Below are 55,516 nucleotides of genomic sequence, written 5' to 3' on the forward strand. Positions count from 1 at the left end.
GGGGTATCAACATATCTGGCGTTGATTTTTGGCACGCTGTTGAGTTCTCAAGGAACGGACGCTTCCTTCGTACTCACCCTCTCGGGCTTTCCTCCGGGCAGTTTCCCTTCGGTCTTGCGTTTCCGACTCTACCAGACCGTTTCCGGTTCCGATTTCCTCGGTGCTTTCCAGGTTCCCGCTTCCGCGTTTCCCTTTCCGGCGGTTCCGACTCTATCAGATCCTTTCGGGCCTGATCCCCGGTCAGCGGGGCTTGTCTTCCCGGCCGTTGGGCTGTTCCGACGAGTGAGACTTTAGCGGATTCCCGGCTCCCGAGCTAATCGGGGGACCGTCGCCCTTTCGAACGTGGATTCCTCATTTCGCGAATACGCATGCCAATACGGCGACGGCAGACAGAGCGACTGTCGTCGTTGTGTTGGCTGGTACTTGCGGAATGGCTGTCCGGGGACCGACCGGAGTCGACGCTCACGTCGGACAACTCGGAGAACACTACGTACCGGCCCGGGGAGTGTCAACTCGGGTCCGGGCGGGCCCTTCCAGGCGTACCCTGGGCTCCATGACTACGCGTACGTGCACCCAGCAGTGGTGGGCCGCCTGACGGCGGCCTGTACTCACGTACGTACTCAACGGCCGCCGCCTCGGCGGCCGTTCTCGTTTCTCCCTCCAGGACTTCCGAGGGTCGGCCGGCCGGGGACGGCGGTCCCGACCAGGAGGTGGAGAGATGACGCGAGTCTTCAGCGGGGTCAAGCCGACGGGGCATCTGACGCTGGGGAACTACCTGGGAGCCATGCGGCAGTGGGTCACGGTCGACCAGCACCGGGCCGAGTCGCTGTTCTGCATCGTCGACCTGCACGCCCTGACCGTCGACCATGATCCGGCGCGGGTGCGTCGGCTGAGTCGGCAGGCGGCGACGCTGCTGCTCGCGGCGGGACTGGATCCCGAGCTGTGCACCGTGTTCGTACAGAGTCATGTGGACGAGCACGCGCGGCTGTCGTACGTGCTGGAGTGCGTGGCCACGGACGGCGAGATGCGGCGGATGATCCAGTACCGGGAGAAGGCCGCTCGGGAGCGGGCGCGAGGCGGGAGTGTGCGGCTGTCGCTGCTCACGTATCCCGTGCTGATGGCGGCGGACATCCTGGCGTACGGGGCCGACGAAGTGCCGGTCGGGGACGACCAGGCGCAACATGTGGAGCTGACGCGGGATCTGGCGGTGCGGTTCAACCAGCGGTACGGCTATACGTTCGTGGTGCCGCGGGCCACTCTGCCGAAGGTGGGCGCGCGGGTCATGAACCTTCAGGAGCCCTCGTCGAAGATGGGGAAGTCCGACGACTCCGGACCGGGGATCGTCTATCTGCTCGACGAGCCGGATGTCGTGCGGAAGAAGGTCATGCGGGCTGTGACCGACAGCGGGCGGGAGGTCGTGTACGACCGGGAGGCCCGGCCGGGGCTGGCGAATCTGCTGGAGATCCTGGCGTCCTGCACGGGTGGGAACCCTTCGGAGCTGAGCGGTGTATATGAGTCGTACGGCGCCTTGAAGAAGGACACCGCCGAGGCCGTGGTCGAGGTCTTGAGGCCCGTGCAGGAAAGGCACAAGGAGTTGTGCGCGGATCCTGGCTATGTGGAGGGGGTGCTGCGGGATGGCGCGGAGAGGGCGCGGGCGATGGCGCGACCGACCGTGGATGCCGCTTATCGCGCGATCGGGCTGCTGCCGGCTGCTTCCGATACGGATGCCGTTGATACCGGCGCGGTCGACGGCGGGGTCGTGCTGAACGCCGCCCGGTAGGCGCGTGGGCTGGTGGCGAGGCGCGATGCGAAGTGCTGGCGCATCGTGACCTCGCTGCCGAAGCCGGCTCGGCGGGCGACCTCGGGCATCGGCAGGTCGGTGCGCTCAAGGAGCTTCTGGGCTGCGGCGATGCGCTGGTCGAGGAGCCAGCGGAGCGGGGTCGTGCCTGTCTCCGCGGTGAAGTGGCGGGCGAAGCTGCGGGCGGACATGTCTGCGTGGGCGGCCAGGTCGGCGACCGTGAGCGGTTCGTGGAGATGGCGCAGGGCGTGCTCGCGTACGGCGGCGAGGGCATCGGAGTCGCGGTCGGTGCGCGGTGTGGGGTGCTCGATGAACTGCGCCTGGGTTCCGGTGCGGAAGGGCGCGGTGACCATCGAGCGGGCGATGGTGGCCGCGGCTTCGGCACCGTGGGCCTGACGGACGAGGTGGAGACAGAGGTCGATGCCTGCGGCGGTGCCGGCCGCTGTCCAGATGTTGTCGTCCTCGATGAAGAGGGCGTCGGGGACGACGGTGACCTGGGGGTGGTGCGCGCGGAGGAGGTCGGTCAGGTTCCAGTGGGTGATGGCGCGGCGGCCGTCGAGGAGGCCGGCCTGGGCAAGCGTGAAGGCGCCGGCGCAGAGGGCGGCGATGGTGGTGCCGCGGGTGTGTGCGCGGCGAAGGGCGTCGCGGACGGGGGTGGGTGCGGGTGTGAGGTGGTCGTCGAGGCCGGGGATCACGATCAGGTCGGCGTGGGAGAGCCAGTCGAGGGTGCGGTCGGGAAGGAGGGTGAGGCCGCCGCGCATGGGGACCGGTGTGGTGTCGGGGGCGACTCGGCGCAGGTCGAAGGCGGGGGCTCCGCGGTTGGTGCGGTCGGTGCCCCAGACCTCGGTGATGACGGAGACGTCGAAGGCGCGGATGCCGGGGAAGGCGACCAGGGCGACGCGGTACGCGTTCTGCTTCTCCTCGGCGTTCTCCATGGGTGGCAGTAAACCATCGATCGCTGTCTTTCCGCCCTCTGGGTGGGGTGGGCTCCCGGCGGCAGGATCGAAGGCATGGAGATCGCAGAGAACGCAGCGCTGGTGGTCGTGGACGTGCAGAAGGGCTTCGACGAGGCCGACTTCTGGGGACCGCGGAACAACCCGGAGGCCGATGACAACATCGCTTCGCTGATCGACGTGTGGCAGGCGACGGGGCGGCCGGTCGTCTTCGTACGTCATGACTCGCGGAAGCCCGAGTCGCCGTTGCGGACGGGGTACGAGGGGAACGGCTTCAAGGAGTACGTGGAGCGGCGGCGCGGGAAGGGGGCCGGTGGGGCTGAGCTGTTGGTCACGAAGACCGTGAATTCGGCCTTCTATGGCACACCGGATCTGGACGCCTGGCTGAGGGCGGAGGGGATCTCGCAGTTCGTGGTGGCGGGGATCCAGACCAACATGTGCGTGGAGACGACGGCTCGGATGGGCGGGAATCTGGGGTACGACGTGGTGGTGGCGTATGACGCGACGTACACGTTCGACCTGGAGGGCCCGTTCGGCTGGCGGCGGAGTGCCGATGAGGTGGGGCAGGCGTCGGCGGTCTCGCTGCATGGGGGCGGCTTCGCTCGTGTGGTGGCCACGAAGGAAGTGGTGGACGCGGCCGGGTGACCGCCGCCCCCTGCGGGCGTCAGTCCTTCTTGCCGGAGGCCAGTGCGCGGCTGCGGTCGCGGGCGGCTTCGAGGGCGGCGATGAGGGCGGCTCGTACGCCGTGGTTCTCGAGTTCGCGGATGGCGTTGATGGTGGTGCCGGCGGGGGACGTGACGTTCTCGCGGAGCTTCACCGGGTGTTCGCCGCTGTCGCGAAGCATGGTCGCGGCGCCGATCGCGGACTGGACGATCAGGTCGTGGGCCTTGTCGCGGGGCAGGCCGAGCAGGATGCCGGCGTCCGTCATGGCTTCGACGAGGTAGAAGAAGTACGCCGGTCCGGAGCCGGACAGGGCGGTGCAGGCGTCCTGCTGGGACTCGGGGACGCGGAGCGTCTTGCCGACGGCGCCGAAGATCTCCTCGGTGTGGGAAAGGTGGTCGGCGGTGGCGTGAGTGCCGGCGGAGATGACGGACATGGCCTCGTCGACCAGTGCGGGCGTGTTGGTCATGACACGGACGACCGGGGTGCCGGTGGCGAGGCGCTCCTCGAAGAAGGAGGTGGGGATTCCGGCGGCGCCGCTGATGACGAGGCGGTCGGCCGGGACGTGCGGGGCGAGTTCGTCGAGGAGGGTGCCCATGTCCTGCGGCTTGACCGTGAGGATCAGGGTGTCGGCGGTCTTGGCGGCTTCCGGGTTGCTGACCGGGGTGACTCCGTAGCGGGTACGGAGTTCTTCGGCTCGCTCGGGGCGGCGGGCGGTGACCAGGAGGTCGGCCGGGGCCCAGCCGGCTCGGATCATTCCGCTGAGCAGGGCTTCGCCGATCTTGCCGGTGCCGAGGACTGCGACTTTCTGGCTCATGCGGTTCAGTCTGGCACCGGTTCGTCGGGGGTCGGTCGGGTGTCCGGTGGGCGGGACGTGGGTCGTGGGCCGGCGACCCCACTCCCGGCCTGCCCTAAGCCGTCCTGCGCCTCAATGTCGCCGCGCCCAGGCACAGGACCAGCAGTGCGCAGCCGGCCACGATCAGGGCATCGCGTACGAAGGTCGCGGTCATGTCGGTGTGCTTGAGGACCTCGTTCATGCCGTCGACGGCGTAGGACATCGGCAGGACGTTGGAGATGCCCTCCAGGACGGGGTGCATGTTGTCGCGGGGGGTGAAGAGGCCGCAGAGGAGGAGCTGGGGGAAGATCACGGCCGGCATGAACTGGACGGCCTGGAACTCGGAGGCCGCGAAGGCCGAGACGAAGAGGCCGAGGGCGGTGCCGAGCAGCGCGTCGAGCAGGGCGACGAGCAGCAGGAGCCAGGGGCTGCCGATGACGTCGAGGCCGAGGAACCAGAGGGCGAGGCCGGTCGCGAGGGCGGACTGGATGATCGCGAAGGTGCCGAAGGCGAGGGCGTAGCCGGCGATGAGGTCGCCTTTGCCGAGGGGCATGGCGAGCAGGCGTTCGAGGGTGCCGGAGGTGCGTTCGCGCAGGGTGGCGATGGAGGTGACCAGGAACATCGTGATCAGCGGGAAGATCCCGAGGAGGGAGGCGCCGATGCTGTCGAAGGTGCGCGGGCTGCCGTCGAAGACGTAGCGCAGCAGGAAGAGCATCACGCAGGGGATCAGGATCAGCATCGCGATGGTGCGGGGGTCGTGGCGGAGCTGGCGCAGGACCCGGGCCGCGGTGGCGGTGGTGCGGGAGAGGCTGAGGGCGCTGGTGGGGGCGGGCGCGAGACTCGCCGTGGGGGTGGTCGTCGTGGTCATCGTGTGTGCTCCTTGGTGCGGCTTGCCTCGACGGCCTGGTCGACCAGGTGGAGGAAGGCTGCCTCGACGGTGTCGGAGTCGGTGCTGGTGCGCAGGGCCTCGGGGGTGTCGTCGGCGAGGATCTCGCCCTCGCGCATCAGGAGGAGGCGGTGGCAGCGCTCGGCCTCGTCCATGACGTGGGAGGAGATGAGGAGGGTGGCGCCGCGGCGGGCGGCGATGTCGTGGAAGAGGTTCCAGAGGTCGCGGCGCAGGACCGGGTCGAGGCCGACGGTGGGCTCGTCGAGGACGAGGAGTTCGGGGGTGCCGAGGAGGGCGACGGCGAGGGAGACGCGGCTGCGTTGGCCTCCGGAGAGGTTGCCGGCGAGGGAGTCGGCGTGGGTGGTGAGGTCGACGTCGGTGATGGCCTGGGTGACGTCGGAGTGGCGGCGGTCGGCGGCGGCGCGGCCGGGGGCGAGGATCGAGGCGAAGTAGTCGAGGTTCTGGCGGACGGTCAGGTCGTCGTAGACGGAGGGGGCCTGGGTGACGTAGCCGATGCGGGTGCGGAGGGTGGGGTGGCCCGCGGGGCGGCCGAGGACGTCGAGGGTGCCGGTGACCTTGGCCTGGGTGCCGACGATCGAGCGCATCAGCGTGGACTTGCCGCAGCCCGAGGGGCCGAGGAGGCCGGTGATCTGGCCGCGCGGGACGTCGAAGGCGAGGCCGCGCAGGACGGTGCGGGGGCCTCGGACGACGGTGAGGTCGCGGGCGTGGACCGCCTTGTCCTCGGGGCCGGTGTCGCCGGTGCGGGGTGGGCGGGACAATTTATTCATCATGCGATGAATACTGCTCCCGCCGACGGACCCCGTCAAGCCGGGTGCACGCGACGGCGCAGGCGCGTGGTGGCGTGATCGGAAGCGAGTGATCCGCTTGCGCGCCTCCGATTCCCTCCGTCGACCAAGCGAACCTGCTGCGCGATCAACTACCTCTACCGACAATGGATTTCAGTGCCGCGCACTCCCCCGGTGCGGCACGCCCACGCATCTCCCGTTCGGTTCGCAACCGGAGGTGCTCCGTTCATGCGCTGTGGCGTAGGCAAGGCCGATCTGTCCGCTTCTCTCGTCGTGTTTCTAGTGGCGCTGCCGCTGTGCGTGGGCATCGCCATCGCCTCCGGTGTGCCCGCCGAACTGGGGCTGGTCACCGGGATCGTCGGCGGCCTCGTCGCCGGGGCGCTGCCCGGCAGCAGCCTCCGGGTGAGCGGGCCGGCGGCGGGACTGACCGTGCTGGTCCACGAGGCCGTGCACCGGTACGGCGTCGGGGCGCTCGGGGTGTTGGTGCTCGGGGCCGGGCTGGTGCAGTTGGTGCTGGGGGCGCTGCGGCTCGGGCGGTGGTTCCGGGCCGTGTCCATGGCCGTCGTACAGGGGATGCTCGCCGGGATCGGGCTCGTACTGGTCGCCGCGCAGGTGTACGCGCTGGGTGACGCGGCGGCCCCGGCGAGCGGGCTCGGAAAGCTCGGCGGGCTGCTGTCGCTGCCCGGTCGGGTGGATACGGCGGCGTTGTCAGTGGGGGCTGCCACTATGGCCGTACTGCTGCTGTGGCCTCGATGGCGGCGGGGAGCTCGGCTGGTGCCGGCGCCGTTGGTGGCGGTGGCGCTGGCGTCGGTGGTGACCGGGGTGTTCGACCTGGCAGTGCGGCGGGTCGAGGTGCGGGGACTGGTGGATGCCGTACGGCTGCCGCAGGCGGCGGACTTCGGGCGGCTGACGGAAGTGGGGGTGATCGGGACCGTTGTGGCCTTCGCGTTGATCGCGTCGGCGGAGTCGCTGTTCAGCACGGCGGCGGTGGACCGGCTGCACACGGGGCGGCGGACGGCCTACGACCGGGAGCTGATGACGCAGGGCGCGGGGAACGCGGTGTGCGGGCTGCTGGGAGCGCTGCCCATGACGGCGGTGATCGTGCGGAGCGCGGCTGGGGGTACCCCGTTCGGGGGAGTGCAGGCGGGGGCCAGGACCAAGGCCTCACGGCTGCTGCACGGGGTGTGGCTGCTGGTCTTCACCGTGGTGCTGCCCGGGATGCTCGGGCTGATCCCGGTGGCGGCGCTGGCCGCACTGCTGGTGCACGCCGGGTGCAGGCTCGTGCCCGTGCGGGAGGTGCGGTCGCTGTGGCGGGGGCACCGGGGCGAGGCGCTCGTGCTCGGGGTGACGGCGGTGGCGATCGTCGTGGGAAACCTCTTCGAGGGCGTGCTGGTGGGGCTGGCGCTGGCCGTGGCCAAGACGGCGTGGGACGTCAGCCATGTGCACGTGGAGATCGAGGACCGGGGGGAGGCGGGGATCGTCGTACAGGTGCTGGGGCATGCCACGTTCCTGCGGCTGCCGAAGCTGCTGGACGCGTTGGAGGCGCTGCCGCGGGACCGTGTCGTGCGGCTGGAGCTGGGCGGGCTGCGGCATCTGGACCACGCGTGCGAGGCGGCCCTGGAGGGGTGGGCCGCGGCGCGGGGTCAGGGGTTGACGGCGACCAGCAGCTCGACGTCGTAGGTCTCCTCGACGGTTCCGTCCGGGAAGAGCTCCAGCAGGATCCGCCGCTCCTCGGTGAGGAAGACGCCCGCGTGTTCCTCACCCGCGACCAGGAACATCGAGTGGCTGCCGATGTTGGCGAGGTGGGTGTCGAGGGGCACGCGGCGGCTCCAGCGGACCACGCGGTGGGCGAAGTCCAGGCGGCCGCTGGGGTCGGCCAGGGCGGACCGGGCCCCGCTGCCGTTCACCTCGACGGCCGGGTGGGCGCCGTAGTCCTTGAAGTGTTCCGCGACTCGGCCGACCTGTCCGGCGATCCACGCGACGTCGAGGGCGTAGGTGTTCCACCACAGCGCCAGCGCCCCGCCCGGGCGCAGCACGCGAAGGGCCTCCGGGACCGAGCGGGCGACGTCGGTCCAGTGCCAGGACTGGGCGTAGGTCAGGAAGTCGACGGAGTCCGTGAGGAGGGGGAGGTCGTTGCCGTCTCCCCTGACGACCGGTATGCCGGGGTGGGTCCGACGGAACTGCTCGGCCATGCCGTCACCGGGTTCGACCGCGGCGACCTCGGCGCCCCGGGCGTGCATCAGCGCGGTCGCGATCCCGGTACCGGCTCCGACGTCGGCGACCCGGGCTCCTGCCAGGGCACGGCCGGCGAGTTCCTCGACGGCGTCGAAGAGGGCGGGCGGGTAGGAGGGGCGGTTGGCGGCGTACTGGGCCGCGGCCGCGTTGAAGGAGTGGGCCCGGGTGGTGTGGGAGGAGGCGGTCATAGGGCCATGGTGGCGGGAGTGGGGGTGACGAGCGGTGAGTTTTCGGTGAGAAGCGCCCTGAAGGAGAAGCACTCTTGAAGGGAGGCGGGGTTGTGTCGAGGTGCGGCTCCGCCGCGTGAGCGCGACCAGCCACGCGGGCCCCGCGGACGCGTGAGGGCGGCACGCGGCAACTCTCAGCGGCGACGTTTCTTCTTCGACGGGTTCCCGGTACGGCGTGCGCCCTGCTTCTCGTACCGCCGGAGCGCCTCCTCGTGCTCCTCCCGATGGAGCTTCTCCCCCGGTGCCTCCATGAGGGAGCGGAGGAAATAGGCGAGCAGGGATCCGACGAACCCGATGGCGAGCAGGCCGCGAAGAGAGGCCTGGCGGTCGGGGTCGGGGCGCTTGCCGAAGCCGTCCCAGGTGTTGCGGAAGGCCAGCGCGCTGCAGATGGCGAACATCGCGATGACGAGGACGGTCACGAAGCTGCCGGTGTCGGCGATCTGGAGACCCTCGTAGGCGAAGCGGAGGACCAGACAGGAGGCGACGGCGGCGGCGAGGGAGCCGAGCGAGGCACCGACGCGGCGGGGAGCGTAGCCGTTGTCGTGGTCCACCCAGGTCGTGCCGAAGAAGCGGATCGGTTCGGGGCGGGGGCCGCCCGCTGGGGAGCCCGCGGATGTGTCCTGGGTGCCGGATTCGTCGCTCACGGGACGATTATGGCTCCGGGACGAGGGCGGGCTCCCTCCGGGGATCAGGTCGTGGATCAGGTCGTGGATCAGGAGCAGCGCGAGGCCACGTAGCCGTCGCTGCCGGTGAGCACATAGGCGTCCGAGACGAACTCGCCGTTGGCGATGTTGTCCCAGATGTTCGAGGTGCCGTAGGGGCCGGCCACCGAGGTGCCCGGCGTCTGGCAGTAGATCGGGATCTGGGCGCCCTCGGGCAGGACACGGGCGATGCTGTACTGCGTGCCGGGGCCCCGGCGGACGTTGAGGCGGTAGCCCGGCGCGACCGAGTAGTAGTGCACGGCCGCGGTCACGGCAGCGGCCGCCGTGACGGTCTGGCTCTCGCCGCCCTCGATCTCTTCGGCACGGTCAACAGACATGGTGTTCCTCCCCCGTTGATCCCCATGACTGCCATGGGGTCCCGTTGATTCCCCTAAATCACGCCATGAAACACATGTACGCAACTCGCACGCGGAGACTAGCAAGCCGCCTCTGTCTCGTACGAGTCATCGACTAGGCTCCGTGCGTCGCGCGCGCGGACGATCAGCACGGGGGTGGTTCCATGGCGCCACAGGGCAACACCGGAGCGGGCGCGGAAGCGGAACTTCCCGAGTACGCCGGTCACTACCGGCTGGAGTCATGCCTCGGCTCCGGCGGCATGGGTGTCGTGCACGTCGCCCGCAGCACCTCGGGGATGAAGCTCGCGGTGAAGGTCGTACACGCGGAGTTCGCCAGGGATCCCGAGTTCAGGGGGCGTTTTCGGCAGGAGGTGGCCGCGGCGCGGAAGGTGAGCGGGGCGTTCACCGCGTCCGTCGTCGATGCCGATCCCGATGCCGAACGGCCCTGGATGGCCACGCTGTTCATTCCCGGGCCGACGCTCTCCGACGAGGTGAAGCGGAACGGCCCGATGGCGCCCGCCGAGCTGCGCCGGCTGATGGCCGGGCTCGCGGAGGCGCTGCGCGACATCCATCGGGTGGGTGTGGTCCACCGGGATCTCAAGCCGAGCAACGTGCTGCTTGCCGAGGACGGGCCGAAGGTCATCGACTTCGGCATTTCTCGGCCAAAGGACAGCGAACTGCGCACCGAGACAGGGAAGTTGATCGGGACTCCGCCGTTCATGGCGCCCGAGCAGTTCCGGCGGCCGCGGGAGGTCGGACCCGCCGCCGACATCTTCGCTCTCGGTTCGGTCATGGTGCACGCGGCGACCGGGCGCGGGCCGTTCGACTCCGACAGCCCGTACGTCGTCGCCTATCAGGTCGTGCACGACGAGCCGGACCTGACCGACGTACCGGCCAACCTCGCGCCGCTCATCGTGCGGTGCCTCGCCAAGGAGCCCGAGGACCGGCCCACGCCCGACGAGTTGATGCGCGAGCTGCGGTCCGTCGCTGCCTCGTACGACACACAGGCGTTCATACCGACGCAGCGCTCGGGTGACCAGCCGCGGCCCGAGCCCGAACCTGCCGAGCCGGAGCCTGCGGTGTCGCCGGTACGGCAGCCCGTACGACGGCTGCGCCGGGCTGTTCTGATCGGCGCCGGGGCACTCCTCCTCGTGGCGGGCGGTGTGTTCGCGTCGGTCCAGGCGCTCGGCGGCGACGACCCCGCGCCCGCGGACACCAGCACCCCGCAGGCCGGGGCGACCGGGTTCCGCGCCTGGGCGGCGAAGCCCGTGTCCGGCGGCAAGGGCACACCGCAGTGCTCGTACGGGGCGGAGAAGCTGCTGTGCGTCCGGGCGGGGCTGGTGTTCGCCCTCGACCCCTCGGACGGCCGCCTGCTGTGGCGCCACTCCGCCGACACGACCCGGTGGAGCGTCCCGCCGGTCCTGTCCGGTGGCCTGGTGCAGCCGCTGGCCGACAACGGCAGCCACCTGGAGGCGCTCGACCCCGCCACGGGCCGTACCCGCTGGCAGCGGGACGTGCCGACGTACAGCGGCATACGGCAGGTCGGCGGCATGCTCCTGCTCACCGGGGCGGACGGGACGGTGACCGGCGTGGACAGCGCGTCCGGCGACAGCAAGTGGAGCCGGAAGGTGCCGGGCCACAGCGCGCCGTCCTTCCTCGCCTTCACCGGAGATCCGCTGGCGTATCTGACGAGCACGTCGGACAGCCAGTCCAGCACCCGTGTCACCGCCGTGGACCCGGTCACGGGGGACGTGCGGTGGGACGAGGACCTCAAGGGTGCGCTGACGCCCGTGGGTTCCGCGGGCGGATCCGTCTTCTTCCTCTCCGTCGACCAGGTCTACGGCTATACGAAGGCCGTGGTCCGCTACACCCCCGAGTCCGGGGCGACGCGCACGGTGGCTCTGCCCGTGCCCCGTCAGGACACCCAGGCCACGGTGCACGGCCAGGTCGTCTATGTACTGGCCGCCGGCGGTGCCCTGGAGGCCGTCGACGTCGACGCACGGAAGCAGTTGTGGCACATCGAGACGTCCGTGAGCCGGGGTTCGGCCCCGGTCACCGACGGCAGCCGGGTCTTCCTCACCGCCGCCGACGGGCGGCTGCTGGCCGTGGACGCGCGCACGGGAACCCTCACCGGGCAGACACCGGCACGGCTCGGCACCAACGCGGACCGGGTGGCGGCGGCGCTGCCCCAGCCCTCCCTCGCCGATGGCCGTGTCTACGCCACCGCTCCCGACGGCACCGTCTTCGCCGTGGACGCGGGCGAGCCCTCGGAGTGGTGACGCCGTAGCCCCTCGGCCGACGGCAACAAAAAGGGGCCGCCCCCGAAGGGACGGCCCCGGGTGTCCCGGAGGGAACCTCAGCCCAGCTTCGACACGTCCCGCACCGCGCCCTTATCGGCGCTGGTGGCCATCGCCGCGTACGCCCGCAGCGCCGCCGAGACCTTGCGCTCGCGGTTCTTCGGGGCGTACACGCCGCCCAGAGCCGCCTCGCGACGCGCCAGTTCGGCGTCGTCGACCAGGAGCTCGATCGTGCGGGCCGGGATGTCGATGCGGATGCGGTCGCCGTCCTCGACGAGGGCGATGGTGCCGCCGGCCGCCGCCTCCGGGGAGGCGTGGCCGATGGAGAGACCGGACGTGCCGCCGGAGAAGCGGCCGTCGGTGACCAGGGCACAGGCCTTGCCGAGGCCGCGGCCCTTCAGGTACGAGGTCGGGTAGAGCATCTCCTGCATGCCGGGGCCGCCCTTGGGGCCCTCGTAGCGGATGACGACGACGTCGCCCTCCTTGACCTGCTGGGTGAGGATCTTCTGGACGGCCTCCTCCTGCGACTCGCAGACGACCGCCGGGCCCTCGAACCGCCAGATCGACTCGTCCACGCCGGCCGTCTTCACGACACAGCCGTCGACCGCCAGGTTGCCCTTGAGGACCGCCAGGCCGCCGTCCTTGGAGTACGCGTGCTCGGCCGAGCGGATGCAGCCCTCGGCCGCGTCCTCGTCCAGCGCCTCCCAGCGCTCGGACTGGGAGAAGGCCTCCGCCGAGCGGACGCAGCCCGGGGCGGCGTGCCACAGTTCCACGGCCTTCGGGGAGGGGGAGCCGCCGCGGACGTCCCACGTCTTCAGCCAGTCCCCGAGCGACGGGCTGTGGACCGAGTGGACGTCCTCGTTCAGCAGGCCCGCGCGGTGCAGTTCGCCGAGGAGGGCCGGGATGCCGCCCGCGCGGTGCACGTCCTCCATGTAGTACGTGCGGTTCTTCGCGACGTTCGGGGCGACCTTCGCGAGGCACGGGACCCGGCGGGAGACCGCGTTGATCTCGTCGAGGCCGAAGGGGACCTCCGCCTCCTGGGCCGCCGCCAGCAGGTGCAGGATCGTGTTGGTGGAGCCGCCCATGGCGATGTCCAGCGCCATCGCGTTCTCGAACGCCGCGAAGGTGGCGACGTTGCGCGGCAGGACCGTCTCGTCGTCCTGCTCGTAGTAGCGCCGGGTGATGTCCATGACCGTGTTCGCCGCGTCGACGTACAGCTGCTTACGGGCCGTGTGGGTGGCGAGGACCGAGCCGTTGCCGGGGAGGGAGAGACCGATGGCCTCGGTCAGGCAGTTCATCGAGTTGGCGGTGAACATGCCGGAACAGCTGCCGCAGGTCGGGCAGGCGTTCTCCTCGATACGAAGGATGTCCTCGTCGGAGATCTTGTCGTTGACGGCGTCGGAGATCGCGTCGACCAGGTCGAGCGTGCGGACCGTGCCGTCGACCAGCGTCGCGCGGCCGGACTCCATCGGGCCGCCGGAGACGAAGACCGTGGGGATGTTGAGCCGCAGCGCGGCGTTCAGCATGCCCGGGGTGATCTTGTCGCAGTTGGAGATGCAGATCAGGGCGTCGGCGCAGTGGGCCTCGACCATGTACTCGACCGAGTCGGCGATCAGGTCGCGAGAGGGGAGGCTGTAGAGCATTCCCCCGTGCCCCATCGCGATGCCGTCGTCGACGGCGATCGTGTTGAACTCGCGCGGGATGCCGCCGGCCTCGACGATCGCCTCGGAGACGATCCGGCCGACCGGCTGGAGGTGGGTGTGGCCCGGCACGAACTCCGTGAAGCTGTTGGCGACCGCGATGATCGGCTTACGGCCGATGTCCGCACCGGGTACACCGGAGGCGCGCATAAGGGCGCGGGCGCCCGCCATGTTGCGGCCGTGGGTGACTGTGCGGGACCTCAGCTCGGGCATCGTCGCTCGCTCCTTCAGACAGTTCTGGCTGCTATTGAGCGTACGCCGGTCATCCAGGGGCCGGGACGGGGTGTCCGGAATGCGGGATGCCGGTCTCGCCGTCAGGGACCGGTCAGATGGCCCTGCACCACCGGGGCCACCCTCGCGATGATCTCCTCGATGTCCGCCGACGCCAGCGGCTCCACCTTGATCACGTACCGGAGCATGGCCGTGCCCACGAGCTGCGCGGCCGCCAGCTCGGCCCGCAGCTCCCCGTCCGGCAGGTCCAGCTGGTCGGAGATGCGGCGCAGCAGCTGGGCGGCGACGAGCCGCCGGAAGACGGTGGCCGCGGTCTCGTTGTTCACTGCGGAGCGGACGATCGCCAGAATCGGCATGCGCGTCGCCGGGTTCTCCCAGACCCCGAACACGAAGCGGGTGAAGCGCTCTCCGACATCCTCCACAGGCCCCTCGGCGAGCGCGTCCGGCGCGCTCAGCGCGGGCGCCGCGGCGACCTCCACGGCCGCCTCGAAGACTTGCTCCTTGGTGCCGAAGTAGTGGTGGACCAGCGCAGAGTCGACGCCTGCGGCCTTGGCGATACCCCGCACGGACGTCTTCTCGTAGCCGCGCTCGGAGAACTCCTCCCGAGCCGCGGCGAGGATCCGGTCACGGGTGCCGGCCGCGTCCGATTCCGTACGACGGGGTCGGCCACGCTTCCGGGCGGTGACGTCGCTCACGGCCGGGGCACCGTCACGGCTGCTCGTGCCCGGGCCGCCCGCCGCGGGAGCGCCCTCACCGTTTCTCATCGTCGCGGCACCTTCATCGTCGCGGCACCTTCATCGCCGAGGCCAGATGGAGGCGGGTGAAGGCCAGGGCCTCGGCGAGGTCGGCCTCGCGTTCGGCGCCTGACATCGCGCGGCGGGTGTTGACCTCGATGACGACATGACCGTCGAAGCCGGTCAGCGCGAGGCGTTCCAGCAGCTCGGCGCAGGGCTGGTTGCCGCGCCCCGGCACGAGGTGCTCGTCCTTCGCGGACCCCCTGCCGTCGGCGAGGTGGACGTGGCCGAGCCGGTCCCCCATCCGGTCGACCATCTGCATCGCGTCGGTCCGGGAGGTCGCCGCGTGGCTGAGGTCGATGGTGAAGTGCCGGTAGTCGTCCTTGGTGACGTCCCAGTCGGGGGCGTAGGCGAGCATCTCGCGGTCGCGGTAGCGCCAGGGGTACATGTTCTCGACGGCGAACCGTACGTCCGTCTCGTTCGCCATGCGCCAGATCCCGCTGACGAAGTCGCGGGCGTACTGGCGCTGCCAGCGGAACGGCGGGTGCACGACGACCGTGCTCGCCCCGAGCTTCTCGGCAGCCGCCTGGGCGCGCTGGAGCTTGACCCAGGGGTCTGTCGACCACACGCGCTGCGTGATGAGCAGGCAGGGGGCATGCACGGCGAGTACGGGGATGCCGTGGTAGTCGGAGAGGCGGCGCAGGGCTTGGATGTCCTGGCTGACCGGGTCGGTCCACACCATGACCTCGACGCCGTCGTATCCGAGGCGTGCGGCGATCTCGAAGGCCGTCGCCGTCGACTCCGGGTAGACCGAGGCCGTCGAGAGGGCGACCTTCGCGTCCGGGATCCGTACGACTGGTTCTGCCACGGTCGTCAGCCTAAAGGGTTCGCAGGGGTGGGTGTGGGGCGCCTATTCGCCGTTGTGGTGTTTGCCACGGGAGCGGGTGCGGGTGCGTTGTGGCTTGTCGCGCCCCGCGGTGGAGCCGCAGATCGACACAGCCCCGCGCCTCTACAAGCTCTCCGCTGAACCCATGTGGTCAAGCCGACGCAGGATCACGCCCTCCCTGAGCGCCCAGGGGCAGATTTCCACCGTCTCCACCCCGAACAGGTCCATCGCGCCCTCCGCCACCAACGCGCCGGCCAGGAGTTGGTTCGCCCGGCCCTCCGAGACGCCCGGCAACTCCGACCGCTGCTCCGTCGTCATGCCCGCCAGCCTCGGGACCCAGGCCTCCAGGGACTCGCGCTTGAGTTCGCGCTGGACGTAGAGGCCCTCGGTGGAGCGGGCGGCGCCTGCCAGGCGGGCCAGCTGCTTGAAGGTCTTCGACGTGGCGACCACGTGGTCGGGGGCGCCGAAGCGGCTGAACTCGCCGACCGTGTGAGCGATCTGGGCACGGACGTGACGCCGCAGGGCCCGTATGGCGTCCGGCTCCGGGGGGTCGCCGGGGAGCCAGCCCGCGGTGAGGCGGCCCGCGCCGAGCGGCAGGGAGACCGCCGCGTCCGGTTCCTCGTCGATGCCGTAGGCGATCTCCAGGGAGCCGCCCCCGATGTCGAGGACCAGGAGCTTGCCGGCCGACCAGCCGAACCAGCGGCGGGCGGCGAGGAAGGTGAGGCGGGCCTCCTCGGCGCCGGTGAGGACCTGGAGTTCGACGCCGGTCTCGGCCTGCACGCGCGCGAGGACGTCGTCGGCGTTGCTGGCCTCGCGGACGGCGGAGGTGGCGAACGGGAGCAGGTCCACGACGCCCTTGTCCTCGGCGGCCTGGAGCGCGTCGTTGACGACCGAGACCAGTTTCTCGACGCCCTCGGGACCGATCGCCCCGGCCTCGTCGAGGAGTTGGGCAAGGCGCAGTTCCGCCTTGTGCGAGTGCGCGGGCAGGGGGCGTGCGCCGGGGTGCGCATCCACCACCAGGAGGTGCACCGTGTTCGATCCCACGTCGAGGACACCGAGTCTCATGGAGGGCACGCTACTGCCAGCTGGGCGTTCGGCTGTCTCCGGAGGGGCCTTGGGCGACTTACCCTGGACACGTGCCAAAGACGAAAAAGGTGAAGGACGACAAAACGGCCGAATCTTCCGGCGGTCCTTCGCGGGTGAAGCCATCGAAGCAGTCACGGAAGGCTCTGAGGGCCGACGAGAAGGGGCTCGACTTCGCGCGCGCGTGGGTGGAGTTCCCGGATCCGGCGGACGACGAGCAGGTCTTCCGGTGCGATCTGACATGGCTGACCTCTCGGTGGAACTGCATCTTCGGCAGCGGCTGCCAGGGCATCCAGGCGGGCCGGGCGGACGACGGGTGCTGCACGTTGGGTGCCCACTTCTCCGACGAGGACGACGAGAAGCGGGTCGCCGGGCATGTGGCGCGACTCACTCCGGAGATCTGGCAGCACCACGACGAGGGCACGCGGAACGGCTGGACCTCTCTGGACGAGGACGGCGACCGGCAGACCCGGCCCTTCCAGGGCTCCTGCATCTTCCAGAACCGTCCCGGCTTCGCGGGCGGCGCGGGCTGCTCACTGCACATCCTGGCCCTGAAGGAGGGCCGCGAGCCGCTGGAGACCAAGCCGGACGTCTGCTGGCAGCTCCCGGTGCGACGGACGTACGAGTGGATCGACCGGCCCGACGACACGCGCGTGCTGCAGGTGTCGATCGGCGAGTACGACCGGCGCGGCTGGGGTCCGGGCGGCCACGACCTGCACTGGTGGTGCACCTCGGCGACCTCGGCGCACGGCGCAGGCGACCCGGTGTACGTGTCCTACCGCCCCGAGCTGATCGAGCTGATGGGCAAGGCGGGCTACGACCGCCTGGTCGAACTGTGCGAGGAACGCCTGGCCTCCCAGCTGCCCCTGCTGGCACCGCATCCGGCGGATCCGGTCGGCTGAGCGCTGGGCGGGGAGCGGCGGCGCCGGGGGCGTGGGTTCCGGTCTCGGCGCGGGGCGACGGGGGCTGGTGACGGGAGCCGCGGGATCCCATGTGTGCTGGGGGTGACGGGACGGACGGCGCCCAGGCGTGCGGCGTGACGGGCCGCGGGATCCCAGCCATAGGGGGCCGGCCGTAGGGGGGCGACGCGCACCGACGGTCCCGGAGCGTGGGCGCGCGGTGGTCGATGAAGGCTCCCTCTGCCGTGGAACGCGCTCCGGCGGCGACGGAACCGCCGGGCGACACCGCACACGACGCGCACCCCGGGTCCGGCATTCCTCGACCGGCACGCATGACGACCGGCGTCCTTCGCCCCACTCCCCTCCACCGGCACCCCTAGGCATCGGCTAGGTCTGGGTCGGGCTCGGGTCGCCGCCGTCCGCCTGCGGGGGTGTCGCGCTCGGTGGGTCGGACGGTGCGGGGGGTGTCGGGGTCGGATCAGGATCCGGGGACGAGGGCGGTGGGTCGCTGGGTGTGGGGTCCGACGGCGGTGAGGCCGTGGCGCTGGGGCCGGGACCGGGCGGGGCAGCCGTCGGAACGCCGGGGGTGGCCGGGGCGGTCGGTGCGGGTGCCGTGCCGTAGCCCTGGATGGTGACGACGGCGCCGGCCGGTGAGATCGCCACACGCGCGCTCCAGGGGCCGGACGGCTCGCGAAGGTGGTCGACGTACACCTTGATCGTCAACGACCCGCCGGGTTTCAGGGTTCCCGAGGACTGGCTGAGGTAGAGCCAGGAGGCCCCCGTGACGGCCGACCAGCGGACCGGGGCGTCGCCGGTCGCGGTGAGGGTGACCAAGGTGGTGTCGCCGCTGTTGTCGGCGGCGACCTGGAGGTGTCCGGCGCCCTTCTTGTCGGCGCCTGCGACACTGACGACCCCCACGGAGACATCGGGGCTGCCGTCCTTGGCGAAACGGGGGCCGGCTTCGACGGACGCGTTGCCCGCGTTCTCGTAGCCGCCGCTCGCCGTCTCGCCGTCCGGGGTACCGGGGGCGTGCGCCTGGCTGGCACTGGCGGAGTGGCCTTCGGCGCCCTCGCCTGGGCCGCCCCGGTAGGCGGCCCACAGGGCGAGCACGGGAGCGGCCACCACGGTGGCGACGACGGTCGTGGTGACGGCACGCGCGCGGAGCCGGTCGCGACGGGCGGCTCGGTCCTTGGGGTCCATCGGAAAGCCGCGCCGGTCGAAACGGGGCACGGCGGCGCCACGCGCGCGTGGATGGCGCGCGAGTGCCATGTGCAGGGCCGCGCGCGGAGCTTCGAGGACGGGGAGCTCGGCCGGCGTGGTCATGGCGCCGGGCCAGCGGCCCGGGATCGCCCGCTCGGCGCTGCGCCGGCAGCGCGGGCAGTCGTCGACGTGCCTCACGAGCTCGCGGCGCAGTGCGGAGCTCAGCACGAACTGGTTGTCGCCGGTGAGCCGGGCCACGCTCGGGCAGTCGCCGGTCTCGACGACGGCGAGGGCCGCGCGGGTGCGCTCGACCTCGCAGGCGGCGGAGGCGAGCAGTTCGCGGGTGCCTGCGAGGTCCATGCCGAGGACGGCGGCGACCTCGTGGGCGGCGAGGTGGTGGCGTACGGCGAGTTCGAGCGCCTCGCGCTGCTCGGGGGTCGTACCGGCCGCCTCCGGCCAGGCCAGCAGGGCGAGTTCGCGGCGCCGCCCCTCCTGGGCCTCCTCGGAGACCGGGGGTTCGGCCGGCTCCTGGGCGGCTCCGTGGCGTCCCGCCGCGTGCGTGGCCTGACGTTTCTGCTTGGCCTCGGCCAGCTTGCGCAGACAGGCCCAGCGGGCCAGCGCGTACAGCCAGGACCTGCGGTCGCCGTCCGCGTCCGGGCCGCCGCGCTTCTCGGCGAGCGCGAGGACGTCGCCGAGGGCCGCGGTCGCCGTCTCGTGGTCGCACAGCACGGACACGCAGTAGGTGAACAGTCCGTCCAGGTACGGCTCGTAGCGCGCGAGCGGCCGCTGCGCCAGCGTGCGCGCGGCACCGCGGTCGCGCTCCTCCCGTTGCGCGCGGTGCGCGCCGATGGTGCGGGTCGAGGTCTCCGGACTGCTGCTCGTCATCCGTGGACCGTAGGGGGCGGAAGATGGTCCCTTCCTGCGCCTTGAGCACTTTTACTCCGTACGGGTGAAACGATCCCTCAATAGGGGACAGGAACCCCCGATTCCGTGGCTCGTTCCCTATGGACCGTTGCCGGTTCCCGTACCGGCGTGCGGGTCGAGGGGCGGGCGGCGGCCGGGTTGTCAGTGGCGGGGACCGCGTTGTCAGTGGCGGCGGTTACGGTTCGTGCATGGCTGCCCGTACGAAGTCCGCCAAGGAGCGTCCGTCCTACCGCTGCACCGAGTGCGGCTGGCAGACGGCCAAATGGCTCGGTCGCTGCCCCGAGTGCCAGGCCTGGGGGACGATCGAGGAGTACGGCGCGCCCGCGGTCCGTACGACGACCCCGGGCCGCGTCACCACCTCCGCCGTGCCCATCGGCCAGGTCGACGGCCGCCAGGCCACCGCCCGTTCCACCAGCGTCCCCGAGCTGGACCGGGTGCTCGGCGGCGGTCTCGTGCCCGGCGCGGTGGTGCTCCTCGCGGGCGAGCCCGGCGTCGGCAAGTCCACGCTGCTGCTCGACGTGGCGGCCAAGTCGGCGAGCGAGGAGCACCGCACGCTCTATGTGACCGGCGAGGAGTCCGCAAGCCAGGTCCGGTTGCGCGCCGACCGCATCGGCGCGATCGACGACCACCTGTATCTCGCCGCCGAGACCGACCTGTCCGCGGTCCTCGGACATCTGGACGCGGTGAAGCCGTCCCTGCTGATCCTCGACTCGGTACAGACGGTGGCCTCCCCCGAGATCGACGGCGCCCCCGGCGGCATGGCCCAGGTGCGCGAGGTGGCCGGGGCACTGATCCGGGCCTCCAAGGAGCGCGGGATGTCGACCCTCCTTGTGGGCCATGTCACCAAGGACGGCGCGATCGCGGGCCCGCGCCTCCTGGAGCATCTCGTGGACGTGGTCCTCAGCTTCGAGGGCGACCGGCACGCGCGACTGAGGCTCGTCCGGGGCGTCAAGAACCGCTACGGCGCCACCGACGAGGTCGGCTGCTTCGAACTGCACGACGAGGGCATCACGGGCCTCACCGACCCGAGCGGACTTTTCCTGACACGTCGTGCCGAACCGGTTCCCGGCACCTGCCTCACCGTCACCCTGGAGGGTCGGCGCCCCCTGGTGGCCGAGGTGCAGGCGCTCACCGTCGACTCGCAGATCCCCTCGCCCCGGCGTACGACGTCGGGCCTTGAGACCTCGCGGGTCTCGATGATGCTCGCCGTCCTTGAGCAGCGTGGCCGGATCAGCGCGCTCGGCAAGCGGGACATCTACTCCGCGACGGTCGGTGGCGTAAAGCTTTCGGAACCCGCCGCGGACCTCGCGGTCGCCCTCGCCCTGGCGTCGGCGGCCAGTGACACCCCGCTGCCCAAGAACCTCGTCGCGATCGGCGAAGTGGGCCTCGCGGGCGAGGTCAGACGGGTCACGGGCGTCCAGCGCAGGCTCTCCGAAGCACACCGTCTGGGCTTCACGCACGCGCTCGTACCGGGCGATCCCGGCAAGGTCCCGCCCGGCATGAAGGTCCTGGAAGTGGCGGACATAGGGGACGCTCTGAGGGTCCTTCCGCGCTCGCGTCGGCGAGAGGCCCCACGGGACGAGGAGGACCGCCGGTAGACTTTGCCCTGGTCTCGCCCGTCCGTACGAACCGAATGTGCTGGACGGGAGCACCCCAGACCCGCGACCGGAGGAGAGCAGTGGCAGCCAACGACCGGGCGGCAGCTCCCGGAAAGTCCGGTGGGAGTGCCGGTTCCGATGGCCTGATGCGCGCCTCCCTGAGCGCCGTGGCCCCCGGCACCGCCCTGCGCGACGGCCTTGAGCGGGTGCTGCGCGGCAACACCGGCGGACTCATCGTGCTCGGCTTCGACAAGACGGTGGAGACGATGTGCACGGGCGGTTTCGTCCTGGATGTCGAGTTCGCGGCCACGCGGCTGCGTGAGCTGTGCAAACTGGACGGCGGCATCGTGCTCTCGTCCGACCTGTCGAAGATCCTGCGGGCGGGCGTTCAGTTCGTGCCCGACGCGACGATCCCGACGGAGGAGACGGGCACCCGGCACCGCACCGCGGACCGCGTGAGCAAGCAGGTCGGCTTCCCGGTCGTCTCCGTCTCCCAGTCGATGCGTCTCATCGCCCTCTACGTCGACGGCCAGCGCCGCGTCCTGGAGGACTCGGCGGCGATCCTGTCCCGCGCCAACCAGGCCCTGGCGACCCTGGAGCGCTACAAGCTGCGCCTCGACGAGGTCGCCGGCACGCTCTCCGCACTGGAGATCGAGGATCTCGTCACGGTCCGGGACGTCTCGGCCGTGGCCCAGCGGCTGGAGATGGTCCGCCGGATCGCCACCGAGATCGCCGAGTACGTGGTCGAACTCGGCACCGACGGCCGCCTCCTGGCCCTCCAGCTCGACGAACTGATCGCGGGCGTGGAGCCGGAGCGTGAGCTGGTGGTCCGCGACTACGTCCCCGAGCCCACCGCGAAACGCTCCCGCACGGTCGACGAGGCCCTCTACGAGTTGGACGCCCTGACCCACGCGGAGCTCCTGGAACTCCCCACGGTGGCCCGCGCCCTGGGCTACACCGGCTCCCCCGAGGCGATCGACTCGGGCGTCTCGCCCCGAGGCTTCCGCCTGCTGGCCAAGGTCCCCCGTCTGCCGGGCGCGATCATCGACCGCCTGGTGGAGCACTTCGGCGGCCTTCAGAAGCTGCTGGCGGCCAGTGTCGACGACCTCCAGACGGTGGACGGGGTCGGCGAGGCAAGGGCAAGGAGCGTTCGGGAGGGCCTGTCCAGGCTGGCGGAGAGCTCCATCCTGGAACGGTACGTCTGAGGGCTTTTTCCTTTAGCGGCGCGGGGACTGCGCGATCAGCCCGGCCAGGCCGCAGACGACCGACAACCGTCCGCGGCACCCCCTTAGTCGTCCTTAGTCGTCCTCCAACACGAACGAAGCCTGAGCCGTGGCGTATCCGGGCGCCTTGACCTCCACCAAGTACGTGCCAGAACCCGCCGCCCCCGCAGCCGGCGTCGCACACTGCGGAGCACTCGGCTTGCGATCCCACTTCACGGTGTAGGTGATGCTGCTGCCGGCCGGGGCCCGATAGACCAGGTTGCCCGCGGTCGCAGGACAGTCGGCGGACGACCAGTACGTGTCGTCCTCTCCGGCCTGAGTGATCGTCAACACCGCGTTCTTGGGCCCGAGGTCAACCTTGCAGTCACTTCCGGAGGAGTTCGTCGCGGTCAGCAACAGGGTGGGCGTCTGCTCGGGGTCATAGGCATTGCGCTGACTCCGCAGGGTCAACTTCACAACGCTCGCGGTGCAGTTGGGCAGCGTGGTGCTCGCCGGGAGGGTGTCGTTGCGCCCGACCCCGGTACCCGCCCCCGTGCCCGTACCCGAAGCGCCCTCGCTGCCGACGCCGCCCGCCCCGGCGGAGCCACCCGTGCCCGAACCGTCACCGGAACCCGCGCTCGACCCCGAACCGCCGGTGTCGCCTCCGGTGTCCCCACCGGTCGTCGACTCGTCGCGTCCGCCCGGCGCTTGACTGATCGCAGGCCCGGAACCGGACGGTCCGGGGGTGATCGTCGAGGGTGAGGGATTCTTGCCGTTGGACCCGTCGGCGCCGTTCTTGTTGCCTCCGCCGCCGGAGCTGACGATCCACGCGATCAGCAGCGCCAGCACGGCGAGGACGGACAGCATGACGGTCCTCCGTCGCCAGTAGATGGAGGAGGGAAGCGGCCCGACCGGATTGCGCAGAGATCCCACGGCGCAAACTGTACGAGAGATCGGCGAGTTCACCGCGCTCACCCGCCGCCAAGCGTCACAACTTTTCCGGATCATCATTCCGGCAACGGCCCTCCCACCCCCGCTCTTTCGTCGGATGTGGCACGTGACGATCGCGGGGCGTGACCGTATCGGCCCGTCGCCTACGGTCGCACCCACGCATCCGACGGTGGCGACGAGCAGCGTCGGGGCGCGCGCACACCGTGCAGCAGGGCGGGGGCACGGCGGTCAGGCTCAGCACGGCCGCCGGCCCGAGAGCCGCCGTCCGACGCTCTCGGGCCACCGCAACCGCCGCGGCCGGCACGCCGAGCCCGGCCGACCGGGGCCACGAGGCGCGCGGTCCGTCGAGGGGCAGGGGCGTTCCGTCCGGCCGAGGCCGCAAGCGCGTGGCCCGGTCGTGCTGCTGTCGATCGTCAGGTCCCGCGGCCCCGAGGGGTGGCGGTACGCCCGTATCGGCACCCGGCCATGGCAGGATCGGAAGGCCATGACTGCGCCCACGAAGCCCCCGCACAGCAGCCCCGCCGACGGCACCTCCGGCGCTCCGCCCGGCGCCCCTGTCGGAGCGGGCCTGCACGCCCCTGTCATCGACTGGTTCGACGAGCACGCCCGGGATCTGCCCTGGCGGCGGCCCGAAGCCGGGCCGTGGGGGGTGATGGTCAGTGAGTTCATGCTCCAGCAGACGCCTGTCAGCCGGGTGCTGCCGGTCTACGAGCAGTGGCTCGCCCGATGGCCGCGTCCTGCCGATCTGGCCGCGGAGGCGCCCGGTGAGGCCGTGCGCGCCTGGGGCCGGCTCGGGTATCCGCGCCGGGCGCTGCGGCTGCACGGAGCCGCGGTCGCCATAACGGAGCGGCACGGCGGTGACGTACCGGCGGAGCACGCGCAGCTGCTCGCGCTGCCCGGGATCGGCGAGTACACGGCCGCCGCCGTCGCCTCGTTCGCGTACGGGCAGCGGCATGCCGTGCTGGACACCAATGTGCGGCGGGTGTTCGCGCGGGCGGTGACCGGCGCGCAGTATCCGCCGAACGCCACCACCGCCGCCGAACGCAGGCTCGCCCGTGCCCTGTTGCCGGAGGACGAGGAGACCGCGGCGCGCTGGGCGGCCGCGTCCATGGAGCTCGGCGCGCTCGTCTGCACGGCCAAGAACGAGACCTGTCAGCGCTGCCCCATCGCCGCGCAGTGCGCCTGGCGGCTCGCGGGCAAGCCGGAGCACGACGGGCCGCCGCGGCGCGGACAGACGTACGCCGGTACCGACCGCCAGGTCCGGGGCAAGCTGCTCGCCGTACTGCGGGAGGCCCACGCGGCCGTTCCGCAGGCGGCCCTGGACCGGGTGTGGCACGAGCCGGTGCAGCGGGCGCGGGCGCTGGACGGTCTGGTCGCGGACGGGCTCGTGGAGCCCCTCCCGGGTGGTTTGTATCGGCTGCCGTTGACATAGCCCGACGGGAAGCCAACCGGCAAATCCCCCTGAACCAGAGCGAATCATCGCGCCGGTTTACCCCTTTTCGACTTCCGTTACACAACCGACGGACAGCCGAGTGCCAGCCGCGCGCTGCTCCGCACAGCCCCGTGACAACCGCTCCGTAGCTTCATTGCCATGCCGCACAGAAGGCGGCACACAAGCGATGAAACCGGCAGCCGACTGCCGGAACGGGGATCAGGAGGCGGTCTACATGGCGCAGGGCGAGGTGCTCGAGTTCGAGGAGTACGTCCGCACCCGGCAGGACGCGCTGCTGCGCAGCGCACGCCGTCTGGTCCCGGACCCGGTCGACGCGCAGGACCTGCTCCAGACGGCGCTCGTACGGACGTACGGCCGTTGGGAGACCATCGAGGACAAGCGGCTCGCGGACGCCTATCTGCGCCGGGTGATGATCAACACCCGTACGGAGTGGTGGCGGGCGCGGAAGCTGGAGGAGGTCCCGACCGAGCAGCTGCCGGACGCGTGTGTGGACGACTCCACCGAACAGCACGCCGACCGCGCCCTGCTGATGGACGTCATGAAGGTGCTCGCCCCCAAGCAGCGCAGTGTCGTGGTGCTGCGACACTGGGAGCAGATGTCCACGGAGGAGACGGCCGCCGCCCTCGGCATGTCGGCCGGAACGGTCAAGAGCACGCTGCACCGGGCGCTCGCCCGGCTCCGCGAGGAGCTGGAGGCCCGCGACCTGGACGCACGCGCGCTGGAGCGTGAGGAGCGGGAGCGTTGCGCGGCGGCCTGACCGAACACGGGCCCACCCGGCCGGATCCGACTCCGGTGCGGGGGATCTTGCAGGCGGCGAGCACGGTGGTGATCGTGCTCGCCGCCCTTGCCCTGTTCGCCTCCGCCTGCGCCACCGGCGGCACCGGCACCCGTGACGAGGGCCCGGCGCACGCGGTCGCGAAGGCCGGCGCCTCGCCCTCGGCCACGCCGTCCGCCCTGGCCTCCACGCGCCTGGACCGCAGGGCCGCGGTGGCCCTCCTCCAGTCGGACCCGAAGGTCTCCGCCGCGGTCAAGCACGACCTGAAGCCCTGTGTCGCCGACCAGTACCCGGTCGACCTCTTCTACGGCGACCTGACCGGCGGCTCGGCCGACGACCTCGTCGTCAACGTGGTGACCTGTGCGGATCTCGTGGGTGTCGGATCGTACGTGTATCGCAAGGAGGACGGTTCATACCAGAATGTCTTCCAGACCGAGGAGCCTCCGGTCTACGCCGAGATCGACCGCGGCGATCTGGTGGTGACCAAACAGGTGTACGAGAAGGGTGACCCGGTGTCGGACCCGTCCGGCGAGAACGTGATCACGTACCGCTGGGCCACGGGGAAGTTCACCGCGGTGTACCGGACGCACAGCGACTACAGCAGCGTCGTCGGCACGGATCCGACGCCGGTGCCCGACAGCTGACGTACGGCATGGTCCGCCGGCGTACGGCGTGAACCGATGGGGCCGCGAGGAACGATCCCCCAGTGACCGCAATGACACCGAAGAGTGAGAGCACCCGGATGGCAGACCAGACCCACGTGCTGTTCGTCGAGGACGATGACGTCATCCGCGAGGCCACCCAACTCGCCCTGGAGCGGGACGGCTTCGCGGTCACCGCCATGCCCGACGGGCTGTCGGGCCTTGAGGCGTTCCGCTCCGACCGCCCCGACATCGCCCTGCTGGACGTCATGGTCCCGGGCCTGGACGGGGTCAGCCTGTGCCGCCGTATCCGCGACGAGTCCACCGTGCCGGTGATCATGCTGTCGGCGCGCGCCGACTCGATCGACGTGGTGCTCGGTCTGGAGGCCGGAGCCGACGACTATGTGACCAAGCCGTTCGACGGTGCCGTCCTGGTCGCCCGGATCCGCGCGGTGCTGCGCCGCTTCGGGCACGCGGGCGGAGGCGACCGGTTCGAGGAGAGCGCGGGTGCCGACGCCGGGGGCGTACTGACCTTCGGGGAGTTGGAAGTCGACACCGAGGGCATGGAGGTCCGCAGGGCCGGGCAGCCGGTGGCGCTCACCCCGACCGAGATGCGGCTGCTCCTGGAGTTCTCCTCCGCGCCGGGCACGGTCCTGTCCCGCGACAAGCTGCTTGAGCGGGTGTGGGACTACGGCTGGGGCGGTGACACCCGGGTCGTCGACGTCCATGTGCAGCGGCTGCGGACGAAGATCGGCCAGGACCGGATCGAGACGGTCCGCGGCTTCGGCTACAAGTTGAAGCCCTGAGCAGGGGGACCTGGGGTATGCGGGGGATCCTTCGGAGCCCGGTGACAGAACGCGTGGCCGTGCGGACGGGGCTGCGGTGGAAGCTCAGCGCGGCCATCGCGCTCGTCGGCGCGCTGGTGGCGATCGCGCTCAGCCTGGTCGTGCACAACGCGGCGCGCGTCTCGATGCTGGACAACGCCCGCGACCTCGCCGACGAGCGGATCCGGATCGCCCAGCGCAACTACGAGCTGACCGGCAAGCCCAACTTCCCCAGCATCGCGGTCGACGACTCCCGGCTGCCGCCCGCGCTGCGCGAGAAGGTCGAGGAGGGCCGCCGGGCGACCTACGTCTCCGACCGGCCCGACCGGGGGCCGGACATCTGGGCGGCCGTCCCGGTCAAGGGCGGCCATGTGCTGTCCCTGCACACCGGGTTCACCGACCGCAGCACCGACATCCTCAAGGACCTCGACCAGGCCCTGGTGATCGGCTCCATCGCGGTGGTCCTCGGCGGCAGCGCGCTCGGTGTGCTCATCGGCGGCCAGCTGTCACGGCGGCTGCGCAAGGCGGCGACCGCGGCCCACCAGATGGCCAGGGGCGAGACGGACGTCCGGGTGCGGGACGCGATCGGCGGGGTCGTACGGGACGAGACCGACGACCTCGCGAGCGCGGTGGACGCCATGGCGGACGCACTCCAGCAGCGGCTGGAGGCGGAGCGCCGGGTCACGGCGGACATCGCGCACGAGCTGCGGACGCCGGTGACGGGCCTGCTCACAGCCGCGGAACTGCTGCCTCCGGGCCGGCCGACGGAACTGGTCCTGGACCGGGCGAAGGCCATGCGCACGCTCGTCGAGGACGTCCTGGAGGTGGCCCGCCTCGACGGTGCCTCCGAGCGGGCGGAGCTGCAGGACATCCTGCTCGGCGAGTTCGTGGCCCGGCGGGTGGCGGCCAAGGACCCGAAGATCGAGGTCCGTGTGGTGCACGAGTCGGAGGTCACGACCGATCCGCGCCGCCTGGAGCGCGTCCTGTTCAACCTCCTCGCCAACGCGGCCCGGCACGGCAAGCCGCCCGTCCAGGTCACCGTCGAGGGGCGCGTGATCCGGGTCCGCGACCATGGCCCCGGGTTTCCGGAGTGCCTCCTCGCCGACGGTCCGAGCCGCTTCCGCACGGGCAGCGCGGACCGGGCGGGGCACGGGCACGGGCTGGGTCTGACCATCGCGGCGGGCCAGGCAAGGGTCCTGGGCGCCCGGCTGACCTTCCGCAACGTACGTCCGGCAGGGGCACCGGAGGGCGTCCCGGCGGAGGGAGCGGTGGCCGTGCTGTGGCTTCCGGAGCACGCGCCTACGGCTACGGGGAGTTACCCGCTGTTGCCCTGACCGGCGGGCGGGTGAGGCGGGGCTCCGTCAGGTGGTTGCCACCATCAGCTCCTCTCCCCACCGAGATCCTGCCCCTGGGTCGGCGAGCCGCAGCCCGATCTCGTCCGTCAGCACATGCGGCGGGGGATCCGCGCGCACGTGCAGGGCCCGCCACAGCGCGACGCGTACGGCGGTGTGGTCCGCCGCGGCCAGGTCCTGGCCGGTGTGCGTCACGCCCAGTCCTTCGAGAAGTCCAGTTCCTCGCTGCGCTGGGTCAGCGAGAACCAGTTGCCGTTGTCGTCGCGGAAGATCGCCTCGATGCCGTACGGCCGCTCCTGCGGCTCCTGGATGAACTCCACCCCGCGCGCCCGGAACGTCTCGTAGTCGCCCCGGCAGTCGTCGGTACGGAACGCCCCCGCGCCCATCACGCCCTTGCCGACGAGTTTCTTCAGCGCCTCGGCGGACTCGGGGTCAAGGCCGGGACCGTCGAGGCTCATGAGGGCCAGTTCCACGCCGTGCTGCTCCTTGGCGCCGACGGTGACCCATGTCATCTCGCCCATCGCGACCTCGCTGCGCACCTCGAAGTCCAGCTTCTCGGTGAAGAACGCCTTCGTGCGCTGCTGGTCGAAGGTCCATACGGTGGTGATGCCCAGGCCCTGGATCATGCCTCTGCTCTCCTGTCGTCCGGGGGTTCGTCCTCGTCACCGTAGGCAGGGCCGGGGTCGGTCCGCTTCTTCAAAGTTGCGGTCCTCTCCGCGGCCTTCGCGGTGGGGAAGCCGCCGGCCCAGAGCATGGCGTAGCACCCGGGGATCAGGGAGGCGCCGCGGCCCACGTGCTTGCTCCGGTACTCGCTCGGGGTGAGACCGGTCCGTGCCTTGAACCGGGCGGAGAAGGTGCCGAGGCTGCTGAACCCGACCAGGTTGCAGATCTCGGTCACGCTCAGATCGGCCCCGCGCAGCATCTCCTCGGCACGCTCGATCCGCCGGTGCGTGAGGTACTGCCCGGGCGTCTCGCCGTACGCCTGCCTGAACGCCCGGATGAAGTGATACCGCGAGTACCCGGCATGCGCGGCCACGGTGTCCAGGTCGAGCTCGGGATCGGCCCAGTCACGGTCCATGGCGTCCTTGGCGAGCCGGAGCTGCCTCACCTTGTCCATAGGGCCGATGGTGGCAGACCCCGCCCGTCCGGCGTTCGAGGACGAGGCCCTTCTGGCCGACGGGGGTCTGGGGGCGCAGCCCCCGGCAACGGCCGCGCCCACGACGAAGGCCCCTCCCGGGGCGGACACCATCCGGGAGGGGCCTTCAGCTACAGGGTCGGCTCAGCTACAGGGTCGGCTCAGACCTCGACCAGCGGCGCCGGCGCCACGTCGTCGGCGGACTTCTGCGGCCCCGCCCCCTTGAGCGGCACCTCCTTGACGAACACCGCCGCGACGAGCGAGAGCACAGCGACCACCGCGCCGAGCAGGAACGCTGAGTGCGTACCCGCCGATACCGCGTACTGGTACGCCTCCCGCGCCGCCGTCGGCAGCTTCGCCAGGCTCGCCGCGTCCAGCTGCGCGGACTGCTCGGTCACCTTGGACCCCAGCGCCCCGGCCCGCTCGGACATGACGTGCTGGACCCGGTTGTTGAACAGCGCGCCCATGATGGCGACACCGAAGGAGGAGCCGAGCGTACGGAACAGGGTGGTGGACGAGGACGCGACGCCCATGTCCTTCATCTCCACGCTGTTCTGCGCGACCAGCATGGTGATCTGCATCAGACAGCCCATGCCGAGACCGACGACGGCCATGAACACACCGGAGGTGAACCGCGAGGTCCCGGTGTCCATCGTCGACAGCAGGTACAGCCCGATCACCATCAGGACACTGCCGAGGACCGGGAAGACGTAGTACCGGCCGCTGTTGGTGGTCACACGCCCCGCGACCATCGAGGTCACCAGCATCGCTCCCAGCATCGGCAGGAGCAGCAGACCGGAGTTGGTCGCGGACGCGCCCTGCACCGACTGCTGGTACAGCGGCAGGAAGAGGGTCGCGCCGAACATCACGAAGCCGGTGACGAAGCCGATGAGGGACATCAGGGTGAAGTTACGGCTGCGGAAGATGTGCAGCGGCACGATCGGCTCGGCGGCCTTGGTCTGCCAGAAGACGAAGCCGATGAGCGAGGCCACACCGATGCCGATCAGCTCCATGATCCGCGCGGACGTCCAGGCGTACTCCGTGCCGCCCCAGGTCGTGACGAGCACGATGGAGGTGATGCCGACGGTCAGCAGGGCGGCGCCCAGGTAGTCGATGCGAGCCTCGGACCGCTTCTTCGGCAGGTGCAGCACGACGCTGATCAGGCCGAGCGCGACGACACCGAGGGGCAGGTTGATGTAGAAGGACCAGCGCCAGCCCCAGTTGTCGGTGATGGTGCCGCCGACCAGCGGACCGCCGATCATCGCCAGCGCCATGACGCCGGCCATCATGCCCTGGTACTTGCCGCGCTCCCGCGGCGGGATCAGGTCGCCGATGATCGCCATGACACCGACCATCAGACCGCCGGCGCCGAGGCCCTGCACGGCCCGGAAGCCGATGAGCTGGCCCATGTCCTGGGCCATGCCGCTGAGCGCGGACCCGATCAGGAAGATCACGATCGAGGTCATGAAGGTGGCCTTGCGGCCGTACATGTCACCGAGCTTGCCCCAGATCGGGGTCGAGGCCGCGGTGGCGAGCGTGTACGCCGTCACCACCCACGACAGATGCTCAAGGCCGCCGAGCTCGCCCACGATCGTCGGCATCGCGGTGCCCACGATCATGTTGTCGAGCATCGCGAGCATCATGGTGATCATCAGCGCGAGCAGCACCACCCGCACGCTGCGCTGTGGCTTGTCCGGCTCCGTCTCGACTGTCTTTGTGTCCGCCATCGTTCCCACTCCCCTGAGGTGCTGCGGTACTTCCCCCGGCCGGAGCACTTACTTGCCGCCCGGCTAGCTGTCTACACTAGGGAAGGTAGACGCGTAACTAGCCGGGCGTCAAGTAAGTTTTATGGAAAGCCGATGGGCACGAGGATGGGCGGCACCATGGACGGCACAAAGCAGCAGCGCCGCGGCAACACGCGCCAGCGCATCCAGGACGTAGCCCTCGAACTCTTCGCCGAGCAGGGTTACGAGAAGACGTCCCTACGAGAGATCGCCGAGCACCTGGACGTCACCAAGGCGGCGCTCTACTACCACTTCAAGACCAAGGAAGAGATCCTCGTCAGCATCTTCGACGATCTGACGCAGCCGATCCTCGACCTGATCGAATGGGGCAGGCGCCAGCCGCACACACTGGAGACGAAGCAGGAGATCATCCGGCGCTACAGCGTGACACTGACCGGCGCGGCCCCCCTGTTCCGCTTCATGCAGGAGAACCAGGCGACGGTCCGCGAACTGCGCGTCGGCGAGACCTTCAAGGAGCGCATGAAGGGGCTGCGCGAGATCATCGTCGACCGGGAGGCGGACCTGGTCGACCAGGTCCGCTGCGTCAGCGCGATGTTCACCCTGCACGCCGGGATGTTCCTCCTCCAGGACCTCGACGGCGACCCCGAGTCCAAGCGCAAGGCGGTCCTGGAGGTAGCGACCGACCTGGTCACCCAGGCCCACCGGGGCAGCGCGAACGCGTGACGCCGGTCAGACCTTGACGCCCTTGGCCCGCAGAAAGGCGACCGGGTCGATGGCCGAACCGTAGTTCGCGGTCTTACGGATCTCGAAGTGCAGGTGCGGGCCACTGGAGTTGCCGGTGCTGCCGGACAGGGCTATGCGCTGTCCGGTCTTGACGACCTGGCCGACCTTGACGTTGATCCGGGACAGGTGGGCGTACTGCGAGTACGTCCCGTTGCCGTGCTTGATCACGATGGCGTTGCCGTAGGCGGAGCCGTCACCGGCACCGTTGGCGCCGGCCTTGACGACGGTCCCGCCGTGCGCGGCGACGACGACCGTCCCGCTCGGCACGGCGAAGTCCTGCCCGCTGTGGGTGGACTGCCACATGCTGCCGGCCTGCGCGAAGCTCGCGCTGAGCGTGTACTTCTTCACCGGGTCGACCCAGGAGGGGGACGACGACGCGGCCGAGGCGACTCCCGCCCCCAGGACTGCGGACGCACCCACGGACGCGGCCATGACGGCCACCCGGGTGCGGAGCAGGGACGTACGGGAGGAGCGGGGGGAGACGCGCTGAAACATCAGAACCTCATTGGGCCGGGGACAGGAAACCACCCGGCGCACAGCGGCGACCGGATGGGGCATCTCTTGGTACCCCCGGGGCCCAAAAACCCCAAAACACATCATCTACGACGGACCGTAGTAACCAATCCGGATATTACGGTCGTAAAGCTTCTTTAGCGCCCGACCTCTCCACTACTCCGCCTAGTAACGGACAAATCGCCTGTGCGGCATGTCACCGGCGCCCAAGATCGACCGCCCCGGAATGTGACGGCCGCTACGCCGCACATCCCTATCCACCTACCAGCCGGTAACCCTACGGTTCCCCTCGCGCCACCCTCGCCCCTGAACATGCATCAGACAGCGGCATCCGGACGTGAGAGGACCCCCACGAAAATGACAAGACGACGCCCCTGGGCGCGCCGCATAGCCGTAAGCACCGTCTCGGCGACCGCCCTCGTCGCTCTGGCCGTACCCGCCGAGGCCGCGACGACGTCCACGAGTCAGAGCGCCGCCACGGCCGCCGCCGAGGATGTCGACTACGCCACCTGGCAGACCGACTGCCAGACCGTGATGAACCAGGCCCTGCCCTACCTGAAGTCCCGTATCGCCGCCACCAAGCCCGGCGAGAAGCAGGCGATCGTCTTCGACATCGACAACACCACCCTGGAGACGGACTTCGGCTTCAGCTACCCCCAGCCGGCCAACAAGCCCGTCCTGGACGTCGCGAAGTACGCCCAGGAGCACGGGGTGTCCCTGTTCTTCGTGACCGCCCGCCCCGGCATCATCTACTCGTTCACCGACTACAACCTCAAGCACGTCGGGTACCAGGTGAACGGCCTCTACGTCCGCAACTTCATCGACCTGTTCAAGGACGTCGCCGCCTACAAGACCGCCCAGCGCGTCGACATCGAGAACAAGGGCTACACGATCATCGCGAACGTCGGGAACAGCGCCACCGACCTCTCCGGCGGTCATGCCGAGAAGACGTTCAAACTCCCGGACTACGACGGCCAGTTGTCATAGCCCCCCGCTAGGCTCCATCCGTTCGCGCAAACACACGGGGGTGGCGGATGGAGCCGGCGGTACTCGGCAGCAAACTGGCGTCCGGCCTGGTCAGCCAACTGGTGCGGAAACTCTTCCGGCCGGAGGGACCCGGCGCCGGCCTGGTCGACAAACCGGTCCGGCTCAAGGACCTGGTGTCGTACCGAGGCGAGAAGCACACGCTGGGCGAGAAGGACGTGCACAGACTCGCGGAACACCTGGTCCGGCAGGCGGTCGACTCCCCCGGCGAACCGCCCTTCCGGACCAGGGAACAGACCGCCGTCGCCGACGCCCTGGCCCGCCGCCTCCTCGCCCTCGGCGACCTGGACATGGACGACATCCAGGCCGTCCGCCTCGGCCACCGCGAGCTGGCCAGGAAGCTGCACCACGAGGCCCCCGCGCCCGACGGACTCTCCGCCGACGCCTGCCACTTCCTCGACTCCGCGACGGAGTGGGCCTGCCTCCAGATCCTGGAGTTCTTCACCCGCCGCTCCACCTTTGTGGCCCGCACCCTGGTCGAGCAGACCCGCGCCCAGGGCGAACTCATCGCGAAGATCGACGAGTTGATCGCCCGCAGCCCACGCCCCGGCACCCAGGACCGCTCCTTCGAGCGCCGCTACCTCCCGTACGTCGCCGACCACCACAACCACATCACCATCTACGGCATCGACCTGCGCGACTCCCCGGACCGCTGGCCCCTCGAAGTGGCGTACCTGAGCCTGGAGGCGACGGCGTCCGACGACCGCGCCCTCCCGGAGGAGACGCCCCTGACGGTCCAACTCCCGGCGGAGGAGGCCCTCCTGAACCACGACCGGGTACTCCTGCGCGGCGACGCGGGCTCCGGCAAGACGACGCTGGTGCAGTGGCTGGCGATGACGGCGGCGCGCGAGGGCACGCACATCCCGTACGTGCTCCCCCTGCGCACTCTGATCCGCACGGGCACACTCCCCGCCCCGGCGGACTTCCTCCCGGCGGTGAGCTGCCCGCTGACCCCGCCGGAGGGCTGGGCGGAACGCGTCCTGACGGCCGGCCGCGGCCTCATCCTCGTGGACGGCCTGGACGAGATCCCGGCCGCCGACCGCAACCGCACCCGCGACTGGCTCCTCGCCCTCATCCGCGCCTTCCCCGGCAACCGCTGGCTTCTGACCTCCCGCCCCACGGCGGTACGACCGGACTGGCTGGCCGCGGAAGGCTTCCGCGAGCTGACCCTGGCCCCCATGCGCCGCGCGGACGTGGCGACGTTCGTCCACCGCTGGCACACGGCGGCCGGGGCCCCCGACTACGAGGGCCCCCTGCTGGACTCCCTGCGCACCAAGCGCGACCTCGCCCGCCTCGCCACCAACCCCCTGATGTGCGGCCTGATCTGCGCCCTGCACCGCGAACGGCGCGGCTATCTCCCCACCGGCCGCAAGGAGTTGTACGACGCCGCCCTGACGATGCTGCTCGCGCGCCGGGACCGGGAGCGGGGCATGGAGCTGGAACTGGGCGAGGAGACCCAGCTGGAGCTGCTTCAGCGCCTGGCGTACGCGCTGGTCCTGAGCGGCCGCACGGAGATGGACGTCGAGACGGCCGAGGGCATCGTGGAGCGGTGCCTGCCGTCGATCGCGCTGACCGGAGACGCGGCGACCGCACTGCGGGCCCTGCTGCTGCGCAGCGGACTGCTCCGCCAACCCGCCGCCGGGGTCGTGGACTTCGTCCACCGCACCTTCCAGGACTACCTGGGCGCCCGGTACGCGGTCGAGGAGGGCCACCTGGACGTCCTGACCGGCCACGCGGGCGACACCCAGTGGGAGGACGTCATCCGCATGGCGGTCGCACACGCCAGGCCCCGAGAACGCGCGTCCCTGCTACGACAGTTGCTGGCCCACGACGCCCCACGGCTGACCTTGCTGGCGCTGGCCTGTCTGGAGCACGCGGCGGCGCTGGAGCCGGGGACGCGGGCCGAAGTGGAGCGCAGGGCGGCGGCGCTGATCCCGCCGCGGTCCGCGGAGGACGCGAAGACACTGGCGGAGGCCGGACCGCTGGTGCTGGAGCTGCTGCCGGGCCCGGAGGGCCTGAGCGACGAGGAAGCCCTCGGAGTCACCGTCACCGCCTCGATACTCGGCGCGGAGGAGCCGACGGGGGCGCTGGGCGTACTGCGCCGGTTCCGCTCCCATCCGGACCTGGCCGTACGGCGGCAGCTCGCCGGCACCTGGAGCCGCTTCGACACCGAGGTGTACGCCGCGGAGGTACTGGACCACCTGGACCGCGAGGGACTGTTCCTGACCTGCGAGTCGGCCGAACAGCGCGCGGCCCTGGGGCGGTTGCGGCCCTGGCAGGGGCTGATGTACCGGGGCGACCATCCGATCGAGGACATCCTGGCCGGCGTCCCGGCACCCGAGGCCGTGACCCTCCTCGACCTGCGGGACAACGACGACATCGACGACCTGGGCGTCCTGCTGCCGTTCGGCTCCCTGGGCACCCTGCTTCTCGACGACTGCCGCTGGACGTACGGCCTCGACCGGCTGGCCCCGCTGCCCCTCGTCGATCTCAGCTGCAGCGGGATGGCCAGCCTCAAGGGACTGGGATCGCTGAGTTCGCTGCGGCGGCTCTCCCTCGACGGGGAACTTCCCGGTGACCGCCTCACCGAATGCCTGCCGGTCGACGCTCCGCTGGAGTTCCTCCACCTGAGCAATCTGGCCACGAACCGCACGGGGTTGCGCGGCCTGGAGCACTGGGCCGCGCTCAGGGAACTCAGACTGGTCGCGCCGCCCTCACCCACCGATTGGCGGTCCGTCGCGCGACTCCCGCGGCTGACGACACTCCATCTCAACGCGGCTATGGTCACGCACTTCCCGGAGTCCGTCGAGGCCATGCCCGAGCTGCCGACCGTCGAGTTCCTCCGCCTGTCGGCGGTGCACGACGGCACGGACCTCTCTCTCCTGGCTCCCCGGCTGCCCGGGCTGCGCCACGTGATCCTGCGGACCCGCTCCCTCTTCGGCGAGAACATCCCCACCGACCACTACGCGACCCTCTTCCCGGGCGCCACGATCGACGTGGTCCGGCGCTGAAACGGCGGAAGGGGCCGGTGCCCGAAGGCACCGGCCCCTTCCTCAACGCGGCCCGGAAGGCTACGCCTCCTTGCTCAGATTCGGCCCAGCCCCACCGGCCGCCTGCTCGATCGGCGGAACGTCCGGCAGTGCCGCCTTCTCCTCGCCCCGGAAGGTGAAGGTCTGGGTCTCGCCCTCGCCCTCCGTGTCCACGACCACGATGTGACCGGGACGCAGCTCGCCGAAGAGGATCTTCTCCGAGAGCGTGTCCTCGATCTCCCGCTGGATCGTGCGACGCAGCGGCCGCGCGCCCAGGACGGGGTCGTAACCCTTCTTGGACAGCAGCTCCTTCGCGGACTGGGAGAGCTCGATGCCCATGTCCCGGTCCTTGAGGCGCTCGTCGACCTTGCCGACCATCAGGTCGACGATCTTGAGGATGTCCTCCTGCGTCAGCTGCGGGAAGACGACCACGTCGTCGACACGGTTGAGGAACTCGGGCCGGAAGTGCTGCTTGAGCTCGTCCGACACCTTGTTCTTCATGCGCTCGTAGTTGGACTTCTTGTCGCCCGAGGCCGCGAAGCCCAGGTTGAAGCCCTTCGAGATGTCCCGGGTGCCGAGGTTGGTCGTCATGATGATGACCGTGTTCTTGAAGTCCACGACCCGGCCCTGGGAGTCGGTCAGACGACCGTCCTCCAGGATCTGCAGCAGCGAGTTGAAGATGTCCGGGTGGGCCTTCTCGACCTCGTCGAAGAGGACGACGGAGAACGGCTTGCGGCGGACCTTCTCAGTCAGCTGGCCGCCCTCCTCGTAGCCCACGTATCCGGGGGGCGAACCGAAGAGCCGCGACACCGTGTGCTTCTCGCTGAACTCCGACATGTCGAGGGAGATCAGCGCGTCCTCGTCACCGAAGAGGAACTCCGCGAGAGCCTTGGACAGTTCGGTCTTACCGACACCGGACGGGCCGGCGAAGATGAACGAACCACCGGGGCGCTTCGGGTCCTTCAGACCGGCACGCGTACGGCGGATCGCCTTCGACAACGCCTTGACGGCGTCGACCTGGCCGATGACCCGCTTGTGGAGCTCGTCCTCCATGCGCAGCAGACGCGAGGACTCCTCCTCGGTCAGCTTGAAGACCGGGATGCCGGTGGCGGTCGCGAGGACCTCGGCGATCAGCTCGCCGTCGACCTCGGCGACGACGTCCATGTCGCCGGCCTTCCACTCCTTCTCGCGCTTGGCCTTGGCGGCCAGGAGCTGCTTCTCCTTGTCACGGAGGGAAGCGGCCTTCTCGAAGTCCTGCGAGTCGATCGCGGACTCCTTGTCGCGGCGCACGCCGGCGATCTTCTCGTCGAACTCGCGCAGGTCCGGCGGTGCGGTCATCCGGCGGATGCGCATCCGGGAACCGGCCTCGTCGATCAGGTCGATCGCCTTGTCCGGCAGGAAGCGGTCCGAGATGTACCGGTCGGCCAGGGTGGCGGCCTGGACCAGCGCCTCGTCCGTGATGGAGACGCGGTGGTGGGCCTCGTACCGGTCACGCAGACCCTTGAGGATCTCGATCGTGTGCGGCAGCGACGGCTCGGCGACCTGGATCGGCTGGAAGCGGCGCTCAAGGGCCGCGTCCTTCTCCAGGTGCTTGCGGTACTCGTCCAGGGTGGTGGCGCCGATGGTCTGCAGCTCACCGCGGGCCAGCATCGGCTTCAGGATCGAAGCGGCGTCGATGGCGCCCTCGGCGGCACCCGCACCGACCAGCGTGTGCAGCTCGTCGATGAACAGGATGATGTCGCCGCGGGTGCGGATCTCCTTGAGGACCTTCTTCAGGCGCTCCTCGAAGTCACCGCGGTAGCGGGAGCCGGCGACCAGCGCGCCGAGGTCCAGGGTGTAGAGGTGCTTGTCCTTGAGGGTCTCGGGCACCTCGCCCTTGACGATGGCCTGGGCGAGGCCCTCGACGACGGCGGTCTTGCCGACGCCGGGCTCACCGATCAGGACCGGGTTGTTCTTGGTACGGCGGGACAGCACCTGCATGACCCGCTCGATCTCCTTCTCGCGCCCGATGACCGGGTCGAGCTTGGACTCACGAGCGGCCTGGGTGAGGTTCCGGCCGAACTGGTCGAGGACCAGGGACGTCGAGGGGGTGCCCTCGGCAGGCCCGCCGGCAGCGGCGGTCTCCTTGCCCTGGTAACCGGAGAGCAGCTGGATGACCTGCTGCCGCACCCGGTTGAGATCTGCGCCCAGCTTGACGAGGACCTGGGCGGCGACGCCCTCGCCCTCACGGATCAGGCCGAGCAGGATGTGCTCCGTGCCGATGTAGTTGTGGCCCAGCTGAAGGGCCTCGCGGAGCGACAGCTCCAGGACCTTCTTGGCACGGGGGGTGAAGGGGATGTGCCCGGACGGGGCCTGCTGCCCCTGCCCGATGATCTCCTCCACCTGCTGGCGGACCGCCTCGAGCGAAATCCCGAGGCTCTCAAGGGCCTTGGCGGCGACACCCTCACCCTCGTGGATCAGGCCCAGGAGGATGTGCTCGGTGCCGATGTAGTTGTGGTTGAGCATCCGGGCTTCTTCCTGAGCCAGGACGACAACCCGCCGCGCGCGGTCGGTGAACCTCTCGAACATCGTTAATCGCTCCTCAGAGCGGTCAGGCAGTGGGGGGAACTTCCCCTCCCTGTCCTTCCGCAGCTTAGTCCCGCAAGCGGGGACCGCTCATTCCAACTGCCGACACCGTCCTTGGCCCTCCTGACCCCGAACGCCGACATCTGCTCCAACCCGATGGTGCGAGACGATGTTCCCGCAGGCCAGGCAGTTACCCCACTCGCCAGTACGCCGATGGCGAACGTGAGACGGCCCTTCCTGCGTGTCGCCCCCTCCCACTAGGGATGTCTTACCCGCTGGGACTGACACTCCATGCCGCGCGCCCCCCGTCCCTCCGCTATGGGCGAACAACCTTGCGCCGTCCCGCACCCCCGCGCGCACCCCCATCAGGCACTCTGCGCATGCGCCAGAACACCCAGCGTAACTCCCACGCTTCTCCGACAGTTGCACTTGTCATGGTTGGCAGCCACCCCCCTCGCACCACGGACGTCACAGCGGTCCCCTTTCCTCGCCGGCCACCCGACGCGACCACCTCCGGCGACGATCCGGTCCGCCGCTGGTACGAGAACGAACTGGGCTGGCCGACGGTGCCCGCGAGCACCCCCGGTTCTCCGGTACGGCTCCGCACGGGCCTGCGCTTCGACGTCCTGGACCTGCCGCTTAAGGCGGGCCCGGCAGCCCTGCGGCACCTCGCCGACCGCTCCCCGGTGGCGGTACGGGGCGACCGGATGCGGCTGCTGGTGGCGGCGGGCAGCACGGAGGAGTTGCCGGGGATCCTGGAGTGGCTGGACTGGGGCTCGCTCCCGCTCGACCTGCGAGCGATGGGCACGGGCGACTCCATGGCGGCACCGGTGCCGAGTGCGCTCGGCGGAGGGTTACGAGGACCGGGCGGGCCGACGGGAGCGGCGCTGGGCGGGGTGCCGGTGCCGGGCGGGTCCGACGAGCAGTCGTCGGGGACGGGCCGGCTCGTGGCGGCGGCGCTTCCCGGACCGGGCCGTGGCGCCGAGGCGCGGCCTCTCGTCCTGGGCCGCCAGGGCGCCCTGCAGGGGGCCGCCGTATGGCTGCGGCCCCCCGAGCCTGGGTGCGAGGTCGAGACCTCGCTGCCGACGATGTCGGCGCTGGGGGGCGGTGGGGGCGCCCCCGATCTCGTACGCGTCGTGGACACGGTGGCAACGCAGTGCCACCGGCTGCGGCTGCGGCGCGCGCGGCCGTAAGCCTTCGCAGGCCATGGGCCTTCGTGGTCCTTTCGATCAGGCGTTGGCCTTCTCGTAGGCCTCGCGAATGCTTGCCGGAACACGGCCGCGGTCATTGACCTCGTATCCGTTCTCCTTTGCCCAGGCACGGATCTGAGCGGTGTCCTGGCCACCGCCGGAAGCCGCCCGCGCCTTTCCACGCCCGCCCGAAGCACGGCCTCCGGTACGGCGACCACCCTTCACGTAGGCGTCGAGAAGGCCACGGAGCTTGTCCGCATTGGCGGTCGTGAGATCGATCTCGTACGTCTTGCCGTCCAACGCGAACGTGACGGTCTCGTCCGCCTCGCCACCGTCGAGGTCGTCGACAAGAAGGACCTGAACCTTCTGTGCCACGGGATTTCCTTTCATCCAATACTTGAGGGCCGGGGGTCTGCGGCGTTCGCCGTTTCGCCGTCCCCTGTTATATGCAGTACTGCAGTACGTCGGAAAGCAAACCGCTTTTGCTGAGAAAACACAAACCCCCGGGAGAGACCGACAGGGGCCGCCCGGCCCGGAAACATACGCGTTTCGGACATAGGGAACCTGGGCAGGACCGATCGCCTGAATCCTTGGCGATCACAGATGCAGAAGCATCCGGCTGTTGCCCAAGGTGTTCGGTTTCACTCGTTCGAGACCGAGGAACTCGGCCACGCCTTCGTCATAGGAACGCAGTAGCTCCGCGTAGACATCGGTGTCAACGGGTGTCTCACCGATCTCGACGAAGCCGTGCTTGCCGAAGAAGTCCACTTCGAAGGTGAGACAGAAAACGCGACGAACGCCGAGCCAGCGGGCGGTCTGCAACAACTTCTCCAGCAACTGATGCCCGACCCCGGCACCCTTCAGGCCTGGCTTCACCGCGAGAGTGCGCACTTCCGCGAGGTCTTCCCACATCACATGCAGGGCACCGAAGCCGACCAGCTCGGCGTTGTCGTCGCGCTCGGCGACCCAGAACTCCTGGATGTCCTCGTAAAGCGTCACCGTCGCTTTGTCGAGCAGGATGCGGTCGCGGACGTAGGAGTCAAGGAGCCGACGGATGCCGGCGACATCGCTGGTACGGGCCCGCCGGACGGTGATGGCTTTTGCGGTGGCTTCGGGGTTCTCGGCGGAGGGGCTCTTCGCGGACATGAGCGGACGCTATCGCCCGCCGTCCCGCGTTGCCGAGTCGGGGTTCTCCGCGGGCGGCCCCTGGACCATGCGTACGGCGTCCCGCAGCGCCAGCCGCTGTTCCTCGCTCATCATGCCGAAGAAGGCGACGAGAGCGGCGGCCGGGTTGTCACTCTGGGACCAGGCGTCGTTCATCAGTGCGGCGGCGTAGGCGGCCCGTGTGGAGACCGCCTCATATCGATAGGCCCGGCCTTCCGCCTCGCGGCGCACCCAGCCCTTCTGATGGAGATTGTCCAAAACGGTCATCACGGTGGTGTACGCGATGGACCGTTCCTGCTGAAGGTCTTCCAGGACTTCTCGAACGGTGACCGGGCGGTTCCACTTCCACACCCGCGTCATGACCGCGTCTTCGAGTTCTCCCAATGGGCGAGGCACAGCTCAGCACAATAGTGGGAGATCCGGCTATCGGCGTGACGGACGTGCTCTTTCAACACCAAACAGCAACAAAAAGGGCGTACGACTCGGAAAGCACGGTGGCTCGGAGAGTCGCACGCCGGGAGGGGCTCAGGCGTCGGAGCCGGAGGTCTGCTTGGTGCCCTCCGCGCGCGCGAGCGCGGCGTCGACGGCCGCGTCCTCCTTGGCCTTGTTCGCCCCGCCCTGGGTCTTCACGATCACCCGGATCACACCGATGAAGAACACGGCCATGACGACCGGGGGCACGAGCGCGGAGACGTAGTCCATACGTCCAGAGTAGCCACGGACAGCTGGACATCTCGGGCGGGGTGCGACCAACGGTGGGGTCAGCCCGCGGCCAGCTGCTGCGGCGGGTTCGCCGGGGGCGGCGCCGGTTTGCGGCGGGGGAAGACCTCGCCCGGGGTGGGGATGGGGCGGGAGGGCTTCGGGGCGGCGGGGGCGGGTTTCTCCGCCGGCTTCACGGGGGGCTTGGCCGGCTCCTTCCGCGGTTCCCGCTGCGGCTCCTTGGCGTCCAGCTCCGCCGGACACCTCTGGGCGGCCCCGGAAAGACCGCCGGAAAGTCCCCCAGGAAGCGCCAGGAGGCGCGTACGGGAGGCGGGGACCGTCGAGGTGGCCGGGGCGCGCCGGTCGGCCGTGGCGCCCGCGAGACGGGCCCGTACGTCCCGTTCGGCCAGCATCCGGCAGCGGATCAGCAACCTCGCCGCGACGGGATTGCCGCGCAGCGCCTGGAGCGCGGCGAGATCGTCGGGGTCGGGCTGGTACCCGGCACCCAGCGCCTCCTCCAGGAGCGCGAGATAGCCGGCGGCGGTGCCGGGCAGCGCGGCGCGGTACCGGCCGAGGTCGGCCACCAGGAAGGCGCGCAGCCGAGCGCCCTCACGTACCGCCTCGTCCAGGGACTCGGCGAGACGATGGCAGTCCTTGATGTCCTCGGCCGAGGCGGGGGCGGGGTGAAGGGCGAGGGCGAGAGCGCGGCGGAGCACACGCAGCTCCTCCACGCCGAACGCCATGCCGCCGCGGGATCCGTATGGCGTGGGCATGCGGCGACAGTACGCGCTAATCAGACAAACCCGTCATAGGGGACGGGTGTGGCGCGAGCAGGCCACCCACCCGGCCGCGCGCCACGCCCGGGCCGACGGGACGGCCGGGGAGTCCCATCGACGAGGGGTCCCGGCCCGCAGGAGGGGCGGGAAGCCCACAGGCGATGTGTTCCGACCCGCGCGACGGACGAAGAGTCTCACCAGCACCATGCCCCGGCCCCCGGGACGGGCAGCCACGCAGGCAGGCAGCTGCAACGGGGACGTGTCCCGACCTCCGAGACGAACAGGCGGCCCTAGCAGCGCAACGCCCCGGCCCCGAGACGGACAGGCAGCCCCGCCGGCGACGTGTCCCGACCCGCAGAATCCACGAGCAGTCCTACGAGCGCCACACCCCGGCCCCCCAGCACAGACAGGCCGCTCCACCGACAACGCGTCCCGACCCGCGAGACGAACAGGCAGCCCCACCAGTGCAAGGCCCCGGCCCCGGGACGTACAGGCGGCCCCACCAGCGCCACACCCCGGCCCGCGGAACCGGCAGGCAGCCCCGCCGGTGAAATCTCCGGGCCCACCGAGCCGGCGGGGCAGTCATGGCCGTGGCAGTTTCAGGGGCGCGGGGCCGACGGGGCGGTCACATCCGTGACACGTTCCGCTCGTAGACCAGACGCAGTCCCACCAGCGTCAGCCACGGCTCGTGCTCGTCGATCACCGACGACTCCCCCAGCACCATCGGCGCCAGCCCGCCCGTCGCGATCACCGTCACCTCGTCGGGGTCGTCCGCGAGCTCCCGGGCCATCCGGCTCACGACCCCGTCGACCTGTCCGGCGAACCCGTACACGATGCCGGACTGCATCGCCTCGACCGTGTTCTTCCCGATCACACTCCGCGGCCGGGCCACCTCGATCTTCCGCAGCTGCGCGCCCCGCACCCCGAGCGCCTCCACGGAGATCTCGATACCGGGCGCGATGACCCCGCCGACGTACTCCCCGCGCGCGGACACCGCGTCGAACGTCGTCGCCGTACCGAAGTCCACGACGATCGCGGGGCCGCCGAACAGCTCGACGGCCGCCACCGCGTTGATGATCCGGTCCGCACCGACCTCCTTGGGGTTGTCCGTGAGGATCGGCACCCCCGTCTTCACCCCCGGCTCGACGAGCACGGCCGGCACATCGCCGTAGTAGCGCCGCGTCACCTCACGCAGCTCGTGCAGCACGGACGGCACGGTCGCGCAGATGGCGATCCCGTCGATGCCGTCGCCCAGCTCGTCCCCGAGCAGCGGATGCATGCCCATCAGGCCCTGCAGCAGTACCGCCAGCTCATCCGCCGTGCGGCGCGCGTCCGTGGAGATCCGCCAGTGCTCGACGATGTCCTCGCCGTCGAACAACCCGAGGACGGTGTGCGTGTTTCCTACGTCGATCGTGAGGAGCATCGCGACTACTCCGCCTCACGCAGATCGAGGCCGATGTCGAGGATCGGCGAGGAGTGGGTGAGCGCCCCCACGGCGAGGTAGTCGACGCCGGTGTCGGCGTACGCGCGCGCGGTGGCCAGCGTCAGCCGCCCGGAGGCCTCCAGCGCGGCCCGCCCGTGCACGAGCGCGACCGCCTCCTCGCACTCCCCGGGCGTGAAGTTGTCCAGCAGGATCAGGTCGGCGCCGGCGTCCACGACCTCGCGCAGCTGGTGCAGGGTGTCGACCTCGACCTCGATCGGCACGTCCGGGAATGCCTCCCGTACGGCCTTGAAGGCCTGCGCGACGCCACCTGCGGCGATCACGTGGTTGTCCTTCACCAGCGCCGCGTCGGACAGCGACATCCGGTGGTTGACCCCGCCCCCGCACCGCACCGCGAACTTCTCCAGCGACCTGAGCCCCGGAGTCGTCTTCCGCGTGTCACGCACGCGTGCCTTGGTGCCCTCCAGTACGTCCGCCCACGCGCGCGTGGCCGTCGCGATGCCGGAGAGCCGGCACAGCAGGTTCAGCGCACTGCGCTCGGCGGTGAGCAGGTCACGCGTGCGTGTGGTGACCGACAGAAGCTTCTGCCCGGCCTCCACCCGGTCGCCGTCCTCGACGTGCCGCTCGACCTCGAACTCGTCCTCGCAGACCACCGAGACGACCGCCTCGGCGACCCTGAGGCCGGCCACGACGCCCGCCTCGCGCGCGACGAAGTCCGCGGTGGCGACGGCGTCCTCGGAGATGGTCGCGACGGTTGTCACGTCCACACCGTGGTCGAGGTCCTCCTGGATGGCCACGTTGGCGATGTCCTCGACCTCGACGGGGTCGAGCCCGGCGTCGGCCAGGAGCTGCGCGAGCGCGGGGTCGAGCCCGCACTCCAGGTAGTGCTCGTCGCCGGCGTCCGCGCCGCAGGCACAGCCGTCGCCGCAGCCTCCGGACGGGGCGAGGGGAAGGTCGTCGGTGCTCACTGGTGTCACTGCTCCTGAAGGGGCTGCCGGGTCGGGGGGAAGTCTGCGGCATCGGTGGTGTGTACGGCGAGGGTCCGGTCGGGATTCAGCCGTACGACGATGTGGCGGCGCCACGCCGAGTCGTCCCGGTCGGGCTCGTCCTCGCGCCAGTGGCAGCCCCGGGTCTCCTCGCGCAGCCGGGCCGCGGCGACCAGGACGCGGGACACACACAGGAGGTTGGTGGTCTCCCAGGTGTCGACGCCGGGTTCGGCCGTCTTGCCGTTCTCGTCGAGGGCGTCGCGCGCGTCGGCGTGCAGCTTGTGCAGCACCTCCGCCGCGCCGGCCAGGGACTCGGCCGAGCGCAGCACGCCCGCGCCCCGCGTCATGGTGCGCTGGATCGCGAACCGGGCCTCGGGCGCGAGCAGGGGGTGCGCCGGAGTCCGAGGATGCTCGACGGGTGCGGGCACGCGTGCCTGAAGGCCGTTGCCCGCGTGGCTCGCCGTGATGTCGGCGGCGATGCGCTCTGCGTAGACGAGGCCCTCAAGGAGGGAGTTGGAGGCGAGCCGGTTCGCGCCGTGGACGCCGGTGCAGGCGACCTCGCCGCACGCGTACAGGCCGGGGACGGTCGTACGGCCCCGGGAGTCGGTGCGGACGCCGCCGGAGGCGTAGTGGGCGGCGGGCGCGATGGGGACGGGCTCGGTGACCGGGTCGATGCCATGGGCGCGGCAGGCGGCGAGGATCGTCGGGAAGCGGTGCTCCCACATGTCGGCGCCGAAGTGCCGGGCGTCGAGGAACATGTGCTCGGCGTCCCGCTCCTGCATGCGGCGCGTGATGCCCTTGGCGACGATGTCCCGGGGCGCGAGCTCGGCCAGTTCGTGCTGCCCGACCATGAAGCGCACTCCGTCGGCGTCGACCAGGTGGGCGCCCTCGCCGCGCACCGCCTCGGAGACGAGCGGCTGCTGGCCCTCCGCGTCCGGGCCGAGGAACAGCACGGTGGGGTGGAACTGCACGAACTCCAGGTCGCTGACCTCGGCACCCGCGCGCAGGGCGAGCGCCACCCCGTCGCCGGTCGAGACGGACGGGTTGGTGGTCGCGGAGAACACCTGGCCCATGCCGCCGGTCGCGAGGACGACCGCGGGGGCGAGCACGGCGCCCACGCCGTCGTGCTGGCCCTCGCCCATGACGTGCAGGGTGACGCCTGCCGTACGACCGTCGGCGTCGGTCAGCAGGTCGAGCACGAGCGCGTTCTCGATCGTGCGCAAGCCACGCGCGCGTACGGCCTCGACGAGTGCCCGGGAGATCTCCGCACCGGTCGCGTCGCCGCCCGCGTGCGCGATGCGCCGGCGGTGGTGGCCGCCCTCGCGGGCGAGCTCCAGGTCGCCCGCTTCGGACGCGTCGAAGTGCGCGCCGGTCGCGATGAGCCGTCGTACGGCGTCCGGGCCCTCGGTGACCAGGATCCGGACGGCCTCCTCGTCGCACAGGCCCGCGCCCGCCACCAGGGTGTCGTCCAGGTGCTGTTCGGGGGTGTCGCCCTCACCGAGGGCCGCGGCGATGCCGCCCTGCGCCCAGCGGGTGGAGCCGTCGTCGAGGCGGGCCTTGGTGACGACGACGGTCCTGAGGCCCTCGGACTCGCAGCGCAGGGCCGCGGTGAGACCGGCGACCCCGGAGCCGACGACCACGACGTCCGCGGCGATGGACCACCCGGGCGCGGGCGCGTGCAGTCGTATGCCTGTGCTGGTCACGAGGCGGCTCCGAAGGTCAGGGGGATGTTGTCGATCAGCCGGGTCGTTCCCACCCGGGCGGCGACGGCGAGGACGGCCTCGCCGGTGAAGTCGTCGTCGATCTCGCCGAAGTCGGACGGGTCGACGAGCGCGAGGTAGTCCAGGGCGAGCGGCGGGTCCTGGCGGGCGGCGTCGTCGAGGATCAGGCGGGCGGCCGCGCGGACGGCCGAGGGGGCACCCGGCAGGGCCTTGGCGACGGCATGTGTGTCGGCGGCCGCGCGGGACTCGCCGAGGGCGCTGAGGGCCTCGGCGCGCGCGTGTGTGGCGGGCACTTCGCGGGCCCGCGCGCGCAGGGCCTCCTGTGCCGCGTGCCGGTCTCGGCCCGCGAACAGGGCGCGGGAGAGCGCGAGCGCCGTGCGCCGCTCGGCGGGCGAGAGATAGCGGTTGCGGCTGGACAGGGCCAGGCCGTCGTCCTCGCGCACGGTGGGCACGCCGAGGATCTCGACACCGAAGTTCAGGTCGCGCGCCATCCGACGGATCAGGGCGAGCTGCTGGGCGTCCTTCTGGCCGTAGAGGGCGATGTCGGGGCGGGTGAGGTGCAGCAGCTTGGCGACGACGGTGAGCATGCCGTCGAAGTGGCCGGGGCGCGAGGCGCCCTCAAGGCGCTCCCCCATCGGGCCCGCGCTGATGCGGACCTGGGGCTCGCCGCCCGGGTAGACCTCGTCGACGGAGGGCGCGAAGACGGCGTCGGCGCCGGAGTCCTGGGCGATCTTGAGGTCGGCGTCGAGCGTACGCGGGTAGCGGTCGAGGTCCTCGCCGGCGCCGAACTGGAGGGGGTTCACGAAGACGGTGACGACGACCTCGCCGTCCGGTCCGGCGATCTCGCGCGCCGTGCGGATCAGGGTGGCGTGGCCCTCGTGCAGGGCGCCCATGGTCATCACTACGGCCCGGCGGCCCGCACGCGCGCGTGCGTGCAGTTCGTCGGCGGTGCGCAGCAGGGTCGTGGTCATCGGGCCTCTCCCTCGGCGCCGTCGGTACCGCTCGCGAGTACCCCGAGGAGGTCCTCCGCCAGCTCCGGCTTCAGCAGTCCGTGGGCGAGCGCCCGGTCGGCGGTCGCGCGGGCCATCGCCAGATAGCCGGAGACGGTCTGGGGAGCGTGCTTGCGCAGTTCCGTGACGTGCGCGGCGACCGTGCCGGCGTCCCCGCGCGCGACGGGTCCGGTGAGGGCCGCGTCGCCGGAGCGCAGGGCGTTGTCGAGGGCTGCGCCGAGCAGTGGGCCGAGCATCCGGTCCGGGGCCTCGACGCCTGCCGAGCGCAGCAGTTCCATGGCCTGGGCGACCAGGGTGACCAGGTGGTTGGCGCCGAGGGCGAGGGCCGCGTGGTACAGCGGCCGCATCTCCTCGTCGATCCACTCGGGCTCGCCGCCCATCTCGATGACGAGGGCCTCGGCCGCCAGCCGCAGTTGCTCGGGGGCGGTGACGCCGAAGGAGCAGCCCGCGAGGCGCTGGACGTCCACGGGGGTGCCGGTGAAGGTCATCGCGGGGTGCAGGGCCAGTGGCAGCGCACCCGCGCGCAGGGCGGGGTCCAGGACCTTCGCGCCGTACCGCCCGGAGGTGTGCACGAGCAGCTGGCCCGGCCGCACGGCCCCGGTCTCGGCGAGACCCTCGACGAGACCGGGCAGGGTGTCGTCGGGGACGGTCAGCAGCACCAGATCGGCCCGCTGGAGCACGTCCGCGGGGGCGACGAGCGGCACGTCCGGGAGCATCAGCTCGGCCCGCCGCCGGGAGGCGTCGGAGACTCCGGAGACGGCCACCGGGCGGTGCCCGGCGAGTTGGAGGGACGCGGCGAGCGCGGGACCCACCCGGCCGGCGCCGACGACGCCGACGGTGAGCCGCGCGGGGCGGTCCTTGCTGTCTGGCTGTTGGGCTGTACTCACGCGACGGCGGCCTTCCCGTTCCAGTCCGCATCTGGGTACCGGACGATTTCTCGTCATGTTAACGCGATCGGTTCGAGGGGCGTTCGGCTGTCCACAGGCTGTGGGTTCCCATGGGCGGCGAGTGCGGAAATCGGCGTGCCCGTGCTCGGGGGTGCACGAGATGATCCGCGCATGACTGACGCAGCGGAGCGGAGCACCGGGCAGACGGCGGACGAGGGACGGCCGGAGCCGGTCACTGAGGCGGAACGGCTCCTGCGCCGCCGCAGACGGCGCATCACCGCGTATCAGGGCGCGGAGCGCACGCTGGCGCGCCTGGGGCTGCTGGCACCCCTCCGCGAGCGCCTCACGCTGCTCGACGGGGCGGACGCGCTGTACGACCTGGACGAGCCGGGCGACCTCTACGGGAACGGCATCGTCGAGGCCCTGGAGGAGAGGGTCGCCGGTCTCCTCGGCAAGGAGGCCGCCGCGTTCTTCCCGACCGGCACGATGGCCCAGCAGGTGGCGCTGCGCTGCTGGGCGGGCCGCACCGGCAACCCCACCGTCGCCCTGCACCCTCTGGCCCACCCCGAGGTGCACGAGCGCGACGCCTTCCGGGAGGTGTCCGGTCTGCGCCCGGTCCATGTGACGAACGAGCCCAGGCTGCCCACCGCCGACGAGATACGCGGCTTCGAGGAGCCCTTCGGCGCGCTGATGCTGGAGCTGCCCCTCAGGGACGCCGGTTATGTGCTGCCCACCTGGCAGGAGCTCACCGAGGTGGTGGAGGCGGCGCGCGAGCGTGACGCGGTGGTGCACTTCGATGGCGCGCGCCTGTGGGAGACCACCGTCCACTTCGGCCGCCCCCTGGACGAGATCGCGGACCTCGCGGACAGCGTCTACGTGTCGTTCTACAAGTCTTTGCAGGCCTTCGGCGGGGCCGCACTCGCCGGTCCGAAGACCCTCGTCGAGGAGGCGAAGACCTGGCGGCACCGGTACGGCGGCGCGGTCTTCCAGCAGTTCCCGACCGTCCTGTCGGCCCTCGCCGGACTGGAGCGGGAACTGCCCAGGCTGCCCGAATACGTGACCCACGCGCGCGTGGTGGCCGCCGCACTGCGCGAGGGGTTCACCGAGGCGGGGGTGCCGTGGGCGCGGGTCCATCCCGAGGTACCGCACACCTTCGACTTCCAGGTCTGGCTGCCGTACGGCGTCGACGAGCTCTCCGAGGCCGCGATCCGGCAGTCGGAGGAGACCAGGACGGCCCTGTTCACCAACCCCTGGGACGAGAAGGGCCCCGGCCTGGCCATGACCGAGGTCTACGTCCGTGCCGCGGCCCTGGAGTGGACGGCGGCGGACGTGAGGGCGGCGGCCGCGGACTTCGTCGCCCGGCTGGGGGAGGTCGCCGGCTAGGCGGTCAGGGGTCGGGGCGGAGCCGAACTGTCAGTGCCGGGGTGCACCATGAGGTCATGAGGGCGCGCGCCGCTCCAGTGCCCTCAGGTGCCCGGCCAGTCCTGGTGCCTGGCCGGGGACCCGGTGTCTCAGCCCTGCCCACCCGCCCGTACCAGCCCCGTCTCGTAGGCCAGCACCACCACCTGCACCCGGTCCCGGAGGCCGAGCTTGGTCAGGATGCGGCCGACATGAGTCTTCACCGTCGCCTCGGACAGGACGAGCCGGGCCGCGATCTCGCCGTTGGAAAGCCCCTGCGCGACGAGCATCATGACCTCGCGCTCGCGGTCGGTGAGCCGGTCCAGCTCCTTGTTCTGCGGCTCCATACCGGTGGCGGGCAGCATGGGCGCGAACCGGTCGAGCAGGCGCCGGGTGGTCGAGGGGGCGACCACGGCGTCGCCGCTGTGCACCGAGCGGATCGCGGCGAGCAGTTCGCCGGGCGGCACGTCCTTGAGCATGAAGCCGGAGGCGCCCGCCTTGAGGCCGGAGAAGGCGTACTCGTCGAGGTCGAAGGTGGTCAGGATGAGCACCTTGGGCGGGTCGGGCTCCGAGCAGATGCGCCGGGTGGTCTCCACGCCGTCGAGCTTCGGCATGCGGACGTCCATCAGGACGACGTCCACGGCGGTCGAGCGCAGCACCTGGAGGGCCTCCACACCGTCCCCCGCCTCCGCCACGACCTCCATGTCCGGCTGGGCGGCGAGCACCATCCGGAACCCGGTGCGCAGCAGCACCTGGTCGTCGACGAGCATCACGCGGATCGTCATCGGTCCTCTTCCGTTTCTCGGGGTCGTGCGGGGTGTGACGGTGTCGGGCGGTCAGGGGGCATGACAGGTGTCAACAGGGGGCGTGCGTCGGGGTCAGTGCGCTGGTTTGAGCGGCAGCAGCGCACTGATGCGGAATCCTCCGCCGGGGCGGGGGCCCGCGTCCAGGGTGCCGCCGACCATGCCGACCCGCTCGCGCATGCCGATCAGGCCGTGGCCCGCACCGTCGGCGCCGCCCTCCTCGTACAACTCGTGCGGGGCACCCTTGCCGTCGTCCTCGACGAGCAGACCGAGCCCGTCGTCGAAGTAGACCAGCCGCACGCTCGCCCCCGCGTTGGGTCCGCCGTGCTTGCGCGTGTTGGTGAGCGCCTCCTGCACGATGCGGTACGCGGTCAGCTCGACGCCGCTGGGCAGCGGGCGCGGGGTGCCCTCGATCTTGAAGTCGACGGGGAGTCCGGAGCCGCGGCACTGCTCGACGAGGTCCTCGATCTGCTCGACGTCGGGCTGCGGGACGTACTCGCCGCCCTCCTGGTGCTCTCCGGTGCGCAGCACGCCCAGCAGGCGGCGCATCTCGGCGAGGGCCTGGCGGCCGGTGGAGGAGATGGTCTCCAGCGCCTTCTTCGCCTGGTCGGGCGCGGCGTCGAGGACATAGGCGGCGCCGTCGGCCTGGACGACCATGACCGACACGTTGTGCGCGACGACGTCGTGCAGCTCACGGGCGATCCGGGCGCGCTCGGCGGCGACGGCGACCTTCGCCTGGGCCTCGCGCTCCTTCTCCAGACGCGCGTTGCGCTCCTCCAGCTGCGCGAAGTAGGCGCGGCGGGTGCGGATCGAGTCGCCGAGCACCCAGGCCAGGGCGAACGGCACGGTCTGGAAGATCATGATCGCGACATTGCCGAGCGTGCTGGAGTTCTCGTTCGGCCAGCGCAGCTGCGCGACGGGGGCCGCGCACAGGCCGATCGTCAGCGCCAGCCGGGACGCCCAGCGGGAGGCCGTGGCGGCCACGGTGTAGACGATCACCAGGAAGGCGAAGTCGGCGGCCGTGGTCTCCACGTCCAGCGCGAGCTGCACCACACCGAGCCCGATGGCCAGCAGCAGCATCTTCTCCGGCATACGCCGACGCAACGCGATCACCAGGCACAACAGCAGGATGACCGGAACGATCGCGAAGGGGGACTCGGTCCCCTGGGACTCCCCTCGGGCGTTTTCGCTCGCGAGCGAGATCCCGAACAGGAAGACGGCCCAGAAGGCGTCGACCCCTGTCGGGTGCCTGCGGAGGAAGTCATAAAGGCGCTGCACGTAACCCAGCGTAGGGAAGCGTGATGTGTGCAGGGGTCAACCGGAGGACCGATCCGTACCGCCCGCGCGTACTCCCCAAGGTGGAGGGCCCGTTCCCCCGTGCGCCTAGCCTGACGGCGTGACCGATGACACGACGGACGGGCCGAGGGGCGGCTGGAGCGACTGGCGGGCCGCCGCCGAGGCCGCTCTCTACGGGCCTGAGGGCTTCTACCGCAGGCCGGAGGGGCCTGCCGGGCACTTCCGAACGTCCGTGCACGCCTCCCGGTTGTTCGCCGAGGCCGTGGCCCGGCTGCTGCGCCGCGTCGACGACGCGCTGGGACAGCCCGCACGGCTCGACTTCGTCGACATGGCCGCGGGGCGGGGCGAGCTGATCACCGGCGTGCTCGCCGTGCTGCCCTCCGACGTGGCCGCACGCACGCGCGCGTACGCCGTCGAACTCGCCGACCGCCCGGCCGGCCTCGCTCACCGGATCGAGTGGCGGCAGGAGCCCCCGAAGGGCGTCACCGGACTGCTGTTCGCCAACGAGTGGCTGGACAACGTGCCCGTGGAGGTCGCCGAGACGGACACCTCGGGCCTGCCGCGACGGGTTCTCGTACGACGGGACGGACGCGAGCGTCTCGGGGAACCGGTCGTCGGTCCGGAGGCCGACTGGCTCGGCCGGTGGTGGCGGCTGCCGCCCGAGGCAGGGCTGCGGGCCGAGATCGGCCTGCCCCGCGACCAGGCGTGGGCGTCCGCGGTCACGACGGTCGAGCGGGGCCTCGCGGTCGCCGTCGACTACGCGCACACGGCATCCTCGCGCCCCCCGTTCGGCACGCTCACCGGCTTCCGGGAGGGGCGCGAGACGGCACCGGTACCGGACGGCTCGTGCGACCTCACGGCGCATGTGGCGCTGGACGCGTGCATGGCCGCCTGCGCGCTGCCAGGAGGGCGTGTCCTGACCCAACGCGACGCGCTGCACGCCCTGGACATCGTGGGCGCACGCCCCCCGCTCGCCCTCGCTTCCACACAACCCGCTGAGTACGTACGCGCCCTCGCCCGCGCCGGAGAGGCCGCAGAGCTCACCGCCTCAGGCGGACTCGGCGACTTCGGCTGGCTGCTCCAGCCGGTGGGGATTCCGGACTCACCGGTGGGCCGCAGGGCCCTACTTGTCGATGTCCCCGACCACGAAGAACAGTGACCCCAGGATCGCCACCATGTCGGCCACCAGCGTGCCCGGCAGCAGTTCGACCAGCGCCTGGATGTTGTTGTACGAGGCCGAGCGCAGCTTCAGCCGGTACGGGGTCTTCTCGCCCTTGCTGACGAGGTAGTAGCCGTTGATGCCGAGCGGGTTCTCGGTCCACGCGTACGTGTGGCCCTCGGGTGCTTTAAGGACCTTCGGGAGCCGCTGGTTGATCGGCCCCGGCGGGAGCTGCGCGAGCCGGTCGAGGCAGGCGTCGGCGAGGTCGAGGGCGTTGTGGGTCTGCTCCAGGAGGACCTCGAAGCGGGCGAGGCAGTCGCCCTCCTGGCGGGTCACCACCTTCAGCGTGTCCTGGAGCTCGCCGTAGGCCAGGTACGGCTCGTCGCGGCGCAGGTCGAGGTCGACGCCCGAGGCGCGCGCGATGGGCCCGCTCACGCCGTACGCGTGCACGGTCCCCGGCGCGAGGACGCCCACGTCCCTCGTCCGCCCGCGGAAGATCTCGTTGCCGAGCACCAGGTCGTCGAAGCGGTCCATGCGCGAGCGCACGGCGGAGACAGCGGCACGCGCGCGTGAGCTCCAGCCGGCGGGCAGGTCCTCCTTGAGGCCGCCGACCCGGTTGAACATGTAGTGCATCCGGCCGCCGGAGACCTCCTCCATGACGTTCTGGAGGACCTCGCGCTCCCGGAAGGCGTAGAAAACCGGGGTGATGCCGCCGAGCTCCAGCGGGTACGAGCCCAGGAACATCAGGTGGTTCAGCACCCTGTTCAGCTCGGCGAGCAGCGTGCGCGTCCACACCGCCCTTTCCGGCACCTCCATGCCGAGCATGCGCTCGACGGCGAGCACCACGCCTAGCTCGTTGGAGAAGGCCGACAGCCAGTCGTGGCGGTTGGCCAGCATGATGATCTGGCGGTAGTCGCGCGCCTCGAAGAGCTTCTCCGCGCCCCGGTGCATATAGCCGATCACCGGCTCCGCGCTCATGATGCGCTCGCCGTCCAGGACCAGCTTCAGGCGCAGCACGCCGTGCGTGGACGGGTGCTGCGGTCCGATGTTGAGCACCATGTCGGTGCTCTCCGCGGCCCCGCCGATGCCGACCGTGGTCTCCGTCGTGGGAGTCATGGACACAGTCTCTCCTACGTACGCTGGCCCCATGGAGACGGGGAGCGGGCAGGACACAGGGGTCGCCGGGGACGAGCCGGTGTGGACCGGGCTGCCGCCGGGGCTGCTGCGGATGCGTCGGCTGCTGCTGGTGGTGTGGCTGGGACTGCTCGCCGTGGCCCTCGGGCTACTGCTCGGGCTGCTCTGCGGACCGGTCTGGGCGGCGTTCGCGCTGCTGCCGCTCGCCCTCATCGGGTGGGGCTGGGTGATGCTCGGCCGCAACTGGCGGTCCTGGCGCTACGCCGAGCGCGCCGACGACCTGCTGATCAGCCGGGGCGTGCTGTGGCGCGAGGAGACCGTCGTGCCGTACGGCCGCATGCAGCTGGTGGAGGTCACCTCCGGGCCCGTGGAGCGGCACTTCGGGCTCGCCAGCGTCCAGCTGCACACGGCGGCCGCGGCGACCGACGCGATCATCCCGGGCCTCGACCCGGCCGAGGCGGAACGACTGCGCGACCGGCTCACCGAACTCGGCGAGGCCCGATCGGCGGGCCTGTGACGACGCCGGGCGTCGACGACGCCGTACAGGGCAAGCCGGAGAAGGAACCCGTCGCCGAGCGGCGGCTGCATCCCATAACGCCGCTCAGGCGCGCGTGGGCGCCGGTCGCCGTGGTCATCGGGTGGGCCGTGCACGACCCCGACCAGGCGCAGCGCCAGCTGACGCGGCTGACGACCACCGCCCTGCTGATCGCGCTCGCCGTCATCATTCCGGCCGCCGCCCTGTACGGCTTTCTCACCTGGTGGTTCACCCACTTCGCGGTGACCGACACCGAACTGCGCATCCGGACCGGCCTGTTGTTCCGGCGCACCGCG

General features: G+C 70.9%; 51 protein-coding genes and 1 pseudogene (1 of these 52 cut by a window edge). 20 read left to right on the top strand and 32 right to left on the bottom strand.

The annotated features are described in order from the left end of the window. Nucleotides 1-718 precede the first annotated feature (718 nt). Nucleotides 719-1,780 (top strand): tryptophan--tRNA ligase, encoded by a 1,062-nt coding sequence (gene trpS / locus ACI2L1_RS11040; protein WP_404739025.1) that lies wholly within the window; start codon nucleotides 719-721, stop codon nucleotides 1,778-1,780. Here trpS and ACI2L1_RS11045 read toward each other — a convergent pair. Beyond that, nucleotides 1,684-2,733, bottom strand: coding sequence for a GlxA family transcriptional regulator (locus tag ACI2L1_RS11045; RefSeq protein ID WP_404739026.1), 1,050 nt, complete (start codon nucleotides 2,731-2,733; stop codon nucleotides 1,684-1,686). The two genes, trpS and ACI2L1_RS11045, sit on opposite strands and share 97 nt — an antisense overlap. 75 nt (nucleotides 2,734-2,808) lie before the next feature. On the opposite strand from ACI2L1_RS11045, the gene ACI2L1_RS11050 reads away from it, so the two are divergent. Continuing rightward, the gene (locus ACI2L1_RS11050; RefSeq protein ID WP_404739027.1) at nucleotides 2,809-3,396 is read left to right on the top strand and encodes a cysteine hydrolase family protein; all 588 of its coding nucleotides are present in this window, start codon (nucleotides 2,809-2,811) and stop codon (nucleotides 3,394-3,396) included. A 19-nt stretch (nucleotides 3,397-3,415) separates the two neighbouring features. Here the strand turns inward: ACI2L1_RS11050 and proC are convergent, their stop codons facing one another. The 3 genes from proC to ACI2L1_RS11065 all read right to left on the bottom strand — a co-directional run bounded on the left by proC (nucleotide 3,416) and on the right by ACI2L1_RS11065 (nucleotide 5,923). After that, nucleotides 3,416-4,228: a pyrroline-5-carboxylate reductase gene (proC, locus tag ACI2L1_RS11055; protein ID WP_404739028.1), complete on the bottom strand. Its 813-nt coding sequence runs from the start codon at nucleotides 4,226-4,228 to the stop codon at nucleotides 3,416-3,418. A 94-nt stretch (nucleotides 4,229-4,322) separates the two neighbouring features. After that, entirely contained in the window at nucleotides 4,323-5,114 is a 792-nt protein-coding gene (locus tag ACI2L1_RS11060) for an ABC transporter permease (protein WP_404739029.1), read from the bottom strand. Further along, nucleotides 5,111-5,923: an ABC transporter ATP-binding protein gene (locus ACI2L1_RS11065; RefSeq protein WP_404739030.1), complete on the bottom strand. Its 813-nt coding sequence runs from the start codon at nucleotides 5,921-5,923 to the stop codon at nucleotides 5,111-5,113. Before ACI2L1_RS11065 ends, ACI2L1_RS11060 begins: the two co-directional genes overlap by 4 nt. Before the next feature lie 243 nt (nucleotides 5,924-6,166). Here ACI2L1_RS11065 and ACI2L1_RS11070 point away from each other — a divergent pair, with 243 nt between their 5' ends. Continuing rightward, on the top strand, nucleotides 6,167-7,618 hold the full coding sequence (locus ACI2L1_RS11070; RefSeq protein ID WP_404739031.1) for a SulP family inorganic anion transporter: 1,452 nt from the start codon (nucleotides 6,167-6,169) through the stop codon (nucleotides 7,616-7,618). Here the strand turns inward: ACI2L1_RS11070 and ACI2L1_RS11075 are convergent. The 3 genes from ACI2L1_RS11075 to ACI2L1_RS11085 all read right to left on the bottom strand — a co-directional run bounded on the left by ACI2L1_RS11075 (nucleotide 7,582) and on the right by ACI2L1_RS11085 (nucleotide 9,439). Next, a complete protein-coding gene (locus tag ACI2L1_RS11075; protein WP_404739032.1) occupies nucleotides 7,582-8,361 on the bottom strand; it encodes a class I SAM-dependent methyltransferase in 780 nt (259 codons plus the stop codon). The genes ACI2L1_RS11070 and ACI2L1_RS11075 overlap by 37 nt on opposite strands. A gap of 173 nt (nucleotides 8,362-8,534) precedes the next feature. Continuing rightward, on the bottom strand, nucleotides 8,535-9,044 hold the full coding sequence (locus tag ACI2L1_RS11080; protein ID WP_404739033.1) for an EamA/RhaT family transporter: 510 nt from the start codon (nucleotides 9,042-9,044) through the stop codon (nucleotides 8,535-8,537). Nucleotides 9,045-9,112: 68 nt separating this feature from the next. Continuing rightward, a complete protein-coding gene (locus tag ACI2L1_RS11085; RefSeq protein WP_404739034.1) occupies nucleotides 9,113-9,439 on the bottom strand; it encodes an SH3 domain-containing protein in 327 nt (108 codons plus the stop codon). A gap of 182 nt (nucleotides 9,440-9,621) precedes the next feature. Between ACI2L1_RS11085 and ACI2L1_RS11090 the strand changes: the two genes are divergently transcribed. Continuing rightward, nucleotides 9,622-11,736, top strand: a complete 2,115-nt coding sequence (locus ACI2L1_RS11090) for a PQQ-binding-like beta-propeller repeat protein (protein WP_404739035.1) — start codon at nucleotides 9,622-9,624, stop codon at nucleotides 11,734-11,736. Between the two features lie 77 nt (nucleotides 11,737-11,813). On the opposite strand, the gene ilvD is transcribed toward ACI2L1_RS11090, so the two are convergent. From ilvD to ACI2L1_RS11110, 4 genes are all read right to left on the bottom strand, one after another. Further along, nucleotides 11,814-13,667, bottom strand: coding sequence for a dihydroxy-acid dehydratase (gene ilvD, locus ACI2L1_RS11095; protein WP_404739036.1), 1,854 nt, complete (start codon nucleotides 13,665-13,667; stop codon nucleotides 11,814-11,816). 101 nt (nucleotides 13,668-13,768) lie between these two features. Next, nucleotides 13,769-14,380, bottom strand: a complete 612-nt coding sequence (locus ACI2L1_RS11100; protein ID WP_404739261.1) for a TetR family transcriptional regulator — start codon at nucleotides 14,378-14,380, stop codon at nucleotides 13,769-13,771. An 82-nt stretch (nucleotides 14,381-14,462) separates the two neighbouring features. Then, the gene (locus tag ACI2L1_RS11105; RefSeq protein WP_404739037.1) at nucleotides 14,463-15,287 is read right to left on the bottom strand and encodes a sugar phosphate isomerase/epimerase family protein; all 825 of its coding nucleotides are present in this window, start codon (nucleotides 15,285-15,287) and stop codon (nucleotides 14,463-14,465) included. 141 nt (nucleotides 15,288-15,428) lie between these two features. Continuing rightward, entirely contained in the window at nucleotides 15,429-16,370 is a 942-nt protein-coding gene (locus ACI2L1_RS11110) for a Ppx/GppA family phosphatase (protein ID WP_404739038.1), read from the bottom strand. A 71-nt stretch (nucleotides 16,371-16,441) separates the two neighbouring features. Between ACI2L1_RS11110 and ACI2L1_RS11115 the strand changes: the two genes are divergently transcribed. Beyond that, nucleotides 16,442-17,290, top strand: a complete 849-nt coding sequence (locus ACI2L1_RS11115) for a hypothetical protein (protein ID WP_404739039.1) — start codon at nucleotides 16,442-16,444, stop codon at nucleotides 17,288-17,290. A 384-nt stretch (nucleotides 17,291-17,674) separates the two neighbouring features. Here the strand turns inward: ACI2L1_RS11115 and ACI2L1_RS11120 are convergent, their stop codons facing one another. Further along, nucleotides 17,675-19,372 (bottom strand): hypothetical protein, encoded by a 1,698-nt coding sequence (locus tag ACI2L1_RS11120; RefSeq protein ID WP_404739040.1) that lies wholly within the window; start codon nucleotides 19,370-19,372, stop codon nucleotides 17,675-17,677. Between the two features lie 227 nt (nucleotides 19,373-19,599). Here ACI2L1_RS11120 and radA point away from each other — a divergent pair, with 227 nt between their 5' ends. Then, nucleotides 19,600-21,009, top strand: a complete 1,410-nt coding sequence (radA, locus tag ACI2L1_RS11125) for a DNA repair protein RadA (protein WP_404739041.1) — start codon at nucleotides 19,600-19,602, stop codon at nucleotides 21,007-21,009. A gap of 80 nt (nucleotides 21,010-21,089) precedes the next feature. After that, the gene (disA, locus tag ACI2L1_RS11130) at nucleotides 21,090-22,214 is read left to right on the top strand and encodes a DNA integrity scanning diadenylate cyclase DisA (protein ID WP_037717494.1); all 1,125 of its coding nucleotides are present in this window, start codon (nucleotides 21,090-21,092) and stop codon (nucleotides 22,212-22,214) included. A gap of 93 nt (nucleotides 22,215-22,307) precedes the next feature. Here the strand turns inward: disA and ACI2L1_RS11135 are convergent, their stop codons facing one another. Then, complete coding sequence (locus ACI2L1_RS11135; RefSeq protein ID WP_404739042.1) at nucleotides 22,308-23,144, bottom strand: hypothetical protein; 837 nt, start codon at nucleotides 23,142-23,144, stop codon at nucleotides 22,308-22,310. Nucleotides 23,145-23,646: 502 nt separating this feature from the next. On the opposite strand from ACI2L1_RS11135, the gene ACI2L1_RS11140 reads away from it, so the two are divergent. The 5 genes from ACI2L1_RS11140 (at nucleotide 23,647) to cseC (ending at nucleotide 28,189) form a co-directional block, all read left to right on the top strand. Next, nucleotides 23,647-24,594 (top strand): A/G-specific adenine glycosylase, encoded by a 948-nt coding sequence (locus ACI2L1_RS11140; RefSeq protein WP_404739043.1) that lies wholly within the window; start codon nucleotides 23,647-23,649, stop codon nucleotides 24,592-24,594. Between the two features lie 235 nt (nucleotides 24,595-24,829). After that, nucleotides 24,830-25,372, top strand: coding sequence for a SigE family RNA polymerase sigma factor (locus ACI2L1_RS11145; RefSeq protein ID WP_404739262.1), 543 nt, complete (start codon nucleotides 24,830-24,832; stop codon nucleotides 25,370-25,372). Continuing rightward, nucleotides 25,357-26,034: a hypothetical protein gene (locus ACI2L1_RS11150; protein WP_404739044.1), complete on the top strand. Its 678-nt coding sequence runs from the start codon at nucleotides 25,357-25,359 to the stop codon at nucleotides 26,032-26,034. Before ACI2L1_RS11145 ends, ACI2L1_RS11150 begins: the two co-directional genes overlap by 16 nt. Before the next feature lie 98 nt (nucleotides 26,035-26,132). Next, nucleotides 26,133-26,837, top strand: coding sequence for a two-component system response regulator CseB (gene cseB / locus ACI2L1_RS11155; protein WP_404739045.1), 705 nt, complete (start codon nucleotides 26,133-26,135; stop codon nucleotides 26,835-26,837). 17 nt (nucleotides 26,838-26,854) lie between these two features. Further along, entirely contained in the window at nucleotides 26,855-28,189 is a 1,335-nt protein-coding gene (gene cseC / locus ACI2L1_RS11160; RefSeq protein ID WP_404739046.1) for a two-component system sensor histidine kinase CseC, read from the top strand. Nucleotides 28,190-28,249: 60 nt separating this feature from the next. Here the strand turns inward: cseC and ACI2L1_RS11165 are convergent. The 4 genes and pseudogenes from ACI2L1_RS11165 to ACI2L1_RS11180 all read right to left on the bottom strand — a co-directional run. Then, nucleotides 28,250-28,408 (bottom strand): annotated as a pseudogene (locus ACI2L1_RS11165) (SAM-dependent methyltransferase); the annotation flags it as partial. Next, entirely contained in the window at nucleotides 28,399-28,833 is a 435-nt protein-coding gene (locus tag ACI2L1_RS11170) for a VOC family protein (RefSeq protein ID WP_404739047.1), read from the bottom strand. The gene ACI2L1_RS11170 and the pseudogene ACI2L1_RS11165, both read right to left, overlap by 10 nt. Continuing rightward, entirely contained in the window at nucleotides 28,830-29,324 is a 495-nt protein-coding gene (locus tag ACI2L1_RS11175) for a helix-turn-helix transcriptional regulator (RefSeq protein WP_404739048.1), read from the bottom strand. Before ACI2L1_RS11175 ends, ACI2L1_RS11170 begins: the two co-directional genes overlap by 4 nt. 179 nt (nucleotides 29,325-29,503) lie before the next feature. Beyond that, on the bottom strand, nucleotides 29,504-31,069 hold the full coding sequence (locus ACI2L1_RS11180) for an MDR family MFS transporter (protein ID WP_404739049.1): 1,566 nt from the start codon (nucleotides 31,067-31,069) through the stop codon (nucleotides 29,504-29,506). Between the two features lie 144 nt (nucleotides 31,070-31,213). Between ACI2L1_RS11180 and ACI2L1_RS11185 the strand changes: the two genes are divergently transcribed. Next, complete coding sequence (locus ACI2L1_RS11185) at nucleotides 31,214-31,810, top strand: TetR/AcrR family transcriptional regulator (protein ID WP_404739263.1); 597 nt, start codon at nucleotides 31,214-31,216, stop codon at nucleotides 31,808-31,810. Between the two features lie 6 nt (nucleotides 31,811-31,816). On the opposite strand, the gene ACI2L1_RS11190 is transcribed toward ACI2L1_RS11185, so the two are convergent. Continuing rightward, nucleotides 31,817-32,365, bottom strand: a complete 549-nt coding sequence (locus ACI2L1_RS11190) for a M23 family metallopeptidase (protein WP_404739050.1) — start codon at nucleotides 32,363-32,365, stop codon at nucleotides 31,817-31,819. 375 nt (nucleotides 32,366-32,740) lie between these two features. On the opposite strand from ACI2L1_RS11190, the gene ACI2L1_RS11195 reads away from it, so the two are divergent. Together ACI2L1_RS11195 and ACI2L1_RS11200 are read left to right on the top strand one after the other, a co-directional pair. Then, nucleotides 32,741-33,370, top strand: a complete 630-nt coding sequence (locus ACI2L1_RS11195; protein ID WP_404739051.1) for an HAD family acid phosphatase — start codon at nucleotides 32,741-32,743, stop codon at nucleotides 33,368-33,370. A gap of 47 nt (nucleotides 33,371-33,417) precedes the next feature. After that, nucleotides 33,418-36,438 carry an NACHT domain-containing protein gene (locus tag ACI2L1_RS11200; protein WP_404739052.1) on the top strand — a complete coding sequence of 1,007 codons (3,021 nt, stop codon included), beginning with the start codon at nucleotides 33,418-33,420 and terminating at the stop codon, nucleotides 36,436-36,438. A 60-nt stretch (nucleotides 36,439-36,498) separates the two neighbouring features. Here the strand turns inward: ACI2L1_RS11200 and ACI2L1_RS11205 are convergent, their stop codons facing one another. Continuing rightward, on the bottom strand, nucleotides 36,499-39,024 hold the full coding sequence (locus ACI2L1_RS11205; RefSeq protein WP_404739053.1) for an ATP-dependent Clp protease ATP-binding subunit: 2,526 nt from the start codon (nucleotides 39,022-39,024) through the stop codon (nucleotides 36,499-36,501). Nucleotides 39,025-39,455: 431 nt separating this feature from the next. Between ACI2L1_RS11205 and ACI2L1_RS11210 the strand changes: the two genes are divergently transcribed. Continuing rightward, on the top strand, nucleotides 39,456-40,214 hold the full coding sequence (locus tag ACI2L1_RS11210; RefSeq protein WP_404739054.1) for an SCO3374 family protein: 759 nt from the start codon (nucleotides 39,456-39,458) through the stop codon (nucleotides 40,212-40,214). Nucleotides 40,215-40,250: 36 nt separating this feature from the next. Here the strand turns inward: ACI2L1_RS11210 and ACI2L1_RS11215 are convergent, their stop codons facing one another. The 10 genes from ACI2L1_RS11215 to ACI2L1_RS11260 form a co-directional block, all read right to left on the bottom strand. Next, a complete protein-coding gene (locus ACI2L1_RS11215) occupies nucleotides 40,251-40,586 on the bottom strand; it encodes an Lsr2 family protein (RefSeq protein ID WP_404739055.1) in 336 nt (111 codons plus the stop codon). Between the two features lie 222 nt (nucleotides 40,587-40,808). Beyond that, the gene (locus tag ACI2L1_RS11220) at nucleotides 40,809-41,357 is read right to left on the bottom strand and encodes an amino-acid N-acetyltransferase (RefSeq protein WP_404739056.1); all 549 of its coding nucleotides are present in this window, start codon (nucleotides 41,355-41,357) and stop codon (nucleotides 40,809-40,811) included. Between the two features lie 9 nt (nucleotides 41,358-41,366). Continuing rightward, nucleotides 41,367-41,735 (bottom strand): BlaI/MecI/CopY family transcriptional regulator, encoded by a 369-nt coding sequence (locus tag ACI2L1_RS11225; protein ID WP_404739264.1) that lies wholly within the window; start codon nucleotides 41,733-41,735, stop codon nucleotides 41,367-41,369. Between the two features lie 165 nt (nucleotides 41,736-41,900). Then, nucleotides 41,901-42,077, bottom strand: coding sequence for a hypothetical protein (locus ACI2L1_RS11230; protein WP_404739057.1), 177 nt, complete (start codon nucleotides 42,075-42,077; stop codon nucleotides 41,901-41,903). Nucleotides 42,078-42,136: 59 nt separating this feature from the next. Beyond that, nucleotides 42,137-42,817, bottom strand: coding sequence for a hypothetical protein (locus ACI2L1_RS11235; protein ID WP_404739265.1), 681 nt, complete (start codon nucleotides 42,815-42,817; stop codon nucleotides 42,137-42,139). Nucleotides 42,818-43,475: 658 nt separating this feature from the next. Continuing rightward, nucleotides 43,476-44,273 carry a type III pantothenate kinase gene (locus ACI2L1_RS11240; protein ID WP_404739058.1) on the bottom strand — a complete coding sequence of 266 codons (798 nt, stop codon included), beginning with the start codon at nucleotides 44,271-44,273 and terminating at the stop codon, nucleotides 43,476-43,478. A 5-nt stretch (nucleotides 44,274-44,278) separates the two neighbouring features. Further along, nucleotides 44,279-45,259: a carboxylating nicotinate-nucleotide diphosphorylase gene (gene nadC / locus ACI2L1_RS11245; protein ID WP_404739059.1), complete on the bottom strand. Its 981-nt coding sequence runs from the start codon at nucleotides 45,257-45,259 to the stop codon at nucleotides 44,279-44,281. A gap of 5 nt (nucleotides 45,260-45,264) precedes the next feature. Beyond that, complete coding sequence (locus ACI2L1_RS11250; RefSeq protein WP_404739060.1) at nucleotides 45,265-46,980, bottom strand: L-aspartate oxidase; 1,716 nt, start codon at nucleotides 46,978-46,980, stop codon at nucleotides 45,265-45,267. After that, complete coding sequence (gene panC / locus ACI2L1_RS11255; protein ID WP_404739061.1) at nucleotides 46,977-47,969, bottom strand: pantoate--beta-alanine ligase; 993 nt, start codon at nucleotides 47,967-47,969, stop codon at nucleotides 46,977-46,979. The genes ACI2L1_RS11250 and panC overlap by 4 nt, the downstream gene beginning before the upstream one ends. After that, entirely contained in the window at nucleotides 47,966-48,895 is a 930-nt protein-coding gene (locus ACI2L1_RS11260) for a Rossmann-like and DUF2520 domain-containing protein (RefSeq protein WP_404739062.1), read from the bottom strand. The genes panC and ACI2L1_RS11260 overlap by 4 nt, the downstream gene beginning before the upstream one ends. A gap of 171 nt (nucleotides 48,896-49,066) precedes the next feature. On the opposite strand from ACI2L1_RS11260, the gene ACI2L1_RS11265 reads away from it, so the two are divergent. Next, the gene (locus tag ACI2L1_RS11265; RefSeq protein ID WP_404739063.1) at nucleotides 49,067-50,278 is read left to right on the top strand and encodes a threonine aldolase family protein; all 1,212 of its coding nucleotides are present in this window, start codon (nucleotides 49,067-49,069) and stop codon (nucleotides 50,276-50,278) included. A gap of 128 nt (nucleotides 50,279-50,406) precedes the next feature. On the opposite strand, the gene ACI2L1_RS11270 is transcribed toward ACI2L1_RS11265, so the two are convergent. Together ACI2L1_RS11270 and ACI2L1_RS11275 are read right to left on the bottom strand one after the other, a co-directional pair. After that, nucleotides 50,407-51,078 carry a response regulator gene (locus tag ACI2L1_RS11270; protein WP_404739064.1) on the bottom strand — a complete coding sequence of 224 codons (672 nt, stop codon included), beginning with the start codon at nucleotides 51,076-51,078 and terminating at the stop codon, nucleotides 50,407-50,409. A 93-nt stretch (nucleotides 51,079-51,171) separates the two neighbouring features. Next, nucleotides 51,172-52,374, bottom strand: a complete 1,203-nt coding sequence (locus tag ACI2L1_RS11275) for a sensor histidine kinase (RefSeq protein ID WP_404739065.1) — start codon at nucleotides 52,372-52,374, stop codon at nucleotides 51,172-51,174. Between the two features lie 118 nt (nucleotides 52,375-52,492). Here ACI2L1_RS11275 and ACI2L1_RS11280 point away from each other — a divergent pair, with 118 nt between their 5' ends. Next, the gene (locus ACI2L1_RS11280) at nucleotides 52,493-53,551 is read left to right on the top strand and encodes an SAM-dependent methyltransferase (protein ID WP_404739066.1); all 1,059 of its coding nucleotides are present in this window, start codon (nucleotides 52,493-52,495) and stop codon (nucleotides 53,549-53,551) included. Here the strand turns inward: ACI2L1_RS11280 and ACI2L1_RS11285 are convergent. Beyond that, nucleotides 53,516-54,667, bottom strand: coding sequence for an NADH-quinone oxidoreductase subunit D (locus ACI2L1_RS11285; RefSeq protein ID WP_404739067.1), 1,152 nt, complete (start codon nucleotides 54,665-54,667; stop codon nucleotides 53,516-53,518). The two genes, ACI2L1_RS11280 and ACI2L1_RS11285, sit on opposite strands and share 36 nt — an antisense overlap. Nucleotides 54,668-54,698: 31 nt before the next feature. Between ACI2L1_RS11285 and ACI2L1_RS11290 the strand changes: the two genes are divergently transcribed. Both ACI2L1_RS11290 and ACI2L1_RS11295 read left to right on the top strand, forming a co-directional pair. Next, nucleotides 54,699-55,202, top strand: coding sequence for a PH domain-containing protein (locus ACI2L1_RS11290; protein WP_404739068.1), 504 nt, complete (start codon nucleotides 54,699-54,701; stop codon nucleotides 55,200-55,202). After that, a protein-coding gene (locus ACI2L1_RS11295; RefSeq protein WP_404739069.1) for a PH domain-containing protein crosses the window boundary here: on the top strand, nucleotides 55,199-55,516 show its 5' end (the start). 1,026 nt of this gene lie beyond the right edge of the window; 318 of the gene's 1,344 nt are visible here — the first part of the coding sequence; it begins with the start codon at nucleotides 55,199-55,201; its stop codon lies off the right edge, out of view. Before ACI2L1_RS11290 ends, ACI2L1_RS11295 begins: the two co-directional genes overlap by 4 nt.

It is taken from the genome of Streptomyces sp. NPDC019531 (assembly GCF_044903305.1).
Lineage (GTDB): Bacteria > Actinomycetota > Actinomycetes > Streptomycetales > Streptomycetaceae > Streptomyces.

What these genes read in the sequence shown, in the direction of transcription:
- ACI2L1_RS11085 (WP_404739034.1), bottom strand. Translation starts at nt 9,439, where the DNA reads ATGTCTGTTGACCGTGCCGAAGAGATCGAGGGCGGCGAGAGCCAGACC.
- ACI2L1_RS11180 (WP_404739049.1), bottom strand. Translation starts at nt 31,069, where the DNA reads ATGGCGGACACAAAGACAGTCGAGACGGAGCCGGACAAGCCACAGCGC.
- ACI2L1_RS11185 (WP_404739263.1), top strand. Translation starts at nt 31,214, where the DNA reads ATGGGCGGCACCATGGACGGCACAAAGCAGCAGCGCCGCGGCAACACG.
- ACI2L1_RS11145 (WP_404739262.1), top strand. Translation starts at nt 24,830, where the DNA reads ATGGCGCAGGGCGAGGTGCTCGAGTTCGAGGAGTACGTCCGCACCCGG.
- proC (WP_404739028.1), bottom strand. Translation starts at nt 4,228, where the DNA reads ATGAGCCAGAAAGTCGCAGTCCTCGGCACCGGCAAGATCGGCGAAGCC.
- ACI2L1_RS11220 (WP_404739056.1), bottom strand. Translation starts at nt 41,357, where the DNA reads ATGTCCGCGAAGAGCCCCTCCGCCGAGAACCCCGAAGCCACCGCAAAA.
- ACI2L1_RS11195 (WP_404739051.1), top strand. Translation starts at nt 32,741, where the DNA reads ATGACAAGACGACGCCCCTGGGCGCGCCGCATAGCCGTAAGCACCGTC.
- ACI2L1_RS11070 (WP_404739031.1), top strand. Translation starts at nt 6,167, where the DNA reads ATGCGCTGTGGCGTAGGCAAGGCCGATCTGTCCGCTTCTCTCGTCGTG.
- ACI2L1_RS11270 (WP_404739064.1), bottom strand. Translation starts at nt 51,078, where the DNA reads ATGACGATCCGCGTGATGCTCGTCGACGACCAGGTGCTGCTGCGCACC.
- ACI2L1_RS11175 (WP_404739048.1), bottom strand. Translation starts at nt 29,324, where the DNA reads ATGGACAAGGTGAGGCAGCTCCGGCTCGCCAAGGACGCCATGGACCGT.
- cseB (WP_404739045.1), top strand. Translation starts at nt 26,133, where the DNA reads ATGGCAGACCAGACCCACGTGCTGTTCGTCGAGGACGATGACGTCATC.
- ACI2L1_RS11075 (WP_404739032.1), bottom strand. Translation starts at nt 8,361, where the DNA reads ATGACCGCCTCCTCCCACACCACCCGGGCCCACTCCTTCAACGCGGCC.
- ACI2L1_RS11225 (WP_404739264.1), bottom strand. Translation starts at nt 41,735, where the DNA reads ATGACGCGGGTGTGGAAGTGGAACCGCCCGGTCACCGTTCGAGAAGTC.
- ACI2L1_RS11110 (WP_404739038.1), bottom strand. Translation starts at nt 16,370, where the DNA reads ATGAGACTCGGTGTCCTCGACGTGGGATCGAACACGGTGCACCTCCTG.
- ACI2L1_RS11190 (WP_404739050.1), bottom strand. Translation starts at nt 32,365, where the DNA reads ATGTTTCAGCGCGTCTCCCCCCGCTCCTCCCGTACGTCCCTGCTCCGC.
- ACI2L1_RS11060 (WP_404739029.1), bottom strand. Translation starts at nt 5,114, where the DNA reads ATGACCACGACGACCACCCCCACGGCGAGTCTCGCGCCCGCCCCCACC.
- ACI2L1_RS11065 (WP_404739030.1), bottom strand. Translation starts at nt 5,923, where the DNA reads ATGATGAATAAATTGTCCCGCCCACCCCGCACCGGCGACACCGGCCCC.
- panC (WP_404739061.1), bottom strand. Translation starts at nt 47,969, where the DNA reads ATGACCACGACCCTGCTGCGCACCGCCGACGAACTGCACGCACGCGCG.
- ACI2L1_RS11235 (WP_404739265.1), bottom strand. Translation starts at nt 42,817, where the DNA reads ATGGCGTTCGGCGTGGAGGAGCTGCGTGTGCTCCGCCGCGCTCTCGCC.
- ACI2L1_RS11045 (WP_404739026.1), bottom strand. Translation starts at nt 2,733, where the DNA reads ATGGAGAACGCCGAGGAGAAGCAGAACGCGTACCGCGTCGCCCTGGTC.
- ACI2L1_RS11140 (WP_404739043.1), top strand. Translation starts at nt 23,647, where the DNA reads ATGACTGCGCCCACGAAGCCCCCGCACAGCAGCCCCGCCGACGGCACC.
- ACI2L1_RS11170 (WP_404739047.1), bottom strand. Translation starts at nt 28,833, where the DNA reads ATGATCCAGGGCCTGGGCATCACCACCGTATGGACCTTCGACCAGCAG.
- ACI2L1_RS11090 (WP_404739035.1), top strand. Translation starts at nt 9,622, where the DNA reads ATGGCGCCACAGGGCAACACCGGAGCGGGCGCGGAAGCGGAACTTCCC.
- ACI2L1_RS11240 (WP_404739058.1), bottom strand. Translation starts at nt 44,273, where the DNA reads ATGCTCCTCACGATCGACGTAGGAAACACGCACACCGTCCTCGGGTTG.
- trpS (WP_404739025.1), top strand. Translation starts at nt 719, where the DNA reads ATGACGCGAGTCTTCAGCGGGGTCAAGCCGACGGGGCATCTGACGCTG.
- ACI2L1_RS11205 (WP_404739053.1), bottom strand. Translation starts at nt 39,024, where the DNA reads ATGTTCGAGAGGTTCACCGACCGCGCGCGGCGGGTTGTCGTCCTGGCT.
- ACI2L1_RS11210 (WP_404739054.1), top strand. Translation starts at nt 39,456, where the DNA reads ATGGTTGGCAGCCACCCCCCTCGCACCACGGACGTCACAGCGGTCCCC.
- ACI2L1_RS11120 (WP_404739040.1), bottom strand. Translation starts at nt 19,372, where the DNA reads ATGACGAGCAGCAGTCCGGAGACCTCGACCCGCACCATCGGCGCGCAC.
- ACI2L1_RS11050 (WP_404739027.1), top strand. Translation starts at nt 2,809, where the DNA reads ATGGAGATCGCAGAGAACGCAGCGCTGGTGGTCGTGGACGTGCAGAAG.
- ACI2L1_RS11285 (WP_404739067.1), bottom strand. Translation starts at nt 54,667, where the DNA reads ATGACTCCCACGACGGAGACCACGGTCGGCATCGGCGGGGCCGCGGAG.
- ilvD (WP_404739036.1), bottom strand. Translation starts at nt 13,667, where the DNA reads ATGCCCGAGCTGAGGTCCCGCACAGTCACCCACGGCCGCAACATGGCG.
- ACI2L1_RS11230 (WP_404739057.1), bottom strand. Translation starts at nt 42,077, where the DNA reads ATGGACTACGTCTCCGCGCTCGTGCCCCCGGTCGTCATGGCCGTGTTC.
- ACI2L1_RS11200 (WP_404739052.1), top strand. Translation starts at nt 33,418, where the DNA reads ATGGAGCCGGCGGTACTCGGCAGCAAACTGGCGTCCGGCCTGGTCAGC.
- cseC (WP_404739046.1), top strand. Translation starts at nt 26,855, where the DNA reads ATGCGGGGGATCCTTCGGAGCCCGGTGACAGAACGCGTGGCCGTGCGG.
- ACI2L1_RS11290 (WP_404739068.1), top strand. Translation starts at nt 54,699, where the DNA reads ATGGAGACGGGGAGCGGGCAGGACACAGGGGTCGCCGGGGACGAGCCG.
- radA (WP_404739041.1), top strand. Translation starts at nt 19,600, where the DNA reads ATGGCTGCCCGTACGAAGTCCGCCAAGGAGCGTCCGTCCTACCGCTGC.
- ACI2L1_RS11265 (WP_404739063.1), top strand. Translation starts at nt 49,067, where the DNA reads ATGACTGACGCAGCGGAGCGGAGCACCGGGCAGACGGCGGACGAGGGA.